Origin of the sequence: Noviherbaspirillum sp. (assembly GCF_035254865.1) — a bacterium.
GTDB lineage: Bacteria > Pseudomonadota > Gammaproteobacteria > Burkholderiales > Burkholderiaceae_D > Noviherbaspirillum.
In genome coordinates, this window is the sequence record NZ_DATFAF010000077.1 from 1 (window position 1) to 46308 (window position 46308).

Here is a 46308-nt window from a genome sequence, read left to right on the forward strand (position 1 = left end):
TTGCGAGGGCTATCGTCTTATCCTGCGGCAGCGCCACATCCATCCTCAACTCGCCAAGCGCGGCACCGGGCATGGCAGCCACCTTGGCTTGACGCGCTGGGTCGTCGAACGCACTTTCGCCTGGCTGCATCAATTTCGACGATTGCGTGTGCGTTATGAAAGGCGAGCCGATATACATGAAGGTTTCCTCCGATTGGGCTGCGCCATCATCTGCTGGCGAACGTTACGCAAGGCTTGGCTCGATCCATTTCCATTCCCATTTTGTTAGACGCTCTTAATGTTCATAGAATTCATCCTTATCGTTCGCGAGCCGCCTCGGTAATTGCCTTCTGTACAGGCGATAGCAAATACTCCAGCACGGTACGTTTTGGCCGGACTGGATGGTGAGGGACAGGTTTTCGTAGACGAGCGGCAGGTGCTCGGCGTAGCGGAAGGCAATGTTCTCGATCTGGATTTCGCCTCTGCGTCGCGTGTCGCGCGCGGGGATCAAGGAATACGGTTCCATTGGCGCATTCATCAGGTCGCCGAGACGTGCCACCGACAGGCTCGCTTGCTGGAATTGCTGCCATAAGCCGACCAGGCGCAGCATCGGTTGCGACAGCTTGCCGGCGAACATCTGAAAGGCGACCAGCATGCCGATGGTGAAGGCGGTGCTGTGCATGACAGTGTAGGCGCCGATGGCGAGGATCAATAGGCTCAGCACCTGCTCAAGCAGGTTGGCGATCGTGTTGTAGGTATTGGCGAGCTGTTTGGTGGCGAAGCCGGCTTGCAGGTAGCTCGCCAAATAACCGCAGTATTTGGTGTTGAGTTGCGGTTCGAGTTGCAACGATTTGACGGTTTCGAGGCCGACGATGTATTCGGTCAGGAAGGCCTGATTGCGGGCACTGAATTGAAACTGCTCTTGCAAGCGTTTCTGGAAGATTGGTGCAACGAGCAAACTCAGGCCGACGATGGTTCCGAGCACGGCCAGGGCGATCAGGGTCAGCGTGACGCTGTAGTGGAACATGATCGCGACAAAGATTAGTAGGAACGGTAAACTTATATAGTGTTGGCGCAGTTTTGGGGCATCAAAGCGCGCAAAGCACGAAGCGCTATGCTCATCTGGCAACTGACACGCTGGCGGATGCAATTGCGTTGATAGGCAAAAAATCCCGCACCAGTTAAAAATAAGGCCGCAATTAAGCGGCCTTATTAATGATGCTAACTACTTGAATTTATGGCGGAAAGGGTCGGATTCGAACCGACGGTACGGTATAACCGTACACTGGATTTCGAGTCCAGCGCATTCGACCACTCTGCCACCTTTCCGTTCTTGGTCGTTTTGCGACGGGTCAGCGCCGCAAAGCATGTGAGTATAGCAGACTCTGATTGCAGACGGAATAGGTCATCGTTGCCATTCCGCGAAGCAAAGGCGTCGCTCAGGCGGCGTGCGCGAGGCGCTTTGCACCACCCATGTAGGGTTGCAGCGCTGCCGGAATGTCGACGCTGCCATCTGCCTGTTGATAGTTTTCCAGGATCGCGACCAGGGTGCGGCCGACTGCAAGGCCGGAACCGTTGAGCGTGTGTACCAGTTCCGGCTTGCCTTGGGCATTACGGAAGCGCGCCTGCATGCGGCGAGCCTGGAAGCCTTCACAGTTGGATACCGAGGAAATCTCGCGATAGGTGTTCTGCGCCGGCAACCACACCTCCAGGTCATAGGTCTTCGCGGCACCGAAACCCATGTCGCCGGTGCACAGCGTGATGACGCGATACGGCAGTCCGAGCTTTTTCAGGATGTTCTCGGCATGGCCGACCATCTCTTCCAACGCCTCGTAGGATTTCTCGGGGTGCACGATCTGCACCATCTCGACCTTGTCGAACTGATGCTGGCGAATCATGCCACGCGTATCGCGTCCGTAACTGCCCGCTTCCGAACGGAAGCATGGCGTGTGTGCCGTGAGCTTCATCGGCAATGCGTCGCCGGCGAGGATTTCATCGCGCACCATGTTTGTGAGCGGCACTTCCGAAGTCGGAATCAGATACAAGGCCTCGCCCTCGCCTTCCTGTCCACCCTTCTTCGCCGCGAACAGGTCGGCTTCAAATTTCGGCAACTGGCCGGTCCCGCGCAGCGAGTCGGCATTCACGATATACGGCGTATAGCATTCGGTGTAACCATGCTCGCTGGTGTGCGTGTCCAGCATGAACTGGGCGAGCGCGCGATGCAGGCGCGCGATGCCGCCCTTCATGACGGCAAAACGCGAACCGGTCAGCTTGGCAGCGACATCGAAATCCAGTCCGAGCCCGGCCCCGACATCAACATGATCCTTGACCTCGAAATCGAATGCGCGCGGCGTACCGACCTTGCGCACCTCGACGTTGGCCGTTTCATCCTGACCGACCGGCACCGATTCGTGCGGCAGATTGGGTACGGCCAGCATGAATTCGCTCATCTTCGCCTGCACTGCGTCGAGACGCTCGGCCGATGCCTTCAACTCGTCGCCGATGCCCGCAACCTCCGCCATCACGGCTGATGTATCTTCGCCCTTGCCTTTAAGCATGCCGATTTGCTTGGACAGGGTATTGCGCTTGCCTTGCAGCTCCTCAGTATGCGTCTGGATCTGCTTGCGTTCTGCCTCAAGCGTGTTGAAGGTGGCGACATCCAGTTGAAATTTGCGCGCGGCCAGGCGGGTGGCGACACTGTCAATGTCTTTGCGGAGAAGTTGAATATCGATCATGGAAATTGCGAGGATGTTGAATGCGAAACCGCCATTGTACCAAGCAGAAGCGTTTTCCCATCCATGGATGAGCGGTTCGAAGCTTGACGATGGCCAAGTTTGTTGACTCGAGCCATTCAGTTTTTACCGGGTAAAACCCTACTTTTTCTCGTTCTTCCTTGCCTCGCGGTCCAGCGATCGCAGGTGTGCGAGTTTGTCGCCGATCTTTCCCTCCAGGCCGCGCGGCGTCGGCTGATACCATCCCGGTTCCCGCATGCCCTCGGGCAGATAGGTTTCCCCCGCGGCATAGGCGTCCGGCTCGTCATGCGCATAGCGATACAGCTTGCCGTAGCCAAGCTCCTTCATCAGCTTGGTAGGCGCATTGCGCAAATGCTCCGGCACCGGACGCGACTTGTCCTTGGCCACGAAGGCGCGCGCGGTGTTGTACGCGTTGTAGACGGCGTTCGACTTGGCCGCACAGGCAAGAAACACGATCGCTTCCGCCAGCGCCAGTTCTCCCTCGGGCGATCCAAGTCGTTCATAGACCTCGGCGGCATCGAGCGCCAGCCGCAGCGCGCGGGGATCGGCCAGGCCGATGTCTTCGGTCGCCATGCGAATGATGCGGCGCGCGAGATAGCGCGGGTCGGCGCCGCCGTCGAGCATGCGCACGAACCAGTACAAGGCGGCATCCGGATTGGAACCGCGTACCGATTTGTGAAGAGCGGAGATCTGGTCGTAAAACGCGTCGCCACCCTTGTCGAACCGGCGCAGGTTCTCCGCCAGCGCCGTCGCCAGCAAGGCTTCATCGACTTCGTGCTTGCCGCTCGCAGTGGCGGCGCGCGCGACGATCTCCAAGTTGTTCAGCAGCTTGCGGCCGTCGCCATCGGCGCTCGCAATCAGCGTCGACTTGGATTCCGGCGTGAAATCCAGGCCGCCCAACTCCTGGATGCAAGCACGGTCGACCAGCTCATCCAGATCCTCATCCGACAGCGATTTCAGCACGTACACTGCCGCCCGCGACAACAAGGCGCTGTTCACCTCGAACGAAGGATTCTCCGTCGTTGCACCGATGAAGGTGAACAGGCCGCTTTCGACATGCGGAAGGAATGCATCCTGCTGGCTCTTGTTGAATCGATGCACTTCATCGACGAACAGAATGGTGCGGCGGCCCGAATTGGCACGGACGATCTGCGCGTGCTCGACCGCTTCACGAATATCCTTGACGCCGGAAAGCACCGCCGACAGGGCGATGAACTCCGCATTGAAGCTGTCGGCCATCAGTCGCGCCAGCGTCGTCTTGCCGACGCCAGGCGGCCCCCACAGGATCATCGAATGCGGCTCGCCGGACTCGAAGGCAACCCGCAACGGCTTGCCCGGACCGAGCAGATGCTGCTGGCCGATGACGTCGTCCAGCGAGTGCGGGCGTAGCCTTTCGGCTAAAGGAATCGAAGTCATGAGTAGCGCGGATCAGGTCCGCGAATTATTTGCCAGGGCGGGTCTCTGCCCGCCTCGCGTCATTGTCGAAAAACATCGGCGCCCTTGGGCATCACGAATTTGAACTGTTCCGCGCCCAGCGGTGGATTCTTTTCGAACTTCTGGAAGGACAGCAGCGACACCTGGCCGAAGGAATCGCGCAGCTCCATTGCCTGCGGCAGGCCGTCCTTCAAGCCGATGCCGATGCGTTCAAAGGTGGTGTCCTTGGTCTTGGGCGTTGCTTCCAGCCATTCGAGCCCTTCCTTGGCGCCGCCTTCCTTGAGCGTGAAATTTTTTTCCAGATCGTTACTGCCGAACAGGATCGCCGCCGGTGATGACCCGAGCGCATCGCCAAGCGGCTTGACCGTGACCTGGTTCAAATCCTTGTCGTAAATGTAGAGTTTGTCGCCATCGGCCTGCAACAGCTGCTCGTAGGGTTTCTGGTATTTCCAGATGAACTTGCCGGGGCGCGCGAACACGAAGCTGCCGGAAGCCTGGTTGGACATTTTGGTCGCGCCATCCACAACTTTTACCTGGCGCTGCGTGAACTCACCCTTGGCGGATTTCGTGCTGCTGACAAAGGTCTTGAACTGGTCAAGTGCCGAGGCGCTGGCAAGTGCCGGAATCGCCAGGACGAGCGCGCTGAGCAGGCTCGCTGTGCGTTGGAAACGAAATACGGATCGCGATCTTTCTTGTGTCAAGGTTTTTTCCTATTCAGTAGTATTGCCTGCGGGCACGAGGATTTCGCGGTTGCCATTGGATTGCATGGTCGAAACCAGACCGCTTTGCTCCATTTGTTCCAGCAAGCGCGCTGCGCGATTGTAGCCGATGCGCAAGTGCCGCTGCACCAGCGAGATCGAGGCGCGACGGTTTTTCAGTACCACGGCCACCGCCTGGTCGTACAGTGCATCGGATTCGCCGCTGCCGCCGGCGCCTTCGCCGCCGAACGCGGCATCTCCCCCTTCTTCCGCGACACCACCCTCTAGGATTCCCTCAATGTAATTCGGTTCCCCCTGTGCCTTCAGGTGTTGCACCACGCGATGCACCTCCTCATCGGACACAAAGGCGCCGTGCACCCGGTTCGGCAAGCCGCTGCCCGGCGGCATATAGAGCATGTCGCCCATGCCGAGCAAGGCCTCCGCGCCCATCTGGTCGAGGATGGTACGCGAGTCGATCTTGCTGCTGACCTGGAATGCAATCCGCGTCGGAATATTCGCCTTGATCAGGCCGGTGATCACATCGACCGATGGACGCTGCGTCGCCAGGATCAGGTGAATGCCCGCCGCGCGCGCCTTCTGCGCGATACGCGCGATCAGTTCTTCCACCTTCTTGCCGACGACCATCATGAGGTCGGCCAATTCGTCGATGATGATGACAATGGTCGGCAGTTTTTCCAGCGGCTCGGGCGCATCCGGTGTCAGGCTGAACGGGTTCGGAATCTTCTCTTCGTTCTTCTCGGCGTCGGCGATCTTGTGGTTGTAGCCGGCGAGATTGCGCACGCCGAGCTTGGACATCAGCTTGTAGCGACGCTCCATTTCCGCCACCGCCCAGTTGAGCGCATGGCCGGCCTGGCGCATGTCGGTCACCACTGGCGCCAGCAAATGCGGAATGCCTTCGTAGACCGACATTTCCAGCATTTTCGGATCGATCAGGATCATGCGCACATTGTTCGGATCGGACTTGTACAACAGCGACAGGATGGTGGCATTGATGCCGACCGATTTGCCGGAACCGGTAGTACCCGCGATCAGCAAGTGCGGCATCTTTGCAAGGTCGGCCACCACCGGATTGCCGGCGATATCCTTGCCGAGCGCGACGGTCAGGCTCGAATTACTGTCGTGATAGACCTTGGAGCCAAGGATCTCGGTCAGGCGCACAATCTGCCGCTTCGGATTCGGCAACTCCAGGCCCATGTAATTTTTGCCGGGGATGGTTTCGACCACGCGAATCGACGTCAGCGACAGCGAACGCGCCAGGTCGCGTGCGAGATTGACGATCTGGCTGCCCTTCACGCCGGTGGCCGGCTCGATTTCATAACGGGTAATCACCGGGCCCGGGTAGGCGGCGACGACCTTGGCATCGACACCGAAATCGGACAACTTCTTCTCGATCAGGCGGCTGGTGAATTCCAGCGTTTCGACACTGACCGTCTCCTGCGCCGGAGGCGGCTCATCCAGCAAGGACAAGGGCGGCAGATTCGTGTCCGGCAGGTCGGCAAACAGCGAGACCTGTTTTTCCTTCTCCACGCGTTCGGACTTCGGCACCGCAATGACCTGCGGCTCGATGCGAATCGGACTGGCTTCCACAATCTTCGCGCGCTCCTGCACCACCGTCACCTCGCGCTTGACGGCCGCCACCTGCCCGACCTTGCGGTCCTCGCGCGCCGCATACAGATTGCGTATGCGCTGAATGCCGTTTTCAATCGCGCCGCCGAGACGTTCGGCCACCGCCAGCCAGGACACATGAAAGAACAGGCTGAAGCCGACGCCAAACAGCAGCAGCAGGAACAGCGTCGCACCGGTGAAGCCCAGCGCGCTCTGCGCCGCGCGGCCGATCAATTCGCCCAGCACGCCGCCCGGCGCACGCGGTAATTGCGCTTTGAGAGAATACATGCGCAGATACTCGATCGCCACACTCCCGATCAACATCAGCACGAAGCCGATCGAACGAATCCATACCTCGTGATGATGCTCGGGCTCCGGCTCCTTTTGCAGGAGGAAGCGCTGCGAAAGACGCCGATAGCCGACCCACACCGAGCGCAGCATGAAAACGCAGCACCACCAGGCCGAAAAACCGAAGATGAACAGCATCAGGTCCGCCACCCAGGCACCAATGCGTCCGCCCCAATTATTCAAATGCGGCACGACGCTGGCGTGGGACCAGCCCGGATCGGCCTTGGAATATGTCAGAAAGATAATGATCAGATAGACAGTCGCCACCGTCAGCGCGAACCAGCGCGCCTCGGACAGCAGCCGTACCAGTCGGTTCGGCAGCGGCTGCGCTTCCGGCGGATTGGTGTTGCGGGTATATGCTTGATTTGTTCGGGTCATAACTGGTTGAAAACTCGGTGAAGCACCCCTGCGCGGCCGTCATCGGGCGAGAATTTGGCGTGCCGTGCGGCCTTGCGTGGCTTGTTCGTCTATAATCTTAACCAGTTTTTCAGGCGCAATACCGAATATCTCGGGATGCGGTTGAAATTTTGCCTTTTGGCGACATATGCAAACCGTCGAGAGCGGACTTTGTCAGTTTTGCGCTTCCTCGCCGACCAATTCCATCAATCCCCCAACATACTGCTATGGCAACCACCAAACACGCCAACGTACTGATTATCGGTTCCGGCCCGGCCGGGTATAGCGCGGCCGTCTATGCTGCGCGCGCCAACCTGAAACCTGTCCTGATTACCGGCGTCGAGCAAGGCGGCCAACTGATGACGACGACCGATGTCGAAAACTGGCCCGGCGATCCGATGGGCGTGCAAGGACCGGAATTGATGCAGCGCCTGCTGCAGCACGCCGAGCGTTTCAATACCGAGATCGTATTCGACTATGTCCACACCGTCCGCCTGAATGAAAAACCGATGCGCCTGATCGGCGACAACGGCGAATACACCTGCAACGCACTGATCATCGCCACCGGTGCCTCGGCGCAGTACCTCGGACTGCCGTCCGAAGAAGCCTTCATGGGCAAAGGCGTTTCGGCCTGCGCGACCTGCGACGGCTTTTTCTACAAGGGCCAGGACGTCGCCGTCATCGGCGGCGGCAATACCGCTGTCGAAGAAGCGCTGTACCTCGCGAACATCGCCAACAAGGTGACGGTGGTCCATCGCCGCAACAAGTTCCGCGCCGAACCGATCCTGATCGACCGCCTAATGGCCAAGGTCGCGGAAGGCAAGATCGAGCTCAAGCTCGACCATACCCTCGACGAAGTCACCGGCGACGATAGCGGCGTCACCGGCATCAACATCAAGTCGACGGTCGACGGCGCGATCAGTAAGGTGGTCGTGCATGGCGTCTTCATCGCGATCGGCCACAAGCCGAATACCGGCATTTTCGAAGGCCAGATCGAGATGCACAACGGTTACATCAAGACCAGGGGCGGCTCAGACGGCATGGCGACAGCCACCAACATCCCGGGCGTATTCGCTGCCGGCGACGTGCAGGACCATGTGTACCGTCAGGCGGTCACCAGCGCCGGCACCGGCTGCATGGCGGCGCTCGACGCACAGAAGTACCTGGAAAGCCTCGAAGGCTGATCCGGCGATTGACAACAGCAGTACCCGTTTGCGCCTGCGGTCCCTGCCCGGCGCGAACGGTTTTGGAATGATCCATCATGTCTGGCACCATCAAGGACTTCGCCTCGCTGAAGGCGCTGCGCGCGAAGATCAAGGCGCAGGAAGAAGCACGCAAGACAATAGAGGCGGAACGAGTACGTCGTGAAAAGGAATGCAGGCACGACAGCGAGCTGTTCCGCCGCTCGATCGGCGAAGTGGCACCCCTGCCGCCGTCGAACAAGGCCGAATCCAGCATTCCCCGCCCCTTGCCCATACCGCTCAAGCATCTGGCCGACGAGCAAGCCGCTCTCGAGGAATCGTTGTCCGATGAATTCAACGTCGATACCCTGCTCGATACCGACCACGAGCTAAGCTATGCACGGACCGGCATCAGCTCCGACATCCTGCGCAAGCTCCGCCGTGGCCATTGGGTGATTCAGGGGCAACTCGACTTGCACGGAATGCGGCGTGAAGAAGCGCGCGAAGCGCTCGCCGAATTCCTTCGCAATGCCGTCAAGCGCGGCCAGCGATGCGTGCGCATCATTCATGGCAAGGGCTTGGGCTCGATTAACAAGGAGCCTGTTCTCAAGAGCAAAGTTCGCAGCTGGCTGGTGCAAAAGGAAGAAGTGATTGCGTTTTGCCAGGCGCGCGCTGCCGATGGCGGATCGGGGGCTCTTGTTGTCTTGCTGAAGGCATGATCGCGCAAGAAGTTCATGCATCCCAGCGGAGGGCAATACGCTCACCTTGCATTCCCGTCCCATGCAAGTATCATGCAGGTCAAATCACCTCCCATCCGCCCGCATGTCCCTGATCAAAATCATCGAAATCCTCGCCATTCTGATCAGCGCGTTCTCGGGTTTCATCGAGGCGCGCAGCAAGAAGATGGATGTGGTCGGCGTGTTCACGGTGGCGTTCATTACCGCGTTTGGGGGCGGCACGCTGCGCGACATTCTGCTCGACAAGCGGCCGCTGTTCTGGGTCACTCATCAGGAATATGCGATCCTGATTTTCCTGCTGGCCCTGGTTGCCGCTCCGGTAATCCGCACGCTGCGCAAGATTGCGTCCGAGCGACTCATCGTGATTGCCGATGCACTCGGACTGGGATTGTTTTCAATTGCCGGCGTTTCCGAGGCCCTGATCGCGGGAATGCCGCTCTTCATCGCGTCGATGATGGGTGTGATCACAGGCATATTCGGCGGCATACTGCGCGACGTGATCTGCAATGAAATCCCGATGGTGCTGCGCGACGGCAGACCTTACGCGATCTGTTCCTTTGCGGGATGCTGGATGTATCTGCTGATGCAAAAAGCCGGCGTGCCGCCGGATTTTGCCTTGTGGTCAAGCGCGCTGGCGATCTGCGGCTTGCGTCTTGCGACCTGGGTGAAAGGTATCAGGCTGGATTGATCAATGGGAGACAGGCCCGGCAGAGACATCCGCTGCCGACTCCAACACGGGCCACGATCTGATTCAGACTGCGTCTGCGCCAGTCTCGCCAGTGCGAATCCGGATCACCTGTTCCACATTCCGCACGAAGATCTTGCCGTCGCCGATCTTACCGGTCCGCGCAGCCTTGATAATCGCATCCACCGCCTGATCGACCACCTTGTCGTCAATGACCGCTTCGATTTTGACCTTCGGCAGAAAATCGACCACGTATTCGGCACCGCGATACAGCTCGGTATGCCCTTTCTGGCGGCCGAAACCCTTCACCTCCGTCACCGTCAAGCCGGTAACGCCGATTTCGCCAAGCGCTTCACGCACTTCGTCCAGCTTGAAAGGTTTAATGATTGCAGTAACCAGCTTCATAACAACTCCTTAGATTGAATGTCACTCACGAAATCTTGATGTAATCGGGTAGCGCCAGTCGCGGCCGAATGCGCGGTGCGTGATGCGGATGCCGATCGGCGCCTGGCGGCGCTTGTACTCGTTGATCTTGATCAAACGCGTGACACGCTCGACGTCCTCGCTACGATACCCCGCCGCGATGATCTCGGCAATGCTGCGGTTCTCTTCCATGTACATCTGCATGATCGCATCCAGGACCTCGTAGGGTGGCAGCGAATCCTGGTCGGTCTGGTTCGGCCGCAGTTCCGCCGAGGGCGCGCGCGTCAGGATGCGTTCCGGGATCACCTCGGAAACGGAATTGCGGTACGTGCATAAACGGTACACCAGGGTCTTGGCAATGTCCTTGATCACCGCGAAGCCGCCCGCCATGTCGCCGTAGAGCGTGCAGTAGCCGACCGCCATCTCGCTCTTGTTCCCGGTTGTGAGAACGATGGAGCCGTACTTGTTCGACAACGCCATCAATATGGTGCCGCGGATGCGCGCCTGGATGTTCTCTTCCGTGGTGTCTTCCGGCAGTCCCTTGAACTCTTGCGCCAGAGTGCTGCGGAATGCGTTGAAGCAGTCGACAATCGGAATTTCATCGTAGCGCACACCGATGCGCTTGACCATCTCGCGTGAATCGAGCCACGAGATCTCGGCGGTGTAAGGCGAAGGCATCATCACTGCGCGCACCTTGTCCGCGCCCAGTGCGTCCACCGCCACAGCCAGCGTCAATGCCGAGTCGACGCCGCCCGACAATCCGATGAGCACGCTGGGAAAACCGTTCTTGCCGATATAGTCGCGCACGCCGAGCACCAGCGCCTTGTACACCTGCTCCTCGATCGATTGTTCCGGCGCAATCGGTCCGGAAACCGGACGCGCACCGTCGAACTCGATAATCTGAAGATCTTCTTCGCAGTGCTTCAACTGCGCGCAAACGGCTCCCTTTGCATCCAGTGCGAAGGAATTGCCGTCGAAGATCAGCTCGTCTTGCCCGCCGACCAGGTTGGCATACACCATCGGCAAGCCGAGCGAGCACACATTCTTGCGCATCACGTCATAGCGCAGGTATTGCTTGTTCATGTGATACGGCGAGCCGTTCGGCACCAGGAGCACCTGTGCGCCCGCGTCCTTCGCCCGTATCGGAGTGTGGCTGGCCCAGGTATCCTCGCAAATGTTGATGCCGAATCGAACGCCCTTCACGTCGAATACCAGCGGCTCATCCGACGACGAAAAGTAGCGTTTCTCGTCGAACACCGTATCGTTCGGCAGGTCATGTTTCCGGTAGGCGCCGAGCACTTTTCCGTTCAGGATGACCGATGCGGCATTGAAGCGCCTTCCGTGGTGCAAGATGGGTTGACCGACAATGACATGCACGTCCTTGAGGTCAGCCAGCTCGGCCGTCAATGCCTCAAACTGTTCCGCCGTTTTTGCGTAGAATGACTGACGCAACAACAAATCTTCCGGCGGATAGCCGGATAGCGACATTTCCGGCGTCAGGACGATGTCTGCGCCCAGCGCCGCTGCACGGCGAGCAAAATCCGCGATTTTTGTGCGGTTGCCGGCGAGATCGCCAACCGTACTGTTGATTTGAGCAATGGCAACTTTGACTGTCATGGTGAAAATTACAACGACCGAATCCGCTAAATGCATTAACAATCGTGAATTATCGCACGCGAATCGTCTCTTCTCTTTCCGATATCGGTCAAACGGCCTGGGATGAACTCGTCGCCACGCAGGCGAACACCAATCCTTTCCTTTCCTTCGCGTTCCTCGACGCCTTGCATGAGGCGGGCTGTGCCTCGCCGGAAACCGGCTGGCAACCGCAGTATCTGACGCTGTGGCATGCCAGCCGGCTGGAAGCCGCGCTTCCCCTTTACGTGAAATCCCATTCGTATGGCGAATACGTATTCGACTGGGCCTGGGCCGACGCCTACCGCCGCAACGGGCTGGAGTATTACCCGAAGCTGTTGTCTGCGATTCCGTTCACTCCCGTGACAGGAAGCCGGCTGCTGGCGCGCAGTCCAGACGCGGAGGGCGCGCTGATCGATGCATTATGCGAACTGCAGACGCAAAACGGCCTGTCATCGACGCACATATTGTTCCCGCCCGAGCGGCAGGCGCACGCACTACAGGAAGCGGGTTTCATGCTGCGCACCGGCGTGCAGTTTCACTGGATCAATCAGGGGTACCGGGATTTCGATGACTTCCTCGCTACACTCGACCGAAAGAAGCGCAAGAACATCCGCGCCGAGCGACGCAAGGTGCAGGAAGCCGGCATCAGCTTTCGCCATCTGCGCGGTGCGCAGGTCGGCAAGGCGGACTGGCGTTTCTTCAAGCATTGTTATGACCGGACCTATGCGGCTCACTACTCGACACCCTATCTGAACCTCGACTTCTTTCTTCGCATCGGCGCCAGCATGCCGGAGAATATCCTGCTGATCGTGGCCGAGCGCGAAAACAGGCCGATTGCCTGTTCACTCGTCGTCCATGATCAGAACAGCTTGTATGGACGCTACTGGGGGGCCGTCGAAGAAGTACCATGTCTGCATTTTGAAACGGCCTATTACCAGCCGCTGGAGTTCTGCATCGCACAGAAGATTCAGTGCTTCGAAGGAGGCGCGCAAGGCGAACACAAGATGGCGCGCGGGTTTCTGCCGCAAAAAACCTGGTCCGCGCACTGGCTTGCCCATCCCGCCTTTGCGGAGGCCATCGAACATTTCCTGCAACAGGAAAGCGGCGGCATCGATGCCTACATTGACGAACTGGAAGAGCGCAATCCGTTCAAATCCGGCGGCAACACTTTCAGTTAATGAATCATGGAAACCACGTGTTTCACGCAGATTCCTGAACGGCCGAATTTTCCGACACCCCTGATATAACGCCTTGCCAAAATCAAAACTTCCCGGCATGCTCTCGGCATCATGTCAGTTCCCGCCATTGCACCGGTCACTCCCGCCATCAGCCGAATCGGGCGTTTTTACGTCACGCGAGAGCTTGGCCGCGGGACGGTAGGCTGCGTTTATCTCGGCCACGACCCGGTCATCGGTCGCGAAGTCGCGATCAAGACATTCAATCCCCGCCTGACGCCATCCGAGCGAAACAAGTACGAACAACAGTTCATCAACGAGGCGCGTGCCGCCGGCCGCCTCGCGCATCCTCACATCGTCACGATCTACGACGCCTCCGTCGAAAACGGGGCAACCTACATCGCGATGGAATATCTGCAGGGACGCGGCTTGAATCGGGTGCTGGATAGCGGACATCGCTTCAAGCCGGACGAGGTCGCATCAATCGTCTGGAGGCTGGCAGACGCGCTCAATCATGCGCATCAGCACCAGGTCATTCACCGCGACATCAAACCGGCGAATATTTTCATGACTGAAGGCGACCTGCCGAAGCTGATCGATTTCGGGATCGCACGCGCGCCCAATCGTCTCGCAGACAAATTCGCGCATGTGGACGATCCCGTCACGCTACTTCACGGCAACAACGTGGTTGGCACGCCGAACTATATGTCGCCCGAGCAGGCATCCGGAAAACCGATCGATGAGCGCACGGACATCTATTCGCTCGGAGCGGTCATGTATGAAATGCTGGTCGGCCACCCTCCTTTTCATGCCGAAAGCGCGGACAAGCTGCTGCAACAGGTCATCACCAAGGCACCGCCAGCGCCCGTCGAACTGGATCAGCACATTCCTGTCGTGTTGTCCCAGATCGTGATGAAGGCAATGAGCAAGCGTCCGGAAAAACGCTACCAGAGTGCCGAGCAGATGGCGCTTGAAATCAAGCGCTACTTGCTGAAGGAGCAGCGTGCGCGGCGTCGCATGCGGCTTGCACTGCCACCGGAAGCGCAGAGCAAACGCGAAGGATTTCTTGCGAGTCACAGCATGATGGCCTGGCTCGGCTACTTTTCGCTGGCCGCCGCAACAGTATTGACCGGCTTCGTGCTGCTGCGCTAGCGCGAATTGAGCGCAGTCAGAATCTGCCCCTTGAGCGTCTTGATCAACGCCGTTTCATCCGTCGGCACACCTTCCGGCGCCGCCTGCGTGCGGTCCGCATAAAACAATCCGAGCTGCTTCTTCTGCACCACAAGCGGCAGCACAATGAAGCTGCGCGCATCCGAGAACATGGTGCGATACCAGGCCGGAAGCAGGTCGCGGATCTTTTGCGCAGTGGCGTCGGAGATCATGAGATCGGCATCGTTTTCCATCGAAAGGTGAAACAAGTCACGCGCCGTCGCCGCCGGAAAAACAAAACCCGCCTGACGGTCGACATTATTCTCGCCTATCGATATCCGCGCCTTGAATTGATGGCTCTGCATGTCTTTCAGGACGACCGTGGCGAAGCGAAATCCCATGCTGTTGTACAGCGTTTCAAGCACCAGCAGCATCAGGTCATTGACCTTGCAGCGTCCGGACGCCATCATCTGCGTCACGTCTTGTACGCCGGCCAGCAAGAGGTCGCGCGCATTCATCGGCTTTCCGCTGGCATGGCGCTCGGTAACCTGAAGCGGCAGTGCCTCCTCGGCCGTTTGCATCATCAGATCGTCAAGCAGGTCGGACTCGGCACTCTTTCCTCGCTTTGCCGCCGAACCTGATCCCGCGCTCTCGGCACCGGCGGCGTTTCCGGAGCCGGCCCCTGTCGGAGAATGGTCGAGATGCTCCTCCGTGTGCAGCGCCAGTTCGATATTGGCTGCAAGCATGCGCGCTTCCTGGGCCACGCTGGTAAACAGCAGGTTAAGCTTCGTCTGGTCGAGGCCGAGCGCGGCGCCGAAGCGGGCCAGAACGGCCTTCACCGCGGCATCCTGGCCGGCACCGTTGATGCCCGGGATCAATCGAGCGGCGGCAGAACTGAAGGCGGCCACCTGCTGGACCCATTCCTGCCTTGACCTGGCTGTTTTCAACACACCGCCAGGCAAGGGCGCAAGCGATTGCACAATCGTGTCGGGCATTCTCCATTCGCGCAGAACCGCGTCCCCCAGCATGTCAAAACTGCAGCCAAGCACCTGCATCGACGCCTGGGATGGCGAGTGGCTTCCGTTGTCCACCAGCCTGTTGATTCGGGAATACAGATCGTGATCGTGCGCCGCCACCAGCAGGCGTCCGATGTTCTTGAAAAGTGCGGCGATCGCCGCCTCCTCGCCGTCCTTGAAGTGCCCACGGCGCGCCATCTCGCGGCCGATGATGCTGGCGCACAGCGCGTGAGCAAGCTCATTGCGCACGCTCTTCGCATGCTTGCCCGACATGCGATCGACCAGCAGCATCGCCAAAGCCGTGGTTTTTACCGCATCGAATCCGAGCATGAAAATTGCCTTCGAAACCGTCGTGACCGGCGTTCCCGATGCGGTTCGATAGTTCACGGTGTTGGCGATGCGCAGTATCTTCTGGGTCAGCGCCACGTCGGACAGAATAAAATGCGCGAGATCGCGAACTGCCTCGTCGTCCGATGAGGTCATCTGCACAACGCGGGAAACCGAACTGCCGAGGGCGGGCAGGTCCGCTTCACTGCTGATTTTCTGCAGCAGGCGATCGCGCGCCGAAGTGGCGGATTCGTCACCGGCAACCGAGAATCCGCTATCGGCCCTGGACGGCCCAGTGTTTTCAAAGACCACTTCTAAAGACTCCCGCGTGTACGCAAGCTGACGAAACCTATGATGACCCATCCGGCACGAATTGTCGATGCGTCGACAATTCCGCAACAACAGTCTTATATCGGCCGATGTCCGGTTTAATTGAGCCTCGCAATCGATATTCGTTCAATCGACGACATCGCCGCCGAAGCCCTGCTCAAGGCACAAAAAAAGCGCACTGAAAAGTGCGCTTTCTTCCGCCGCGTAACAGATTATTTGCTGTGCTCTCTGTTGTAGGCCGCAACGCCATTGACGATTTCCTTCTTGGCTTCGTCCGGGCCGTACCATCCCTCGATCTTGACCCACTTGCCCTTTTCGAGGTCCTTGTAGTGTTCGAAGAAGTGCTGGATCTGTTGCAGGCGGAGTTCGTTCATGTCCTCCGGCTTTTGCCAATGCGTGTAGATCGGCAGGACCTTGTCGACCGGAACTGCCAGCAATTTCGCGTCGCCGCCGGCCTCATCCTTCATCTTCAACACGCCGATCGGGCGGCAACGCACGACAACACCCGGGATCAGCGGGAACGGGGTCACCACCAGCACGTCCACCGGGTCGCCATCGTCCGAGATGGTTTGCGGGATGTAGCCGTAGTTGCACGGATAATGCATCGCGGTGCCCATGAAACGGTCCACGAAGATCGCGCCGGTTTCCTTGTCCACTTCGTACTTGATCGGATCCGCGTTCATCGGAATTTCGATGATGACATTGAAATCGTCCGGCAGATTTCGCCCGGCGGGCACATTACTCAAACTCATATTGCTCTCTCAAAATGAAAAAATTCTGGAATGCCGGGATTATAACGGCTTTCATTCCCGCCTTGTGCGTCGCAGCAGACGGTTCGCCACGCGATTGCGCACTCTCCGCTTATGTCAGGGGCACGTCAGCAAGGGGTGCTAGGCGGCGGGCGCGTTACAGGATGGTTCGTTACAGGATGGTTGCCAATGCGCACTGCCGGTAATGCGCAGCTGCCTGATCGGTCTGGTTCAATGCCTCGTGGAGTTGCGCAAGCTTCAAATGCGCCTGCCGAACGGTTTCCGGTTCGGTGGTATCGGATAGCGCCTGTTCCAGGTGGCGCTGCGCCTTCCCCCACAGCTTCTGGCGCAGGCAAAGCGTACCCAGCGTCAGCGCCAGTTCGGGGTCGTTCGGTCGGGTCTGTGCCCACTCTTCGCAAAGTTCAATCTGCGCGAGCAAGGCGGGAGAGCCCTCGGCGGCCGCGGAGTTGCCGTAGGCACGCACCAAACGCTCGTCCCAGCCGGCGGCCAGTGCCTTTTCGACGATGCTGCGTGCCTCGTCCTGCAAGCCTCGCGCACTGAATGCTTTCGCTGCGCGTATGGCGACGTAGGGCTGTACCCGGTCCTCGCCGGGAATGTCGGCCCACACATTACGAAGCGATTCCGTGTCATGCGCATTGTTCGACAGCAAGGCTTCATAGGCCAATTCCCGGAGGCGGCGCGACAATGCCGGGTGCAAGGCATTGCGCTTGTCCAGCAGACGCACCAGGCGCAATACTTCCGGCCAGTTCTTCGCACGCTGGTTGGCCTTCAAGGCCAGCCGCAATGCATGAATATGCCGGGTGCCGCTGGAATTGAGTTCCTTGATCGCCTCCAATGCGGGTTCGGACTCATAGCCGTCGATCGACAGTTCCATCGCCGTCATGAGGCGCGCCGTCTTCAGCGACTGATCGTCCTGCGCCTTGGCAAGCCACACGTCGCGACGATCGGGTTGGCCGATGCGATGCGCCGCACGGGCTGCGATCAATGCCGACAATCCGGCGTTGTCCGCGCATTCGGCAGCACGTGCGGCAGCTTTCTCAGCGTGTCCGAAGCGGCCTTCGAACAAGGCCTTGAGCGCTTCACGCAATGCGCGATTGCCTTCGCGCTCCCGCTTTTCCCTGCGATAGGCGGCAACGCGCTGCGGCATTTGCTGCGTGCTGCGGATCGCATTGAAAATTGCGAAGAGCACGGCGAACAGCACCGCCATCAACACAATGAAAAAATTGAGCGACAGGTCGATGCGGTATGGCGGATAGAAGAACACCACGTTGCCCAGATTGAAGCGGGCACCGACAGCCAGGCCGATAGCGGCGGCGAACAGGATAACGAGCGAAAGGAAGATGCGCATTGTCCCGGACCTTTACGGCTTCGCCTTGTAATTCCGCACCGCGTTCAAGCTGTCCGCCAAGGTCGGCATTTCAATCGAAATGTTGCTGGCCTGGACTTGACGCAACAGGGCCTGCGTCGTTTGCGTCTGCTTGGCGCGCGTGTCGAAATAACGGCTGATCGCATCTTGCGCCGCCACCAGATCGCTGCGAAATGCGGCTTCATTGCGCGTCAGGAGCGCTACCCGCGCATTCAGCAGGCGCAGCTTCAAGTTCTCTCGTGCGTAGTAGGACTGTGTCGGCGAAAGCAGCAGCGCATCGGGAATATCGACATTGCGCACGCGGATCAGTTGGCGAACCTCGGTCCACATCTCGTTGGTCCAGCTGTCCCACTTGTCGCCCAGGTCCGCGATCCAGTCGGATGCGCTGTTCCTCACCTTACCGGCTCCGGCTGCCGGTTTGGCCTCCGCTTTATTAAGCGCGCGACGGGAAGTCTTCGGTTGAGTCGGCGCAAGAACGGGCTTTTCATCGGACAGCAGGGGCATGTTGTCGATCTGTCCGATGACGCTGTCCAGGCGCAAGGCAATTCCTGTCAGATCGACAGTCGGCAGCGCCTTGAGCCGCTCCAGGTCTTTCGCGATCGCGCGGCGAATCATGATGAACTGGGGTTTGTCCGAGCGCGACAGGCGGCTGTCCGCGTTTTGCAGGGCGATGATCGCTCCCTGCACGTTGCCGGCGAGTTGCAACTGCTGGCTGGCGGTGGACAGCACCTGTTCGATCTCGGCCAACGCCCAATCGTCGCGATTCTTCGACAATTCCTGGTAAAGCTGCTCCAGCGCCAATTGCTGGCTTTGCGCTTCCGTCTGTTTACTTTCCAGCACGTTGACCTTGGCCTGCAACTCCCGCATCCCGTCCTGAACCGTCTTCACCAGCACTTTGGTTTCAGTCGTGAGCGTTTCGCCGCTTTTCAGACGCTGCGCCACTTCGTCGCGCAAGCTGCTGATTTCGTGCTGAGCAGACCACCACTGCGCAATCAACAGCACGGCAAGAATGCTCAATCCGCCGTAGATCGGCTTGAGCGTTTTCTGTAGGCGTGGCGCATTATCATTTTGCAAAGGTGCGCGGGAAGTCGCCGGTTCCGCCTGTTGCGATGGCGGATTCGACTGGAAGGATTGACCGGGGTCGGAAGATGGAGGCAATTCGTTCATGCTCGAAATTGTAACGCGGCTAACACTTGTTCGTCGCCTGATCCGGTCTGCGTCAGCTTGGCGAATCCGAGCATTCGCGCATTTTCCGCGATGCGCGCATGGGGCACGATGAGTCTTTGCTGTTGCAATTTAACCACGCCCTGGTCACCAGCCAGCTCTCGCACCATGTCCACGAGGATGCGCAAGGCCTCGGAGCTGGTGATGATCCAGTCTGCTTCGCAATCCAGCAAGCGCTGCAATTGTTCGCGTGCCGGCTGGTCGAGAACCGGCGCAGCGCGCCGGTAGGCAGCAATTTGCTCGACCTGCACGCCTTGATCGCGCAAGGCGTCGGCGAGCAGCTCGCGACCTGTCTCACCGCGCACGATCAACACACGCTTGCCGCGCAATGCATCAAGATCCAGCACTTCAAGCAGGGTCTGCGAATCGGTTCGATGCGGATCGATCGGACTGATGATGTCGGCATTCATCGACGTCAAACCGTGGTTTGCCAGCGCAAGCTTGCTGCCCTCGCCCATCACGGCGATGGCGACATCTTTCGGCCACTCCTTGAGAAGACTGAAGGCAGCGTCAATGGCGTTCGGACTGACGAAGGCGACCAGTGCGTAGCTTGCCAGATCGCCGAGTACCGCCTTCAGTTTCGACTGATCGGGCAAGGGCTGTATGTCCAACAGGGGAAACACGACTGCCTCTCGCCCCTGCTCCGCGATGCGCCGGGCAAGCGGCCTGGCCTGCGCAAGCGGACGCGTGACAACAACGGGATGGGAAGATTGGTCTGTCATTGGCTGTATGAGCTCGGGCGTCATGCCTTGTCAGGCGCAAGAGATCGGCAAGAGATCGACTTCCGCTCCGTGGATGCAGGATGCGGTCGACTGTCATCAACCGCATCCGTTTTCGGTATCAGGCTGCGTCCATTGCCCGGCATGCTGCCAGGATGTCGTCCGCGCCTTGCGATTGCAAGGCCTGTGCAATCTGCTGGCCGAGCAATTCAGGCGCATTCGCCGGACCGGATGCGTCCGCGGTCGCGATGCGCTTGCCATCCGGCGTCGCGACCATCGCGCGCAGGTGCATCGTCGCCTGGCCGTCGACGGTTCCGAACGCGGCAAGCGGAATCTGGCAGCTGCCGCCGAATGTGCGCGACACGGTGCGTTCCGCGCTCACTGCCTGGGCAGTCGACTCGTGGTTGAGCGGTGCAAGCAGCTGCAGCAAGTCGTCGCGGCCATCCAGGATTTCGATCGCCATCGCGCCCTGCCCCGGTGCAGGCAGGCTCTGTTCCGGTTGGATCAGTGAGCGGATGCGTTGAGCCAGTCCGAGGCGCTTCAGGCCCGCCGCCGCGAGAATGATCGCGGCATATTCGCCGCGATCCAGCTTGCCGAGGCGCGTATCGAGATTGCCACGCAGCGGGCGGATCACCAGTTTCGGGAAACGGGCGGCGATCAGTGCTTGACGCCGCAGGCTGCTGGTGCCGACGACAGCGCCGTCGGGCAGGTCGTCCAGCGAAGCGTATTCATTGGAGACGAAGGCATCGCGCGGATCTTCACGTTCCAGCACGGCGGCCAGCGCAAACCCCTCCGGCAATTCCATCGGCACATCCTTGAGCGAATGCACGGCGAGGTCCGCACGGCGCTCGGCCATCGCGACTTCCAGCTCCTTGACGAACAAACCTTTGCCGCCAACCTTGGACAGTGCGCGGTCGAGGATCTGGTCGCCTTGCGTGGTCATGCCGAGAATTTCGATGCTGCACTGCGGATATAATGCCGACAACCTGGCGCGGACATGCTCCGCTTGCCACATGGCCAGACGACTTTCGCGAGACGCAATCACTAACTTGGAGGGAGGGGAAACTTTCACGGAGGGCTCTTTCGAATTTCAATGATGCTGACCGCATCGATTTTATCATGCACATACGTGCCTCCCGGTGGCCGCGAGCCACTTTCTAGTGTAAAGCTGATTGCAATCAATCAACATGCCAAGACAACAGAACCTCCCGGCGCCGGTCAACAAGGCCGCGAACGACAAAGACGCCCCACTAAAAGAAGATATCCGCCTGCTGGGCCGACTGCTCGGCAATGTCCTGCGCGAACAGGAAGGCGAAACCGTTTTCCACGTCGTCGAGACCATCCGCCAGACGGCCGTGCGCTTTCGCCGTGAGTCCGACGCCCAGTCCGGCGCCGAGCTCAACAAGATGCTGAAGAAGCTCACCCGTGACCAGACAATCACCGTGGTGCGCGCATTTTCGTATTTCTCCCACCTCGCCAACATCGCCGAAGACCAGCATCACAATCGCCGCCGCCGTGCCCACCTCCTCGCTGGATCGGCGCCGCAGCAAGGCAGCATCGCATTTGCCCTGTCGAAGCTGGACGACGCCGGCGTATCGGGCGCGACCGTGCGCCGCTTCTTCAAGGAGGCGCTGATCTCGCCGGTCCTGACCGCGCATCCGACTGAAGTGCAGCGCAAAAGCACGCTCGACGCGGAGCGCGAAATCGCCCGCCTGCTGGCTGAACGCGATCACCCGCTGACACCCAAGGAAATGGCCCGCAATACGCAATTGCTGCATGCCTGCGTTACGACGCTGTGGCAGACCCGCATGCTGCGCTACACCAAGCTGACGGTGGCCGATGAGATCGAGAATGCGCTGTCGTATTACCGCACCACCTTCCTGCGCGAACTGCCGGGACTCTATGACGACATCGAAAACGAGATCGGCGCGCAGTTTCCGCAACGGCATGTTGATGAAAAAGACTTTCCGCCCTTCGTGCAAATGGGGAGCTGGATCGGCGGCGACCGCGACGGCAATCCCAATGTGAATGCCGGCACGATGCAACACGCGCTGATGCGCCAGTCGACCGCGATTTTCGATTTCTATCTGGAAGAAGTACATGCATTGGGCGCGGAGTTATCGATTTCCACCCTGCTGGTCAGCGTCAGCCCCGAATTGCAGGCGCTGGCCGACAGCTCGCCCGACCAGTCCGAGCATCGGATGGACGAACCATACCGCCGCGCGCTGATCGGACTGTATGCACGCCTGGCCGCAACGGCCCGCAAGCTCGGCGCAGCTCACGTCCTGCGGCAGGAGGTCGGCTCTGCCGCTCCCTACGAAACCGCCGCCGAATTCACGCGCGACCTGCAGGTGCTGGCCGATTCGCTCAAGGCCCATCACGGCGCAGCTCTCATCAAGCCTCGCCTGGCAACGGTTAAGCGCGCCTCGGAAATCTTCGGCTTCCACCTCGCCACGCTCGACATGCGTCAAAGTTCGGATGTGCACGAACGGGTTCTTGGCGAATTGTTCTCCCGTGCCAAGGCGCATCCGAACTACAGCGGATTATCCGAAGACGAAAAGGTAGAACTGCTGCTCGATGAGCTGAGCAAGCCTCGCCTGCTGTATTCGCCCTATCTCGACTATTCCGCCGAGACCGGCTCGGAACTGGCGATCCTGCGCGCTGCGCGCGAAATCCGCCAGCGCTACGGCGATCGGGCGATCCGCAACTACATCATCTCGCACACGGAAACGGTGTCCGACCTGCTGGAAGTCTTGCTGCTGCAGAAGGAAACCGGTCTGCTGCATGTCGAGTGGGACCACGCATCGGGACAAGTGCACGATGCGCGCATGGAATTGATGGTCATCCCCTTGTTCGAGACCATCCCGGACTTGCGCTGCGCGGCCGGCATCATGGAAAGCTACATGTCGCTGCCGCAGGTCCGTCATCTGATTGCGAAACAAGGCGATCTGCAGGAAGTGATGCTCGGTTATTCCGACTCCAACAAGGATGGCGGCTTCCTCACGTCGAACTGGGAGCTGTACAAGGCGGAAACGCAGCTCGTGGAATTGTTCGACGGCGCGAACGTAAAGCTGCGCCTGTTCCACGGGCGCGGCGGTACGGTAGGTCGCGGCGGCGGCCCCAGCTACGAGGCGATCCTCGCGCAACCGGCCGGCACTGTCAACGGACAGATCCGCTTGACCGAGCAGGGCGAGATCATCGCGTCGAAATTCTCCAATCCGGAGATCGGTCGGCGCAACCTGGAACTGCTGGTGGCCGCGACGCTGGAAGCCAGCCTGACGCCGCATGCGCCGCAAGGGCGCAGGGCAAAGAAACTGGCCGAGTGCGAGAGCGTGATGGAAGAGTTGTCCGCTCGTGCCTATCGCGCCTACCGCGATCTTGTGTATGGAACGCCGGGTTTCACTGATTACTTCTTCTCGGCGACACCAATTGCGGAAATCGCCGAGCTCAACATCGGATCGCGGCCGGCCTCGCGCAAGTCGACGCGCCGCATCGAGGACTTGCGAGCGATTCCCTGGGGCTTCTCCTGGGGCCAATGCCGGCTCCTGCTGCCAGGCTGGTACGGCTTCGGCAGCGCGGTGTCATCGTGGCTGTATGAAGATGCGGAAGCCAAGGAGCAAAAGAAACGGCTCGCGGTGCTGCGCGCGATGTTCAAGGAATGGCCGTTCTTCGCCACCCTATTGTCGAACATGGACATGGTGCTGTCCAAGACCGATCTCGCAGTTGCATCTCGCTACGCCGAACTGGTTGCCGACAAGCGATTGCGCAACAGTATCTTCAAGCGCATCGTGGAGGAGCACGAGCGCACGACGGCGTGCCTGACGACCATCACCGGCGCCAAGGAACGGCTGGCCGGCAATCCGCTGCTGGCGCGCTCGATCAAGAACCGGTTTGCCTATCTCGATCCGCTCAATCACTTGCAGGTAGAGCTGATCAAGAGGCATCGCGCGGCGACTGCCGAGGGACGCAAGCTGGACGAGCGCGTGCGGCGCGGCATCCATCTGTCGATCAACGGCATTGCCGCAGGCTTGCGCAACACCGGTTGATCTTCGCGTTCGGCGAACAAGGAGAAAGTTCTCTCTCGCCGTCCAGATGGAAAAAAGTGCCCCGATAATCCGGGGCACTTTTTTTCACGAACTTACCGAACCAGCGCCTTGACCACTGGCCATTGCCGCCGCGAAATCGGCAGCCGCTCATCGACATCGCGCAGAATTACCTGCCACGATTCATGCACCTTGTCCGGCTCGCTGTCACTGTCGATGGCCTGCACTCCCCGTTCGACGCCGAGAATGGCGTTGCGGGCGACCAGCGCATTGCGATGCACGCGCACAAAGATGTTCCTGAACTCTTCTTCGATCGAGGTGAGCGATTCTTCGATCAGATAGTCCTGGGCCCTGGTGCGCAAGGTCACGTATTTCAATTCCGCCTTGAGATAAAGGACGTCACTGACCGGCACCAGGAGCAGGCGGCCGCGCTCCTGCACGGAAAAGTGCTGACGTGCCGATTGGAGGGTCTTCCCGGCGTCTGTAATCGCCTCTGCCTGCGTTGAGGATTGCGCGCGCATTGCACCGGCGCGCCGGATGGCGTCCGCCAGACGCGACGCGCGCACCGGCTTCAGGAGATAGTCCAGCGCGTGCACCTCGAATGCTTTCACCGCGAATTCATCGAAGGCGGTTACGAAGATCACCGTCGGCGATGGCGCAGCATTTCGGATGAGGTGCGAGGCCAGTTCGATTCCGGTCATGCCGGGCATTTGCACGTCGAGCAGAACAATATCCGGCCGGGCGTCGGCGATACCGTCCAGCGCTGCTTGCGGACTGCTCGCCTCGCCCGCAAGTTCGTGCGGGCACTCTTCCGCAATGTCCGACAGCAAGGTCTTGAGCCGCGAACGCGCCGGAGCCTCGTCGTCAACAATGAAGAGGCGCGGTTTCATGCACTCCCCTTCACATAAGGAAAGCGCAAGCGCACCTCGAAGAAACCACGCACGATTGTCGTCGTCAGTTGTGCCTCGACGTCGTACAACAATGCCAGTCGTTCGCGAATGTTTTCCAGCGCCATGTGATTGCCCATTCCTGCGGGTGCTTGTTCATGAAATGTATTCACAACAACAATTTCGATGCGATCGATGGACCGGCTGACCTGAATCCTGACCGGAGACGCTTCCATCGCCGGCTCCACCCCGTAGTGCACCGCGTTTTCAAGCAAGGGTTGCAGCAGCAGGACGGGAATTTGCGCCTTGTGCAGCACCTCCTCGCCGATGTTGCCGGTATCCCATGTCACTTGCAAACGTTCGCCCAAGCGGATTTTCTCGATCGACAAGTACTGCTTGCACAGCCGAATTTCATTCTCGAGCGTAGTCATGTTGCGCGGGTCGCTCATCAATACTCGAAACAAATCCGCCAGGTCTTCCAGTGTGGTTTCCGCGCGACGCGGTTCGGAGCGGATCAGCGACAACACCGCGTTCAGGCTATTGAACAGGAAATGCGGCCGAATGCGTGCCTGCAGCGCCTGCAAGCGCGCCTCCACCAGCGCCGGTGAATGCGCCCGCGTGCGCAGCTCGAAATAATGCTGGAACAGGCCTCCGAGGAGTGCGGCGGCGATGGCTCCTTTCAGGACGGTCAGGCTGGCAAATCCGCTCATCAGCCAGTCCACCGTCGAGAACATGTAGACAACGGTCGCCGTGACTGCGGCCGGCACGACCCAGCAGGCGGCGCGCTGAGTCCAGCGCCACAGCGCTTCCGTCGCGCCGGAGCGGGGAACCATGCGGCGCAATCCGCACAAGGCGAACAAGGACCAAAGGCATGCCAATTCGACCATCATTGACGCTTCGACAAATTCCAGCATGCCCCGCTGCCAGTTGCTGGCCTGGATGAGTATGCCTGCGAGCACTGCCGCGTTGACGCCGAGCAGCGTACGAAACACCACGCCAATGTTGCAACAGTCCGGAATGAGAATCTCGGTCGGGCGGTCGGCCTTGACGGAAGCGATAGATAACGGCATAGGCAAGGCTTGTTTTATAATCACATATTCACCGGAATCCGATTATGACAGCACAACTCTCCAAAAAAAGCGAGGCCTGGTCGGCCCGTTTTTCCGAACCCGTCTCCGATCTTGTCAAACGTTACACCGCGTCGGTGTTCTTCGACAAGCGCATGGCCGACGCCGATATCCAGGGCTCCCTTGCCCACGCCGAAATGCTGGCGCACCAGGGCATCATCAGCGCGCAGGACCATGCGGACATCCAGCGCGGCATGGCACAGATCCAGTCCGAGATCGCGTCGGGAAAATTCGAATGGCTGCTGGACCTGGAAGACGTTCATTTGAATATCGAAAAGCGCCTGACCGAACTGGTCGGCGACGCGGGCAAGCGACTGCACACCGGCCGTTCGCGCAACGATCAGGTGGCGACCGACATTCGCCTGTACATGCGTTCGGCGATCGACGATATCGGAGGCCTCCTGCGCGAGCTGCGTCTGTCGCTGCTGGATCTCGCCGAACAGCATGCCGGCACCATCCTCCCCGGCTTCACGCACATGCAAGTGGCACAGCCGATCACCTTCGGCCACCACATGCTGGCCTATGTGGAAATGTTCAGCCGCGATGCCGAGCGCATGATCGATTGCCGCAAGCGCGTCAACCGGCTGCCGCTGGGCGCGGCCGCCCTGGCCGGAACGACCTTTCCGATCGACCGCGAACGGGTCGCAAAAACACTCGGCTTCGACGAAGTGTGCCGCAACTCGCTGGACGCAGTGTCGGATCGCGACTTCGCCATTGAATTCTGCGCGGCAGCCGCATTGGTCATGACCCACGTGTCGCGCATGTCGGAAGAGCTGGTGATCTGGATGAGTCCGCGCGTCGGCTTCATCGATATCGCCGACCGCTTCTGCACCGGCTCGTCAATCATGCCGCAAAAGAAGAACCCGGATGTGCCCGAACTCGCGCGCGGCAAAACCGGCCGCGTGAACGGCCATCTGATCGGTCTGCTGACGCTGATGAAGGGCCAGCCGCTCGCCTACAACAAGGACAACCAGGAAGACAAGGAACCCTTGTTCGATACGGTCGACACTGTCACGGACACGCTGCGCATTTTCGCCGACATGGCGCGCGGCATTACCGTCAAGCCGGAGGCCATGCGCGCGGCAGCATTGCAAGGCTACGCGACAGCAACCGACCTGGCCGATTACCTGGTCAAGAAGGGCTTGCCGTTCCGCGATGCCCATGAAGCAGTGGCGCGTGCCGTGCGCACCTGTGAACAGCGCGGTTGCGATCTCACCGACCTGTCGCTGGACGAGATGCGCGCATTCTCGCAACTGATTGAAGCCGATGTCTTCGACGTGCTTACGCTGGAAGGATCGGTCGCGGCTCGCAATCACATCGGCGGCACAGCGCCGGATCAGGTCCGTGCAGCGATTGCGCGTTGGCGTGCGCAACTGGGCCAAGAATGAAGACGTGCCGCCGGCGCGCGCGCATTGCGTCGGCGGCACTGCTGAAGCGAGTTTTATGCTGCCGTCAGCACGATTCAAAAGAAGCGCGTACACTTCTCGGCATGCATCAATCCGCATCGATTCAATGACACGATGGTTGATGCACGCAACTCCTCCCGCTCCCACGCGACTGCGACAGTCGCCCTGTTCAGAAAACGAATGCAGTACGTGTTAGTACTTACGCATTGACACCTAAACATCGCTGTTTAGATGAAAAAAACACGCACCTATTGCGTCGCAACATGAAAAGAATATGTCCCCTCTCGGGGAACTATTCGCTTGCAAGTTGAAATGTCATATACTCCCCCCGAACCATGAACAGCCCCACTCTGCGGGGGAACCGGCCGCAAATAAAAATCAAGCGCCCCGGACCACTGATTTTTTTCATAATTGGAGACACAACCATGTCTTTCTTACTCTCGTTATCGAGGCTCATTGACACAATCAATGAGAAAATCGGACTCGGCGTCAGCTGGGCTCTCCTTCTCTCCGTCCTGATCTGCACGGGCAACGCACTCGTCCGGTATTCGTTCAACACCAGCTCGAACGCATGGCTTGAAATTCAGTGGTATCTGTTTTCAGCGATTTTCCTTCTCGCGACCTCGTATACGCTGCGCCGCAACGAACACGTCCGCATCGACGTGATCGCCGGCCACCTCTCCAAACGCACGCAAGTATGGATCGACCTGCTCGGCTTCCTGATTTTCCTGTTGCCGATGTCGATCATCATCCTCTATTACGCTGTCCCGTACGCATTGCTCTCCATTGAAAACCAGGAAGTCTCCAGCAACGCCGGCGGCCTGATCGTCTGGCCTGCCAAGCTCCTGATCCCGATCGGCTTCTTCCAGTTGACCATGCAAGGTATCTCCGAGCTCATCAAGCGCATTGGCTACCTGCAGGGCAAGGTAGATGCCAGCGCATTTGAAAAGCACGCCGCAACGCCGGAAGAAGAAATCGAGGCGATCAAGGCAGCAAACAAACTTAACTGATCGGCGGAGAAAAAATAATGGAGCAGTTCCTGATTGCGAATATGGCGCCGGTGATGTTTGCCGCGCTTGTGGTGTTCCTGCTATCCGGTTTTCCGGTAGCGTTTTCCCTGGCCGCGAACGGTTTGTTCTTCGGCTTCATGGGAATCGAGTTCGGCCTGCTGAAGCCCGAGTTGCTGCAGGCCTTGCCGAACCGTATTTTCGGCATCATGGCCAACGATACGCTGCTGGCAATTCCGTTCTTTACCTTCATGGGCCTGATCCTCGAACGCTCGGGCATGGCGGAAGACTTGCTCGATACGATCGGTCAGCTGTTCGGGCCTATCCGTGGCGGCGTTGCTTACGCAGTGGTTTTTGTCGGCGCATTGCTGGCGGCAACCACGGGCGTGGTTGCCGCTTCGGTGATCTCGATGGGTCTGATTTCCCTGCCGGTCATGCTGCGCTATGGCTACGACAAGAAGCTGGCCTCGGGCGTGATTGCCGCATCCGGCACGCTGGCGCAGATCATTCCGCCTTCGCTGGTGCTGATCGTGATGGCCGACCAGCTGGGCCGCTCCGTGGGCGACATGTACAAGGCAGCGTTCGTACCCGGTCTGTTGCTGACGGCAATGTATGCCGGCTACGTGCTCGCCGTGTCGATCTTCAAGCCGCACGCTGTGCCGGCGCTTCCGCCGGAAGCGCGCAATCTGCGTGAACCCAATGGTCGCAGCGGCGTGGTTTCGCTGTTGGCCTTGATTGTCCTGGCGGTCGCCGGATCGTATGCATTCGGCTCATACTACGGCGCAGGCCATCCCAATGCGCCGAGCGATGAAGTCGGCATCTTTGCTGCTTCCGTCGGTATTGCGGGTGCATTCGTCCTGGCGCTGCTCAATCGCAAGCTCAAGCTGGGCCTGCTGTCGCGCATGGCCGAACAAGTCGTGTTCGTCCTGATTCCTCCGCTGGCGCTGATTTTCCTGGTGCTTGGTACGATTTTTGTCGGTATCGCAACACCGACCGAAGGCGGCGGCATGGGCGCATTCGGTGCGCTGGTCCTGGCAATGATGAACCGTCGCCTGTCCTGGTCCTTGATGAAACAAGCAATGGATTCGACGACGCGCCTGTCCTGCTTCGTGGTGTTCATCCTGATCGGCTCCAGCGTATTCAGCCTGGTGTTCCGTGCGGTGAATGGCGACCTGTGGGTCGAGCATCTGTTGACCTCGCTGCCGGGCGGCACGACCGGCTTCCTCATCGTGGTCAACCTGCTGTTCTTCGGACTGGCCTTCTTCCTGGACTTCTTTGAACTTGCATTCATCCTGGTACCGCTGGTCGGACCTGTCGCCGACAAGCTGGGTATCGACCTGATCTGGTTCGGCGTGCTGCTTGGCGTGAACATGCAGACTTCCTTCATGCACCCGCCGTTCGGTTTCGCACTGTTCTATCTGCGTTCAGTGGCGCCGAAAGAGGTCAAGACGTCCGACATCTATTGGGGGGCGATCCCGTTCGTGCTGATCCAGATCATCATGGTTGCGCTGATCATCATGTTCCCGCAAGTCGTGTCGATCGGCAAAAAGACCGACATGAAGGAACAGATCGAACTGAAGATCGATATTCCGACCGGCGGCCAGAGCAGCGATGCGCCGCAGTTGAACTTCTCGACGGACAGCGACACGAAGGCAGACGAGACGCCGCAGTTGAACTTCTCGTCGGACGCAGACAAGAAGTAATCGGCTCTTCCCGCTCGAAACCCCGCACGGATATTCCTGCGGGGTTTTTTTATGGCTTGTCGGCCCGAAGACTCTTGTCCGGTGCTGTCTTCCGAATTGGGCAATAAAAAACCCGCAGGGCTTGCGCGCTGCGGGTTGATGTTTGCGTAGAGAGTTCCGCCTCAGCCGCCCGACCTTGCACGGTTGATCATGTAATTTTGCATGCTTGCTTCGGCCACCGAGAACCATTGCGTCTGATCCTGGCGGAAGCGTTTCCAAGGTTCGTAGATCTTCTTGAACTTCGCATTTTTGGAAGCCTCTTCTTCCATCACGTCATGCGCAGCCTTGTAGCAGGCATCCATGACTTCCTTGGAGAAGGTTTGTAGCTTGACGCCGTTCTTGAGCAAGCGTGCCAGCGCGGCCGGATTGCGTGCGTCGTATTCCGCCTGCATCACGACATGTGCCTCGAAAGTCGCGGCCTCAAGCGCTGCCTGATAATCCTTGGGCAGTTTTTCCCATTCCTTGATGCCGACATAGAAGGACAGTTGCGGACCGGCTTCCCACCAACCCGGCGAATAATAATATGGCGCGACCTTGAAGAAGCCGAGCTTTTCATCGTCGTACGGTCCGACCCATTCGGCCGCATCGATCGTTCCCTTTTCCAGCGCCGGATAGATATCGCCACCAGCGATTTGCTGCGGAACCAGGCCGAGGTGCTGCATCACTTTGCCAGCGAAGCCGCCGATGCGCATCTTGAGGCCGTTCAGGTCTTGCACCGTCTTGACTTCCTTGCGGAACCAGCCACCCATCTGCGTACCGGTGTTACCGCCCAAGAAGTTCACAATGCCGTAATCCTTGAAATAGGAACGCAACAGTTCGCGGCCGCCACCCTGATCGAACCACGCGGTCTGCTGGCGCGAGTTCAGCCCGAACGGGACGGCGCAATCGAACGCGAAGGTCGGGTCCTTGCCAAAATAGTAATACGACGCCGTATGTCCCATTTCCACCGTGCCCGCCTGTACCGCATCCATCACTTGCAGCGCCGGCACGATTTCGCCGCCGGCGAAAACGCGAATATTGAACTTGCCGTTGGTCATTGCCGAGACGCGACGGCTGAAAGTCTCCGCAGCGCCAAAGATCGTGTCGAGGGATTTCGGGAAGCTCGACGCCAATCGCCAATTAATGGTGGGTTGGGATTGTGCGAGTGCCGGTGCCGCAATGGCAGTAGCCGATGCGCCGACTGCAGCCTTCTTGAGAAAGGAACGACGTTGCATGTATATGTCTCCTGGATATAGGTATGAAAAGTCTTTACGACTTGACGGAAACACGCCTTATTGTTGTGTAACAAGGTGGCTTACGCCCGGCAAATTGTATTTCTTGAATACATTTACTGCAACGTGAAAATTTACTGACTGGAAAACTGTTTTTGGAGCAGACAATCATCCGTTTTAGCAATCTCGATTCACGCGGCCGGTATCCGGAGCGCAGGCAAAAAAAATCCGCAGTGCTTGCGCACTGCGGATCAAGGGACACTACTGAGTTTGCTTGAAACTGCTGCTACCTGATTACTTGTGAGTGATCATGAAGTTCTGCATGGTTGCTTCAGCCACCGAGAACCATTGATTCTGGTCCTGGCGGAAACGCTTCCACGGTTCATAGATCTTCTTGAACTTCGCATTCTTGCTGGCTTCTTCTTCGTTCACCTCATTGGTGGCCTTGAAGCAGGCTTCCATGATTTCCTTCGAGAAGCTGTGCAGTTTTACGCCATTGCGGAGCAGGCGTGCGAGCGCGGCCGGATTCTTTGCATCGTACTCGGCCTGCATGTAGACATGCGCTTCATAGGAAGCTGCCTCGATCGCGGCCTGGTATTCCTTCGGCAGCTTTTCCCATTCCTTGATGCCGACATAGAAGGAGAACTGCGTGCTCGGCTCCCACCAGCCCGGTGCGTAGTAGTGCGGGGCCACCTTGTACAGGCCGAGGCGTTCATCGTCGTAAGGACCGATCCACTCTGCTGCGTCGATCGTGCCCTTTTCCAGCGCTGGGTAGATATCGCCGGCGGCGATCTGCTGCGGTACGAGGCCAAGCTTCTGCATGACGCGGCCGCCGTAGCCGCCGATACGCATCTTGAGGCCCTTGATGTCGTTCAGGCTCTTGATCTCCTTGCGGAACCAGCCACCCATCTGCGCGCCGCTGTTGCCGCCGATGAAGTTGATGATGCCGTAATCCTTGTAAAAGTCGCGCAGCAATTGTTTGCCGCCGCCTTGCTCGTACCATGCGGTCTGTTGGCGCGAATTCATTCCGAACGGGACTGCGCAATCGAATGCGAAGGTCGGATCCTTGCCGAAGAAGTAGTACGGCGCGGTGTGGCCCATTTCAATGGTGCCGGCTTGCACCGCATCCATCACCTGGAGTGCCGGAACAATTTCGCCGCCCGCGAAGACCCGAATATTGAATTTGCCGCCAGTCAGTTGCGATACGCGCTTGCTGAAAACTTCAGCAGCGCCGAAAACCGTGTCCAGCGTTTTCGGGAAGCTCGACGCCAGGCGCCAGTTGATGGTTGGCTGGGTCTGAGCCAGTGCAGGCGCCGCTATCGCGCCGACCGACGCGCCAACCGCTGCCTTCTTCAGAAACGAACGACGTTCCATTTTGTCTCCTCCGGATTAAACAACATCAAAAAATTGTTGCTGGGCCCTTGTGCAATGGGTTTTGCACAAGGTGTATTGCGAGCCAAATTGTATGAGTCAGGCAATGCCCATGCAACGCAAATAACTGCCGCTATACAGCAGAAACCGAGTGATAAAAGCTCACAGGTGAAAATTATTGATGTCTCCTGCAAGCCTTGCGAAGGCAACATGCCGGTTTCAGGCGAGGCGCCATGCTTTTACCGATCAAGCCTGGTGTTCGGCGGATGCCTTTTGCTGAAAAGAATTCAAGCGTCCTGCTGCAACAAATGGTGTCCCGCCCGTCCGTCAAATGCCTTTGCGTCAGAGAAGGCCGCAGCACGTCTGCGCATCGGACCTCTCTGAATGACTTCCTGTCTTTTACTTGTGAGTGCTCATGAAGTTCTGCATCGGCGCTTCGGCGACGGAGAACCATTGGTTCTGATCGCGCTGGAAGCGCTTGTACGGCTCATAGATCTTCTTGAACTTGGCGTTCTTCGAAGCTTCTTCCTCCATGGTTGCCACCGCCGCCTTGTAGGAAGCTTCCATGATCTCTTTCGAGAAGAAGCGGAGCTTGGCACCGTTCTTGATCAGACGCGCCAGCGCCGCCGGGTTCTTCGCATCGTACTCAGCCTGCATGTAGACATGCGCCTCATAAGAGGCTGCCTCGATCGCGTACTGATAATCCTTCGGCAGCTTTTCCCATTCCTTGATGCCCACGTACAAGGCAAGCTGTGCGCCCGCTTCCCACCAACCCGGCGCGTAGTAATACGGAGCGACCTTGTAGAAGCCAAGTTTCTCGTCGTCGTAGGGTGTCGTCCATTCGACTGCGTCGAGCGAACCCTTTTCCAGTGCAGGATAAATGTCGGCGCCTGCCAGTTGCTGGGGAACGAGTCCGAGCGGCTGCAACACCTTGCCGGCAAATGCGCTGATGCGCATCTTCAGGCCCTTGATGTCATTGACAGTCTTGATCTCCTTGCGGAACCAGCCGCCCATTTGCGCACCGGTATTCCCGCCCAGGAAATTCATGATCCCGTAGTCCTTGTAGAACTCGCGCAGCAATTGCTTGCCGCCGCCCTGCTCGTACCACGCCGTCTGCTGACGCGAGTTCATGCCGAAAGGAACTGCGCAGTCGAACGCAAAGGTCGGATCCTTGCCGAAGTAGTAGTACGGCGCAGTGTGTCCCATTTCGACAGTGCCGTTCTGGACGGCGTCCACCACTTGCAGCGCCGGCACGATCTCGCCGCCGGCGAAGACGCGGATATTGAACTTGCCGCCGGTCAGTTGCGATACGCGTTTGCTGAAGACTTCGGCTGTGCCGAACAGCGTGTCAAGAGACTTGGGAAAGCTCGACGCCAGGCGCCAGTTGATCGTAGGTTGCGATTGCGCCAGTGCGGGTGCGGCAATTGCTCCAACCGATGCGCCTACAGCCGCTTTTTTTAGAAAGGAACGACGTTCCATTTTTTCTCCTGTTGAAATAAAGCACCGAAAACTTCTGCACAAACCAGCGCGCTGTTGATTCAACACGCTGCAACATGCAGCATTAACTCAACTTGGTCTCCTGAACCGACATCTTGGCAGGACAACGGCAGTCGGAACTTGGACAATGAGCCGGTCCATGCCGTTTCCCATTGAAAGTCCGGTTCCTCCTGGCACCAAAAAAAGAAATTGCCCGCAGCACCTGTGCGCTGCGGGCAATTTCAATTACTTTGGCAAACTGCGATCCACCGCCGCATCAACTGCATGGCATTGTGAATCGGTGCTACGTATCTTGCATCAATGAGACCTTCAACAGGATATCGGGACTGCTTCATCGACGGCGTGACCGAAACCACGATCGCTCTGCCGGTCGCCGGATTATTGATGAACAAACGACATCCCACTCTGTCTCCTCTTGTATCAAGCATGGTTTTGTTTAATCGCAGCTCGAATACAGCAAGCTTTTAATATTGCACAATTCTAGAAGCTTGTCCTTGCCATAAGCAATCTTAATCACAAATCCGGGTATGAGTGCTTAGGTAATAATACGTAGGAATAACGCCGACACCACCACCAAGCATTTCGCCCACCACCATCAGAAATCGTCCGACTGCGAACTTCGCTCAGCTCTGCTGGCAACGCCGCTCAAGTAAACGGCACCGCCTCCATCCGCGCAGCTTCTGTCCCGAATCCCACCTTTTCGAACGCAAGTCCATATCGGAAATCAAACAAAGCAAAGAGACTTTCTCTCGTTGCCTGCGTATGTCCACAATTGAGCCCCGCGGCCGGCACAAGCACAATGCCGCTCCATCGCCTGCGGATTGCCTCGCCTCACGCTTCGCGCCTAGGCTCACAGTGCGCGCCACCAATGCCATCGCCCATATCCCGTGCGAGGAGCGAGGCGTAACTCTTGGAGAAGCCACATGCGAAACAAGCCGATCTACAAATCACTCTACGCACAGGTCTTGACAGCGATCATCGCCGGCGTACTGCTCGGACACTTTTACCCCTCGCTCGGCGCCGAGATGAAGCCTCTCGGGGATGGCTTCATCAAATTGATCAAGATGATCATCGCCCCGATCATCTTCTGCACCGTCGTGATCGGCATTGCCGGCATGGAGGACATGAAGAAGGTCGGCAAAACCGGTGGACTCGCCCTGCTCTACTTTGAAGTCGTCAGTTCCATTGCGCTGATTGTCGGCCTGCTGATCGTCAACCTGGTGCAGCCAGGGGCCGGCATGCATGTCGATCCGCATTCGCTCGATACCAAGGGCATTGCTGCCTACACCGCTCCGGGCAAGATGCAATCGACCACGGAATTCCTGCTCGCCATCATTCCAAGCAGCATGGTGGATGCATTCGCGAAAGGCGACATCCTTCAGGTGCTGTTGATTTCCGTTCTGTTCGGTTTCGCCCTGCACAAGTTCGGCGGATGCGGCACGCTGGTGTTCGATTTTGTCGAAAAGATTTCCCATGTGCTGTTCGGCATCGTCGGCATCATCATGAAGGTCGCACCGCTCGGCGCCTTTGGCGCCATGGCATTCACCATCGGCAAGTATGGCGTCGGCAGCCTTCTCTCTCTGGGCAAGCTGATGGCGACGTTCTATTTGACCTGCCTGGTCTTCATCTTCATCGTGCTCGGCACCATTGCACTGATCCATGGATTCAGCATCTGGAAATTCATCAAGTACATCAAGGAAGAATTGTTCATTGTGCTTGGCACTTCCTCTTCCGAATCCGTTTTGCCGCGCATGATGGCGAAGATGGAAAATCTGGGTGTAAAGAAGTCGGTGGTCGGCCTTGTGATTCCGACTGGATATTCCTTCAACCTGGACGGCACCTCGATTTACCTGACGATGGCTGCCGTCTTTATCGCGCAAGCGACCGATACGCCGATGACCTTGCTTCAGCAGATCACCCTGCTGGCAATACTGCTGCTCACATCGAAAGGCGCCGCCGGCGTGACGGGCAGCGGATTCATCGTTCTCGCAGCCACCCTGTCCGCGGTAGGCGGAGTGCCGGTTGCGGGCCTCGCGCTGATCCTCGGTATCGACCGCTTCATGTCGGAAGCCCGGGCACTGACCAACCTGATCGGCAACGGAGTGGCGACACTGGTCGTCGGCAAGTGGACCGGCGACCTCGACTCGGCAAAGATGCAGCAGCACTTGAACAGCGAAGACTTGGAAGAAGCCGAATCGCCGGAAGACGTTCTCGACCAGCTTGAAGTCCCCTCGCTGCCCGGCAACAAGACCGCCTGAGGCACGACATCGCTGTGCCGGCCGATGGCGGTCTCACGAAAGAGACCTTCGACCCGAAACCGGGCCAGGACTTGAACGATCAGTTGCCGGCAACCGTCATGTTCTCGATCAGGATCGAGCCGGTCTCCTTGGTGCCCCGAATCAGGGTATCAGCACCAATGGCGGCAATCTGCAGGAACATCTCCTTCAGATTGCCGGCGATCGTGATTTCCTCGACCGGGTACTGGATCACACCTTTTTCCACCCAATAACCCGATGCGCCACGGGAATAATCGCCAGTCACATAGTTGACGCCCTGCCCCATCAACTCCGTCACCAGCAGGCCGGTGTCGAGCTTCTTCAACATCTGCTTGAAGTTGTCGGTCGGTTGCGTGAGACTGGAAACCAGCGAAAGATTATGCGAGCCACCGGCATTGCCCGTGGTTTTCATTCCGAGCTTGCGAGCGGAATAGGTGGACAGAAAATAACCTTGCACCACGCCGTCCTTCACCACATCGCGCCGAGCGGTCTTGACGCCCTCTTCATCGAACGGCGACGAGCCGACCGCGCCGATGACGTGCGGATCTTCCACGATCTGGATGTGCGGCGAGAAAACCTGCTTGCCGAGCGAATCGAGAAGAAAGCTGGATTTCCGGTACAAGGCGCCGCCGGAGATCGCCTGCACGAACGAGCCGAGCAATCCCGCCGCCAGCGGTGCTTCGAACAGGACGGCGCATTTGCGCGTGTCGAGCTTGCGCCCGTTCAGTCGCGCCAATGCGCGCTCGGCCGCATAACGACCGATGTCCTCCGGTTTCGACAGTTTCTTCGGGTCGCGTGTCGACGAGTACCAGTCGTCGCGCTGCATGTTGCCGCCCTTGCCCGCGATCGGCGCAACCGAAATCGTGTGCCGCGAATACGGATATCCACCCATGAAGCCGCGCGTGTTGGCGGCAACGAAATGCGATTGCTGCGCGTAGACGCTGGCGCCTTCGCTATTCGTGATGCGCTTGTCGACGGCAAAAGCCGCTGCTTCGCAACGCTGTGCAATCTCGACGGCCTCTTCCGTGGAAATCAGCCACGGGTAGCACAACTGCAAATCACGCGGATTCATTTCGAGCATGCCTGCGTCCGGCAAGCCGGCACAATCGTCTTCCGCCGTGAAGCGAGCGATGTTATACGCAGCCTCGACCGTGTCCTGCAAGGATCGTTGCGAAAAATCGGAGGTGCTGGCGTCGCCGCGCCGGATATGGCGATCCTCTCCCATATAGACGGTGACGCCGATACCCTTGTCTTTGTTCTGCTCGATGGTCTCGATCTTGCCTTTGCGCACAGTCACTGCCAGGCCATTGCCTTCGCTGATTTCAACGGCGGCGTGGGTTGCGCCTTTTTCCTTCGCGAAACGCAGCACATCCTGCGCGAGTTGCCTCAACTGGTCCTGGCTATGGGTAAATACTGGGTTGCTCATGAGCTTGTTTTTTTGGGAAGTCGATTAAAACAGTTATCATAACAGTCGTTTACAGAATGGCTTTGATTCATCATGGTTAATCCCAACAGAGGTGCGGTCGGCTTCAAGTCGAGCGAGTTTGAACAGCAGTACGATCGTCCGTCGAAATCCCAACTCAAGCGCGAAATGACCGCGCTGCAGGAGCTGGGAGAAGAACTGGTGTCGCAACCAAAGGATCGCGTCATGCGCGTGCCGATGCCGGAAGACGTGCGCGATGCCATCCTTGAATGTCAAAAGATCAAGGACCATGAAGGACGCCGTCGCCAGATGCAGTATGTCGGCAAGAAGATGCGCTTGCTCGAGGAAGACGAAGTCGCAGCCATCCAGAGAGTCCTCGATAGCTGGAAAGGCGCGTCGAAGGCGGAAACGGCGGCAATGCATGCACTCGAACGCCGACGCGAAAAACTGCTGGCCGACGACAAGGCACTGACCGAACTGAAGGAGCAGTACCCGGAAGTCGACGTGCAGCAGATGCGCGCCCTGATTCGCAACGCGCGCAAGGAGCAGGCTGAAAACAAGCCGCCCAAGGCCTACCGCGAAATCTTCCAGATTCTGAAGCAACTGAAATCGTCACCATCCACGCCAGCGGCAGAACACCATGACGAAGCCGAAGAAGACTAATCCGGACGAACTCCTCGTCGGCCTCGTCTCGATCTCGGACCGCGCCTCCAGCGGCACCTACGAGGATCAGGGCATACCCGCCTTGCGCGACTGGCTCACTGCCGCTGTGACGAGCGGCTGGAAGATGGAGACGCGCCTGATTCCTGATGAGCGCGCGCTGATCGAAAAGACCCTGATCGAACTGGTGGACGATATCGGCTGCGACCTGGTGCTCACCACCGGCGGTACCGGCCCCGCACGCCGCGATGTCACGCCCGAGGCGACGCTTGCGGTCGGCACCAGGGAAATGCCCGGCTTTGGCGAACAGATGCGCCAGATCAGCCTGAAATTCGTGCCGACAGCCATTCTGTCGCGGCAGGCCGCCGTTATCCGCGAAGCGCCGGACCACGCGGCGCTCATCATGAACCTGCCGGGTCAGCCGAAATCGATCAAGGAAACACTGGAAGGACTGAAGGATGCCGATGGCAAGCAGGTGGTGTCCGGCATTTTTGCCGCCGTACCCTACTGCATCGACCTCATCGGCGGACCGTATATCGAAACGAACGAAGCAGTTTGCAAGGCGTTCCGCCCGAAATCAGCTATACGTCCGAAGCAAGACGCGCATCGCCAAGACTGACCATGACGCACAAGCCGCTCGACACCATCGAACTCGAAACCGCGCCCGATCCGCGCGTTTCCATCATCTGGCTGCATGGTCTGGGCGCCGATGGCAACGATTTTGTACCGATCGTGCATGAACTCGACCTGACAGGCTGTCCGCCGATCCGGTTCGTGTTTCCACACGCGCCGGTCATGCCGGTAACCATCAACAATGGCTACATGATGCGTGCCTGGTACGACATCCTGGGCATGGATCTGGCGCAGCGCGAGGATGAAGCCGGCTTGCGCAAATCGCAGACAATGGTGGAGCATCTGATCGCACAGGAGAAATCGCGCGGCATTCCAGCCAGCCGCATCATCCTCGCCGGTTTTTCACAAGGAAGCGCAATGACCTTGCAGACCGGTTTGCGACATCCGGAGAAGCTCGCCGGCCTGCTGTGTCTGTCCGGCTATTTGCCGCTCCATGCCACCCTGCCCGCCGAACGGCATGGCGCCAATCACGAGACCCCAATCTTCATGGCACATGGCCGTCATGACCCTATTGTTCCAATCGACCGTGCAGAGAAGTCGCGCGACATGTTGCTTGCGCTGGGCTACAGGCTGGAATGGCACGAGTACCCGATCGAGCATTCGGTCTGCGGCGAAGAAATCGACGACATCAGCGCATGGCTCAAGCGCGTGCTGGCCTGAGCAGCGGTGCAATGCCGGCAGCGGCGGATGCCGCTGCGCATGAAAGAAAAATCGTCAGCCGACTTATTTGAATACGACCGTCTTGTGCCCGTTCAACAGTATACGGTGCTCGACAAACCACTTCACCGCACGCGCCAGCACCACACACTCCACATCGCGCCCGATTGCTGTGAGCGTGTCCGGTTCCATCGCATGATCCACGCGCTCGACGTCTTGCTCGATGATCGGCCCTTCGTCCAGATCGCCGGTCACAAAGTGCGCCGTCGCACCAATCAGCTTCACGCCGCGATCATGCGCCTGGTAATAGGGCTTCGCGCCCTTGAAGCTCGGCAGGAAGGAATGATGGATGTTGATTGCCTTGCCCCTTAATGCTTCGCACATTTCGGGAGACAGTATTTGCATGTAGCGCGCCAGCACCACCAGATCGATATCGTTGGCCTTCACGATTTCAAGGATGCGCTCTTCCTGCGCGCGCTTGGCTTCCGGCGACGCCCCGGTCGCCAGCGGCAAATGGTGGAACGGAATGTTGTAACTCGCGGAGAGCTGATAAAAATCGGTATGGTTCGATACAATCGCGGGAATCTCCACCGGGAGCAAGCCACTCTTGTAACGGAACAGCAAGTCGTTCAGACAGTGGCCGATCTTCGACACCATCAACATCATGCGCGGCTTCTTGCGCGCGTCGTTCAGTTGCGCATTCATCCCCAGTTCGCGCGCGACCGCGGCGAAATCCGCCCGCAGTTGCACATCGCTCACCGCCGGGTCTTCGGCGGCGAAATGCACCCGCATGAAGAACAAGCGCGACTGCGCGTCGCCGAACTGGGCGGAGTCGATGATATTGCAACCATGCTCGGCAAGAAAGCCCGAAACGCGGTGGACGATGCCGCGGTGGTCGGGACAGGACAAGGTAAGAATATATTCCGGATACGTCATGATGGATTGTGAAGAGTACGAAGAGCTATTGTCGCACGCCTCATCGCAGTAAAACAAAAACCCGGATACGCAGTACGTGATCCGGGTTAGCTGAAGCGCCACGGAGGCGCTTCCTGATTGCCGCCAGCGGCCGCAGGCGGCGGGCTGTTATTTGTGCGAAGTTGGCAGCGCGGTTACTCCAAGCAGTGGCAATTCGCAGCTTTCTTGCTATTTCATTCCCAAGGCGTGCGCTGGACGCTTAGCCTACTTTGGCGACGGACAGGCTGCTCTTGGCGCTGCTGGCCGTACCGACCTGGATGTCGCCCGACAGTTGACCGCCTTCTTCAATGACGACCTTGCCGTAGCGGACCTTGCCCGAGACCTTGCCGGTCGAATAGATCACCAACTTCTGGCGCACGGTCAGTTCACCGTCGAATTCACCGTGGATTTCGGCGATGTCGATTTCGGCGGAGCCCTTGAACGCACCGCGCTCGGCGATCTGGATCACGCGCGAATCGATCGTGGCTTCGACACGACCTTCGACGACCAAGGTGTCGCAATCGGTGATTTCAACGCCCTTGAGCTTGATATTCGGTCCGACGATCAGCTTGCTGCCGCCCTCATTCGTGCTGGACGTGGTGTCTGCATTGTTCGAAGTGCCGCCGACGGGCGGAACGGATTTGTTGAAACCAGACGTACCGGTCGGAACAATGCCGCTGGAGGTATGGAGGGGGGAATTTGGCGTGTTGGTTTCGCGCTTGCCAAAAAGCGTTTCGGAACGAAGCATGTGATCTCCTGAAAATGATGTGCGTAGTTAGAACGTGACTTTTGCGATGTCATGGAAACGCGTCGAGCATTCCCATCGCATCGAAAACGAGGCAACACTTAACTTGCGTTTGCGCTGCAGGAAGCAATCTCCCCACCTCTTGAGTCGCGGCAATGTCGCGGCTCCCCACTTGGTCCGCATGCCAGATGGAAAGTTCCGGCTTTGTTTTGATCTGTTACACTTTTCCAGAAAAAGCACGACCGTTCAATTTCATGTATAGTTAGCCGACCTAACCTCAGATGGAGACAAGAAATGACGATGACAAACCAACAGGTCCGACTGGCTGCTCGCCCGGTCGGCATGCCGAAGCAAAGCGACTGGAAATTCGCCTCGGAGCCGGTGCGCGACATTGCGGACGGCGAAATAATTGTCAAGACGCTTTACCTGTCGCTTGACCCGGCAATGCGTGGATGGATGAATGAAGGCAAATCGTATATCCGCCCCGTGGGCATCGATGAAGTGATGCGCGCCGGCGGCATCGGCAAGGTGGTCGCTTCCAAGTCGCCGAAATTCGCGGTTGGCGACTATGTCTCCGGCGGCATCGGCGTCCAGCAATTCTGGGCAGGTCCGGCCGACGACAAGACCGCCGCGTTTTACAAGGTCGATCCGAAAGCCGCGCCCTTGCCGAAGTATCTGAATGCGCTCGGCATGCCGGGCATGACCGCCTATTTCGGCCTGCTCGACGTGGGTCAGCCCAAGGCGGGTGAAACCGTCGTGGTTTCCGGCGCAGCCGGCGCGGTCGGCCAGACGGTTGGCCAGGTCGCGAAGCAAAAAGGCTGCCGCGTGGTCGGCATCGCCGGTGGCAAGGACAAATGCGATTTCGTGGTCAATGAACTTGGCTTCGATGCCTGCATCGACTACAAGAACGAATCGGTGCGCGACGGTTTGAAGAAGCATTGCCCGAAAGGCGTCGACGTCTATTTCGATAACGTCGGCGGCGAGATCCTTGATGATGTGCTCACGCGGATCAACATGAAGGCACGGATCATCATTTGCGGGGCAATCTCGCAATACAACAACACGACCCCGGTCAAGGGCCCGGCCAATTATCTGTCGCTGCTGGTGAACCGTGCGCGCATGGAAGGCATCGTGGTTTTCGACTACGCCGATCGCTATCACCTTGCGGCAGCGGAAATGGCGAAGTGGATGAAGGAAGGCAGCTTCAAGACACGCGAAGACATCGTCGAGGGCGGAATCGAAAAGTTTCCGGAAGCGCTGCTGATGCTGTTCGAAGGGAAGAACTTCGGTAAACTGGTACTGCAAGTCGCCAAGGACGAATAAGCACCCGTCTGCATTTACATCCTCGGCAAGCCCCTTTCCATTCCGGGAAGGGGCTTTTGTTTTTCAGTTCATGCGCCGGCACTGGCGCAATTCGCATTGCGCCAGAAAACTTGCTCCGGTGTCGCATTGAAGCCGATACACTTCCACTGGACCTTTGGCGGTAATCAGCGCCGCACCTGCGCGACCGGTGCAGCCATAGCTCTTCGCCAGGCGTTCGACGGTTGCAGATGACACGCCCGAGCGGAACGCGACTTTCTGCACCACCGCATTGCCTTCGGCATCGCGGATACTGATCTGGTCTTCCGGCAGGTCGGGGTTGCGCGCGACCTTCGTACGCGGCACGGGCTGCATCTCAGGTTCAAAGTAAGTCGCCGTGCCGCCGAGGCTTTTCGGCACAATCGAGCACGCGGTTGTCAGGACCGATACGGTCAGCGCGGCAATCAATGACAGTCGCTTCATTTCCCCTTCCTTCTCTCGTCGACGAATGCGGATGAATTCTCCGCGGCAACCCGGCAAACAGCCGCCAGTGTATACCGGCAAGGTACGAATGCATAGATGTCAGCGCAGCGCCGGAACCAGGCCCGATCGATCATGGCTCCTGGCGCATAAAAAAAGCGCTGTCGGACATCCTGACAGCGCTCTTTTGCGGCTGGGAAAAACGCTGCCCGCTGTGGCAGCGTTTTTATGAGCCCAGGCAATTTAGTTGCGAACTACCCGCTTGTACTCGTTGGTGCGTGTATCAATTTCGATCACGTCGCCCTGGCTGACAAACAAGGGGACTTGAACCGTGTGACGATGTGCCTCGATGGCATTTTCAATCCTGGCTTCTTTCAGCACGTTGCCCGAAGTATTGCCCTTGACGGCCGGCTCGGAGTACACCACCTCGCGTGCGATCGTGATCGGCAATTCGACGGAAATCGCCTTGCCGTCATAAAACACCGCTTCGCATTCCATGCCGTCTTTCAGGTAATGCAGCGCATCACCCAGGTTTTCTTCTTCGATTTCGTACTGGTTGTATTCTTCGTCCATGAATACATACAGCGGATCGGCGAAATACGAGAAAGTCACCGGTTTTTTGTCGAGAACAACGACGTCAAACTTGTCGTCACCGCGGAACACGTTTTCCAAAGGCGCGTTCGTCAGAAGATTTTTCATCTTCCATTTGTAGGTGAAGCCCGTGCGGCTCGAACCGTTGACGTCGGAACGCAGAACGATAAAAGGCTTGCCGTCAACCATAATGATGTTGCCAACACGAATTTCTTTTGCAGGTTTCATAAGGAATATACGTAAAAAATAAGTTGCATGAAAATCATCAGTCGCCTCGTGGCAGACGGCGCCGGAAGCTCACGCTTGATTGAAATCAAGCGCTAAAAATTAACCGCGCATTATACCTCGTTTTCCGCAGTTTCTGACCGGATTGATGCGGCAAATTTCAGCAAATTGGATGTCAGATCGCCATTTGCGAGCATTTTCTGCCGCCATTCATTCGATCGTGACGTCAGTCTTGGCATATCGGCCTGAAATTTTGTCCAGAGCTCGCGCCAGCCGGCCTGATCGCTTTCATTTTCCACAGTTGCACCGTTCCAGCGTAGCGAGAATGTATTCAGACTTTCAATATCGGCTGAATAACGCTGCAAGAATGCACGCAATTTCTTGTGATGCAAATTTTCGTCTTGCGGATAGATATGCCAGACGAAAGGCTTGCCCGCCCATTGCGCTCGAACGAAGGAATCCTCGCCGCGCACGAAATTGAGGTCACATGCCCACAGCAGCTTGTCGTAATCCGCTTGCGGAACAAAAGGCAAGACGCGCACCGTAAGCGCACCGCGCGTTTGCGCTGCTCCCGATCTCGCCTCCGCACCAAGAAATGCTTGAACCGCCTCGACCGCAACGCCTTCGGGCACCAGGCAAGTGATTGCCGTATCACCGAACTGCCATGCATCGAACAGGGCCGAAACCGGCGCATGCGGATAACAGAACAAGGACAGCTTCAAGGAAGACATTTCTCCCGGCGTCACTCCAAACTGCGCGAGAAAAGCCGTCATGGCCACTTGATCCGATTGAAACTGCTCACGCTGCGCTTCCAGTGAAGACTCATGCAGCAAGCCGCCCGTTTTACTCGTGAAACCGGGAAAGAAAAAATATTTCGTCAACGGCATGCGCGGATGCGGTGAAGGCAAGGCATGACAACCTTCAACCCACTCTTCGGCGCTCAGGCCTTCCAGATTCAGCCATACCGGACGCGGATTGCACTCTGCCATGGCGACGATGTATCCCGGCGGGATGTCGCAGCCAAAAAACTCAATGACAATATCGGCGATATCAGCAGTTGAAAATACGCCGTCCTGATTGCGCCAGTGGCGGACCGTCACGCCGTCAAGCTGCTGGACGTCAGCAGCGATCGCCGCATCCGGACAGATCCGTCGCAAGGTCTGCAAATCGTCGATCCACAAGGTGACGGCGATTCCATGCTCGTGATGCAGTTGCCTTGCCAGGCGCCAGCAGATACCGGCGTCGCCATAGTTGTCCACGACCTTGCAGAATAGGGCCAGGGACCTTGCCTGGTTATTGTTGAGGGACATTTGGGATGATTGGATTCGATCGCTGCACAGCCGCATTCTTGCATGAACTGGCGCGCTGGTCGCCGGCGGAATGATGCCGAAGCATGTGCATTGCGAAAAAGTATGCCGAAAAAGAAAAACGCCACGCGAGTGCGTGGCGTTTTAATTTGGCGTCCCCACGGGGATTCGAACCCCGGTTATCGCCGTGAAAGGGCGGTGTCCTAGGCCTCTAGACGATGGGGACAGTAACCTGTCGATACTACAGCCTATTCTTCTTATTGCACAACTTGTCGCTGGTGGAGGTAAGCGGGATCGAACCGCTGACCTCTTGCATGCCATGCAAGCGCTCTCCCAGCTGAGCTATAGCCCCACAGCGAATCGTGAATTATAGGGTGCGCACCCCTCCTTCGTAAACCATCGCAGCGCCTCGTGGCAGGCGGGCACGAGGCGCTGCGCGCTCGGAGCCTTCGGCTATCATCGTGCCGCGCTCCTACACCGCCGCGATGCCTCTGCCCGCTCCCGACACCGTATTCGAATCGCGGCTCGACGACCGCGTGATCGTGATCACCGGCGCCGCGGGGGGCCTGGGCCGCACCCTTTCGCTCGCCTGCGCGGCGCGCGGCGCGACGGTCGTCCTCCACGGCCGCGTTGTGCGCAAGCTCGAGGCCCTCTACGACGAGATTGTCGCGGCCGGTCATCCGGAGCCCTCAATCCTTCCGCTCGACCTCGCCACGGCCAAGGCCGAAGACTTCGCCAATGTCGCGGGCGCGCTGCAGGCGCAGAGCGCCCACGTCGATGCGATCATCCATACCGC

40 protein-coding genes and 3 tRNA genes are annotated in these 46308 nt (G+C 58.5%); 16 read left to right on the plus strand and 27 right to left on the minus strand.

The window, feature by feature from the left end; all coding sequences use genetic code 11:
- A partial coding sequence (locus VJ651_RS18910) for a transposase (RefSeq protein ID WP_324108933.1) occupies positions 1 to 268 on the plus strand: 268 nt, incomplete at its 5' end.
- A gap of 6 nt (positions 269 to 274) precedes the next feature.
- Here the strand turns inward: VJ651_RS18910 and VJ651_RS18915 are convergent.
- The 6 genes from VJ651_RS18915 to VJ651_RS18940 form a co-directional block, all read right to left on the minus strand.
- Positions 275 to 1006, minus strand: a complete 732-nt coding sequence (locus VJ651_RS18915; protein WP_324108934.1) for an ABC transporter transmembrane domain-containing protein — start codon at positions 1004 to 1006, stop codon at positions 275 to 277.
- 211 nt (positions 1007 to 1217) lie between these two features.
- Positions 1218 to 1308: transfer RNA gene (locus tag VJ651_RS18920), tRNA-Ser, on the minus strand.
- Positions 1309 to 1418: 110 nt separating this feature from the next.
- Positions 1419 to 2714 (minus strand): serine--tRNA ligase, encoded by a 1296-nt coding sequence (gene serS / locus VJ651_RS18925; protein WP_324108935.1) that lies wholly within the window; start codon positions 2712 to 2714, stop codon positions 1419 to 1421.
- 138 nt (positions 2715 to 2852) lie between these two features.
- The gene (locus VJ651_RS18930) at positions 2853 to 4148 is read right to left on the minus strand and encodes a replication-associated recombination protein A (protein ID WP_324108936.1); all 1296 of its coding nucleotides are present in this window, start codon (positions 4146 to 4148) and stop codon (positions 2853 to 2855) included.
- Positions 4149 to 4207: 59 nt separating this feature from the next.
- Positions 4208 to 4867 carry an outer membrane lipoprotein chaperone LolA gene (gene lolA / locus VJ651_RS18935; RefSeq protein ID WP_324108937.1) on the minus strand — a complete coding sequence of 220 codons (660 nt, stop codon included), beginning with the start codon at positions 4865 to 4867 and terminating at the stop codon, positions 4208 to 4210.
- Positions 4868 to 4876: 9 nt separating this feature from the next.
- A complete protein-coding gene (locus tag VJ651_RS18940; RefSeq protein WP_324108938.1) occupies positions 4877 to 7216 on the minus strand; it encodes a DNA translocase FtsK in 2340 nt (779 codons plus the stop codon).
- A 245-nt stretch (positions 7217 to 7461) separates the two neighbouring features.
- Between VJ651_RS18940 and trxB the strand changes: the two genes are divergently transcribed.
- From trxB to VJ651_RS18955, 3 genes are all read left to right on the plus strand, one after another.
- The gene (gene trxB / locus VJ651_RS18945) at positions 7462 to 8418 is read left to right on the plus strand and encodes a thioredoxin-disulfide reductase (protein ID WP_324108939.1); all 957 of its coding nucleotides are present in this window, start codon (positions 7462 to 7464) and stop codon (positions 8416 to 8418) included.
- 77 nt (positions 8419 to 8495) lie between these two features.
- The gene (locus tag VJ651_RS18950) at positions 8496 to 9134 is read left to right on the plus strand and encodes a Smr/MutS family protein (RefSeq protein ID WP_324108940.1); all 639 of its coding nucleotides are present in this window, start codon (positions 8496 to 8498) and stop codon (positions 9132 to 9134) included.
- Positions 9135 to 9237: 103 nt separating this feature from the next.
- Entirely contained in the window at positions 9238 to 9840 is a 603-nt protein-coding gene (locus tag VJ651_RS18955; protein WP_324108941.1) for a trimeric intracellular cation channel family protein, read from the plus strand.
- A gap of 63 nt (positions 9841 to 9903) precedes the next feature.
- On the opposite strand, the gene VJ651_RS18960 is transcribed toward VJ651_RS18955, so the two are convergent.
- The gene (locus tag VJ651_RS18960) at positions 9904 to 10242 is read right to left on the minus strand and encodes a P-II family nitrogen regulator (RefSeq protein WP_136419327.1); all 339 of its coding nucleotides are present in this window, start codon (positions 10240 to 10242) and stop codon (positions 9904 to 9906) included.
- A gap of 21 nt (positions 10243 to 10263) precedes the next feature.
- Positions 10264 to 11877, minus strand: coding sequence for an NAD+ synthase (locus tag VJ651_RS18965; protein WP_324108942.1), 1614 nt, complete (start codon positions 11875 to 11877; stop codon positions 10264 to 10266).
- 44 nt (positions 11878 to 11921) lie between these two features.
- Here VJ651_RS18965 and VJ651_RS18970 point away from each other — a divergent pair, with 44 nt between their 5' ends.
- Both VJ651_RS18970 and VJ651_RS18975 read left to right on the plus strand, forming a co-directional pair.
- Positions 11922 to 13073: a GNAT family N-acetyltransferase gene (locus VJ651_RS18970; RefSeq protein WP_324108943.1), complete on the plus strand. Its 1152-nt coding sequence runs from the start codon at positions 11922 to 11924 to the stop codon at positions 13071 to 13073.
- Between the two features lie 111 nt (positions 13074 to 13184).
- Positions 13185 to 14222, plus strand: a complete 1038-nt coding sequence (locus VJ651_RS18975; RefSeq protein WP_324108944.1) for a serine/threonine-protein kinase — start codon at positions 13185 to 13187, stop codon at positions 14220 to 14222.
- Here VJ651_RS18975 and VJ651_RS18980 read toward each other — a convergent pair.
- The 6 genes from VJ651_RS18980 to hemC all read right to left on the minus strand — a co-directional run bounded on the left by VJ651_RS18980 (position 14219) and on the right by hemC (position 21043).
- Positions 14219 to 15874 carry an HDOD domain-containing protein gene (locus VJ651_RS18980; RefSeq protein WP_324108945.1) on the minus strand — a complete coding sequence of 552 codons (1656 nt, stop codon included), beginning with the start codon at positions 15872 to 15874 and terminating at the stop codon, positions 14219 to 14221. The two genes, VJ651_RS18975 and VJ651_RS18980, sit on opposite strands and share 4 nt — an antisense overlap.
- A 230-nt stretch (positions 15875 to 16104) precedes the next feature.
- On the minus strand, positions 16105 to 16644 hold the full coding sequence (gene ppa, locus VJ651_RS18985; RefSeq protein WP_136419332.1) for an inorganic diphosphatase: 540 nt from the start codon (positions 16642 to 16644) through the stop codon (positions 16105 to 16107).
- A 169-nt stretch (positions 16645 to 16813) separates the two neighbouring features.
- Entirely contained in the window at positions 16814 to 18010 is a 1197-nt protein-coding gene (locus tag VJ651_RS18990) for a heme biosynthesis protein HemY (protein WP_324108946.1), read from the minus strand.
- A 12-nt stretch (positions 18011 to 18022) separates the two neighbouring features.
- A complete protein-coding gene (locus VJ651_RS18995; RefSeq protein ID WP_324108947.1) occupies positions 18023 to 19195 on the minus strand; it encodes a uroporphyrinogen-III C-methyltransferase in 1173 nt (390 codons plus the stop codon).
- Positions 19192 to 19974 carry a uroporphyrinogen-III synthase gene (locus tag VJ651_RS19000; protein ID WP_324108948.1) on the minus strand — a complete coding sequence of 261 codons (783 nt, stop codon included), beginning with the start codon at positions 19972 to 19974 and terminating at the stop codon, positions 19192 to 19194. Before VJ651_RS19000 ends, VJ651_RS18995 begins: the two co-directional genes overlap by 4 nt.
- Before the next feature lie 118 nt (positions 19975 to 20092).
- On the minus strand, positions 20093 to 21043 hold the full coding sequence (hemC, locus tag VJ651_RS19005) for a hydroxymethylbilane synthase (protein WP_324108949.1): 951 nt from the start codon (positions 21041 to 21043) through the stop codon (positions 20093 to 20095).
- Between the two features lie 115 nt (positions 21044 to 21158).
- Here hemC and ppc point away from each other — a divergent pair, with 115 nt between their 5' ends.
- On the plus strand, positions 21159 to 24017 hold the full coding sequence (gene ppc / locus VJ651_RS19010) for a phosphoenolpyruvate carboxylase (protein WP_324108950.1): 2859 nt from the start codon (positions 21159 to 21161) through the stop codon (positions 24015 to 24017).
- 92 nt (positions 24018 to 24109) lie between these two features.
- Here the strand turns inward: ppc and VJ651_RS19015 are convergent, their stop codons facing one another.
- Both VJ651_RS19015 and VJ651_RS19020 read right to left on the minus strand, forming a co-directional pair.
- A complete protein-coding gene (locus VJ651_RS19015; RefSeq protein ID WP_324108951.1) occupies positions 24110 to 24904 on the minus strand; it encodes a LytTR family DNA-binding domain-containing protein in 795 nt (264 codons plus the stop codon).
- The gene (locus tag VJ651_RS19020; protein WP_324108952.1) at positions 24901 to 25971 is read right to left on the minus strand and encodes a histidine kinase; all 1071 of its coding nucleotides are present in this window, start codon (positions 25969 to 25971) and stop codon (positions 24901 to 24903) included. The genes VJ651_RS19015 and VJ651_RS19020 overlap by 4 nt, the downstream gene beginning before the upstream one ends.
- Before the next feature lie 44 nt (positions 25972 to 26015).
- Between VJ651_RS19020 and argH the strand changes: the two genes are divergently transcribed.
- The 3 genes from argH (at position 26016) to VJ651_RS19035 (ending at position 30144) form a co-directional block, all read left to right on the plus strand.
- Positions 26016 to 27416: an argininosuccinate lyase gene (gene argH / locus VJ651_RS19025; RefSeq protein ID WP_324108953.1), complete on the plus strand. Its 1401-nt coding sequence runs from the start codon at positions 26016 to 26018 to the stop codon at positions 27414 to 27416.
- A gap of 443 nt (positions 27417 to 27859) precedes the next feature.
- The gene (locus tag VJ651_RS19030; RefSeq protein ID WP_324108967.1) at positions 27860 to 28444 is read left to right on the plus strand and encodes a TRAP transporter small permease subunit; all 585 of its coding nucleotides are present in this window, start codon (positions 27860 to 27862) and stop codon (positions 28442 to 28444) included.
- Positions 28445 to 28461: 17 nt separating this feature from the next.
- Positions 28462 to 30144, plus strand: a complete 1683-nt coding sequence (locus VJ651_RS19035; protein ID WP_324108954.1) for a TRAP transporter large permease subunit — start codon at positions 28462 to 28464, stop codon at positions 30142 to 30144.
- Positions 30145 to 30305: 161 nt separating this feature from the next.
- Here the strand turns inward: VJ651_RS19035 and VJ651_RS19040 are convergent, their stop codons facing one another.
- The 3 genes from VJ651_RS19040 to VJ651_RS19050 all read right to left on the minus strand — a co-directional run bounded on the left by VJ651_RS19040 (position 30306) and on the right by VJ651_RS19050 (position 34244).
- The gene (locus tag VJ651_RS19040; RefSeq protein ID WP_324108955.1) at positions 30306 to 31397 is read right to left on the minus strand and encodes a TRAP transporter substrate-binding protein; all 1092 of its coding nucleotides are present in this window, start codon (positions 31395 to 31397) and stop codon (positions 30306 to 30308) included.
- Between the two features lie 291 nt (positions 31398 to 31688).
- Positions 31689 to 32768, minus strand: a complete 1080-nt coding sequence (locus VJ651_RS19045) for a TRAP transporter substrate-binding protein (protein WP_324108956.1) — start codon at positions 32766 to 32768, stop codon at positions 31689 to 31691.
- A gap of 396 nt (positions 32769 to 33164) precedes the next feature.
- Positions 33165 to 34244, minus strand: coding sequence for a TRAP transporter substrate-binding protein (locus tag VJ651_RS19050; protein WP_324108957.1), 1080 nt, complete (start codon positions 34242 to 34244; stop codon positions 33165 to 33167).
- 941 nt (positions 34245 to 35185) lie between these two features.
- On the opposite strand from VJ651_RS19050, the gene VJ651_RS19055 reads away from it, so the two are divergent.
- On the plus strand, positions 35186 to 36520 hold the full coding sequence (locus VJ651_RS19055) for a dicarboxylate/amino acid:cation symporter (RefSeq protein WP_324108958.1): 1335 nt from the start codon (positions 35186 to 35188) through the stop codon (positions 36518 to 36520).
- A 79-nt stretch (positions 36521 to 36599) separates the two neighbouring features.
- On the opposite strand, the gene pmbA is transcribed toward VJ651_RS19055, so the two are convergent.
- Positions 36600 to 37964, minus strand: a complete 1365-nt coding sequence (pmbA, locus tag VJ651_RS19060; RefSeq protein WP_324108959.1) for a metalloprotease PmbA — start codon at positions 37962 to 37964, stop codon at positions 36600 to 36602.
- A gap of 72 nt (positions 37965 to 38036) precedes the next feature.
- Between pmbA and yjgA the strand changes: the two genes are divergently transcribed.
- The 3 genes from yjgA to VJ651_RS19075 are packed head-to-tail and all read left to right on the plus strand — an operon-like array spanning position 38037 to position 39914.
- Positions 38037 to 38624 carry a ribosome biogenesis factor YjgA gene (gene yjgA, locus VJ651_RS19065; protein ID WP_324108960.1) on the plus strand — a complete coding sequence of 196 codons (588 nt, stop codon included), beginning with the start codon at positions 38037 to 38039 and terminating at the stop codon, positions 38622 to 38624.
- Entirely contained in the window at positions 38602 to 39240 is a 639-nt protein-coding gene (gene mog / locus VJ651_RS19070; RefSeq protein WP_324108961.1) for a molybdopterin adenylyltransferase, read from the plus strand. Before yjgA ends, mog begins: the two co-directional genes overlap by 23 nt.
- Before the next feature lie 2 nt (positions 39241 to 39242).
- Complete coding sequence (locus VJ651_RS19075; RefSeq protein ID WP_324108962.1) at positions 39243 to 39914, plus strand: alpha/beta hydrolase; 672 nt, start codon at positions 39243 to 39245, stop codon at positions 39912 to 39914.
- Between the two features lie 63 nt (positions 39915 to 39977).
- Here the strand turns inward: VJ651_RS19075 and purU are convergent, their stop codons facing one another.
- A complete protein-coding gene (gene purU, locus VJ651_RS19080) occupies positions 39978 to 40847 on the minus strand; it encodes a formyltetrahydrofolate deformylase (protein ID WP_324108963.1) in 870 nt (289 codons plus the stop codon).
- Positions 40848 to 41085: 238 nt separating this feature from the next.
- Complete coding sequence (locus VJ651_RS19085) at positions 41086 to 41613, minus strand: bactofilin family protein (RefSeq protein WP_136419359.1); 528 nt, start codon at positions 41611 to 41613, stop codon at positions 41086 to 41088.
- Positions 41614 to 41910: 297 nt separating this feature from the next.
- Between VJ651_RS19085 and VJ651_RS19090 the strand changes: the two genes are divergently transcribed.
- A complete protein-coding gene (locus VJ651_RS19090; RefSeq protein WP_414691362.1) occupies positions 41911 to 42933 on the plus strand; it encodes an NADP-dependent oxidoreductase in 1023 nt (340 codons plus the stop codon).
- 63 nt (positions 42934 to 42996) lie between these two features.
- On the opposite strand, the gene VJ651_RS19095 is transcribed toward VJ651_RS19090, so the two are convergent.
- The 5 genes from VJ651_RS19095 to VJ651_RS19115 form a co-directional block, all read right to left on the minus strand.
- Complete coding sequence (locus VJ651_RS19095) at positions 42997 to 43392, minus strand: hypothetical protein (protein ID WP_324108965.1); 396 nt, start codon at positions 43390 to 43392, stop codon at positions 42997 to 42999.
- Between the two features lie 240 nt (positions 43393 to 43632).
- Entirely contained in the window at positions 43633 to 44208 is a 576-nt protein-coding gene (locus tag VJ651_RS19100; protein WP_136419364.1) for an elongation factor P, read from the minus strand.
- A gap of 110 nt (positions 44209 to 44318) precedes the next feature.
- On the minus strand, positions 44319 to 45515 hold the full coding sequence (gene earP, locus VJ651_RS19105) for an elongation factor P maturation arginine rhamnosyltransferase EarP (RefSeq protein ID WP_324108966.1): 1197 nt from the start codon (positions 45513 to 45515) through the stop codon (positions 44319 to 44321).
- A gap of 147 nt (positions 45516 to 45662) precedes the next feature.
- Positions 45663 to 45738, minus strand: a tRNA-Glu gene (locus tag VJ651_RS19110).
- A 50-nt stretch (positions 45739 to 45788) separates the two neighbouring features.
- Positions 45789 to 45864 (minus strand) — tRNA-Ala (locus VJ651_RS19115).
- A gap of 109 nt (positions 45865 to 45973) precedes the next feature.
- Between VJ651_RS19115 and VJ651_RS19120 the strand changes: the two genes are divergently transcribed.
- Positions 45974 to 46308: SDR family NAD(P)-dependent oxidoreductase (locus VJ651_RS19120; protein WP_414691361.1), on the plus strand; the 335-nt coding region annotated here is incomplete at its 3' end.

What these genes read in the sequence shown, in the direction of transcription:
- VJ651_RS18915 (WP_324108934.1), bottom strand. Translation starts at nt 1,006, where the DNA reads ATGTTCCACTACAGCGTCACGCTGACCCTGATCGCCCTGGCCGTGCTC.
- serS (WP_324108935.1), bottom strand. Translation starts at nt 2,714, where the DNA reads ATGATCGATATTCAACTTCTCCGCAAAGACATTGACAGTGTCGCCACC.
- VJ651_RS18930 (WP_324108936.1), bottom strand. Translation starts at nt 4,148, where the DNA reads ATGACTTCGATTCCTTTAGCCGAAAGGCTACGCCCGCACTCGCTGGAC.
- VJ651_RS18940 (WP_324108938.1), bottom strand. Translation starts at nt 7,216, where the DNA reads ATGACCCGAACAAATCAAGCATATACCCGCAACACCAATCCGCCGGAA.
- trxB (WP_324108939.1), top strand. Translation starts at nt 7,462, where the DNA reads ATGGCAACCACCAAACACGCCAACGTACTGATTATCGGTTCCGGCCCG.
- VJ651_RS18950 (WP_324108940.1), top strand. Translation starts at nt 8,496, where the DNA reads ATGTCTGGCACCATCAAGGACTTCGCCTCGCTGAAGGCGCTGCGCGCG.
- VJ651_RS18955 (WP_324108941.1), top strand. Translation starts at nt 9,238, where the DNA reads ATGTCCCTGATCAAAATCATCGAAATCCTCGCCATTCTGATCAGCGCG.
- VJ651_RS18960 (WP_136419327.1), bottom strand. Translation starts at nt 10,242, where the DNA reads ATGAAGCTGGTTACTGCAATCATTAAACCTTTCAAGCTGGACGAAGTG.
- VJ651_RS18965 (WP_324108942.1), bottom strand. Translation starts at nt 11,877, where the DNA reads ATGACAGTCAAAGTTGCCATTGCTCAAATCAACAGTACGGTTGGCGAT.
- VJ651_RS18975 (WP_324108944.1), top strand. Translation starts at nt 13,185, where the DNA reads ATGTCAGTTCCCGCCATTGCACCGGTCACTCCCGCCATCAGCCGAATC.
- ppa (WP_136419332.1), bottom strand. Translation starts at nt 16,644, where the DNA reads ATGAGTTTGAGTAATGTGCCCGCCGGGCGAAATCTGCCGGACGATTTC.
- VJ651_RS18990 (WP_324108946.1), bottom strand. Translation starts at nt 18,010, where the DNA reads ATGCGCATCTTCCTTTCGCTCGTTATCCTGTTCGCCGCCGCTATCGGC.
- VJ651_RS18995 (WP_324108947.1), bottom strand. Translation starts at nt 19,195, where the DNA reads ATGAACGAATTGCCTCCATCTTCCGACCCCGGTCAATCCTTCCAGTCG.
- VJ651_RS19000 (WP_324108948.1), bottom strand. Translation starts at nt 19,974, where the DNA reads ATGACAGACCAATCTTCCCATCCCGTTGTTGTCACGCGTCCGCTTGCG.
- ppc (WP_324108950.1), top strand. Translation starts at nt 21,159, where the DNA reads ATGCCAAGACAACAGAACCTCCCGGCGCCGGTCAACAAGGCCGCGAAC.
- VJ651_RS19015 (WP_324108951.1), bottom strand. Translation starts at nt 24,904, where the DNA reads ATGAAACCGCGCCTCTTCATTGTTGACGACGAGGCTCCGGCGCGTTCG.
- VJ651_RS19020 (WP_324108952.1), bottom strand. Translation starts at nt 25,971, where the DNA reads ATGCCGTTATCTATCGCTTCCGTCAAGGCCGACCGCCCGACCGAGATT.
- argH (WP_324108953.1), top strand. Translation starts at nt 26,016, where the DNA reads ATGACAGCACAACTCTCCAAAAAAAGCGAGGCCTGGTCGGCCCGTTTT.
- VJ651_RS19030 (WP_324108967.1), top strand. Translation starts at nt 27,860, where the DNA reads ATGTCTTTCTTACTCTCGTTATCGAGGCTCATTGACACAATCAATGAG.
- VJ651_RS19035 (WP_324108954.1), top strand. Translation starts at nt 28,462, where the DNA reads ATGGAGCAGTTCCTGATTGCGAATATGGCGCCGGTGATGTTTGCCGCG.
- VJ651_RS19040 (WP_324108955.1), bottom strand. Translation starts at nt 31,397, where the DNA reads ATGCAACGTCGTTCCTTTCTCAAGAAGGCTGCAGTCGGCGCATCGGCT.
- VJ651_RS19045 (WP_324108956.1), bottom strand. Translation starts at nt 32,768, where the DNA reads ATGGAACGTCGTTCGTTTCTGAAGAAGGCAGCGGTTGGCGCGTCGGTC.
- VJ651_RS19050 (WP_324108957.1), bottom strand. Translation starts at nt 34,244, where the DNA reads ATGGAACGTCGTTCCTTTCTAAAAAAAGCGGCTGTAGGCGCATCGGTT.
- VJ651_RS19055 (WP_324108958.1), top strand. Translation starts at nt 35,186, where the DNA reads ATGCGAAACAAGCCGATCTACAAATCACTCTACGCACAGGTCTTGACA.
- pmbA (WP_324108959.1), bottom strand. Translation starts at nt 37,964, where the DNA reads ATGAGCAACCCAGTATTTACCCATAGCCAGGACCAGTTGAGGCAACTC.
- yjgA (WP_324108960.1), top strand. Translation starts at nt 38,037, where the DNA reads ATGGTTAATCCCAACAGAGGTGCGGTCGGCTTCAAGTCGAGCGAGTTT.
- mog (WP_324108961.1), top strand. Translation starts at nt 38,602, where the DNA reads ATGACGAAGCCGAAGAAGACTAATCCGGACGAACTCCTCGTCGGCCTC.
- VJ651_RS19075 (WP_324108962.1), top strand. Translation starts at nt 39,243, where the DNA reads ATGACGCACAAGCCGCTCGACACCATCGAACTCGAAACCGCGCCCGAT.
- purU (WP_324108963.1), bottom strand. Translation starts at nt 40,847, where the DNA reads ATGACGTATCCGGAATATATTCTTACCTTGTCCTGTCCCGACCACCGC.
- VJ651_RS19085 (WP_136419359.1), bottom strand. Translation starts at nt 41,613, where the DNA reads ATGCTTCGTTCCGAAACGCTTTTTGGCAAGCGCGAAACCAACACGCCA.
- VJ651_RS19090 (WP_414691362.1), top strand. Translation starts at nt 41,911, where the DNA reads ATGACAAACCAACAGGTCCGACTGGCTGCTCGCCCGGTCGGCATGCCG.
- VJ651_RS19095 (WP_324108965.1), bottom strand. Translation starts at nt 43,392, where the DNA reads ATGAAGCGACTGTCATTGATTGCCGCGCTGACCGTATCGGTCCTGACA.
- VJ651_RS19100 (WP_136419364.1), bottom strand. Translation starts at nt 44,208, where the DNA reads ATGAAACCTGCAAAAGAAATTCGTGTTGGCAACATCATTATGGTTGAC.
- earP (WP_324108966.1), bottom strand. Translation starts at nt 45,515, where the DNA reads ATGTCCCTCAACAATAACCAGGCAAGGTCCCTGGCCCTATTCTGCAAG.